This is a genomic window from Marivita sp., from assembly GCF_051251565.1.
Classification (GTDB): Bacteria; Pseudomonadota; Alphaproteobacteria; order Rhodobacterales; family Rhodobacteraceae; genus Marivita.
In genome coordinates this window covers 112,808-170,478 of record NZ_JBPOFB010000003.1, presented here as the reverse complement: position 1 = coordinate 170,478, position 57,671 = coordinate 112,808, and the positions used below count along the sequence as shown (strand labels likewise).

The 57,671-nt window shown below is 56.1% G+C and carries 51 protein-coding genes and 1 tRNA gene (2 of these 52 running past the window's edge); 38 read left to right on the top strand and 14 right to left on the bottom strand.

The window, feature by feature from the left end; genetic code table 11:
• On the bottom strand, positions 1-163 hold the 5' portion of the coding sequence (gene mce, locus ACSHXH_RS05505; RefSeq protein ID WP_435670771.1) for a methylmalonyl-CoA epimerase. 242 nt of this gene lie to the left of the window's left edge; only the first 163 of its 405 coding nucleotides appear in the window; its start codon is at positions 161-163; the stop codon falls past the left edge of the window.
• Between the two features lie 127 nt (positions 164-290).
• On the opposite strand from mce, the gene ACSHXH_RS05500 reads away from it, so the two are divergent.
• Positions 291-1,007, top strand: a complete 717-nt coding sequence (locus ACSHXH_RS05500; RefSeq protein WP_435670770.1) for a response regulator — start codon at positions 291-293, stop codon at positions 1,005-1,007.
• A 79-nt stretch (positions 1,008-1,086) separates the two neighbouring features.
• Here the strand turns inward: ACSHXH_RS05500 and aspS are convergent, their stop codons facing one another.
• Positions 1,087-2,865: an aspartate--tRNA ligase gene (gene aspS, locus ACSHXH_RS05495; RefSeq protein ID WP_435670769.1), complete on the bottom strand. Its 1,779-nt coding sequence runs from the start codon at positions 2,863-2,865 to the stop codon at positions 1,087-1,089.
• A 354-nt stretch (positions 2,866-3,219) separates the two neighbouring features.
• Between aspS and carB the strand changes: the two genes are divergently transcribed.
• The gene (carB, locus tag ACSHXH_RS05490; RefSeq protein WP_435670768.1) at positions 3,220-6,552 is read left to right on the top strand and encodes a carbamoyl-phosphate synthase large subunit; all 3,333 of its coding nucleotides are present in this window, start codon (positions 3,220-3,222) and stop codon (positions 6,550-6,552) included.
• Between the two features lie 68 nt (positions 6,553-6,620).
• Here the strand turns inward: carB and ACSHXH_RS05485 are convergent, their stop codons facing one another.
• Both ACSHXH_RS05485 and ACSHXH_RS05480 read right to left on the bottom strand, forming a co-directional pair.
• Positions 6,621-7,262 (bottom strand): flagellar hook capping FlgD N-terminal domain-containing protein, encoded by a 642-nt coding sequence (locus tag ACSHXH_RS05485; protein ID WP_435670767.1) that lies wholly within the window; start codon positions 7,260-7,262, stop codon positions 6,621-6,623.
• Between the two features lie 9 nt (positions 7,263-7,271).
• The gene (locus tag ACSHXH_RS05480; RefSeq protein WP_435670766.1) at positions 7,272-8,735 is read right to left on the bottom strand and encodes a flagellar hook-length control protein FliK; all 1,464 of its coding nucleotides are present in this window, start codon (positions 8,733-8,735) and stop codon (positions 7,272-7,274) included.
• A gap of 271 nt (positions 8,736-9,006) precedes the next feature.
• Here ACSHXH_RS05480 and ACSHXH_RS05475 point away from each other — a divergent pair, with 271 nt between their 5' ends.
• The 4 genes from ACSHXH_RS05475 to ACSHXH_RS05460 all read left to right on the top strand — a co-directional run bounded on the left by ACSHXH_RS05475 (position 9,007) and on the right by ACSHXH_RS05460 (position 11,922).
• Entirely contained in the window at positions 9,007-10,278 is a 1,272-nt protein-coding gene (locus ACSHXH_RS05475; RefSeq protein WP_435670765.1) for a flagellin, read from the top strand.
• A 68-nt stretch (positions 10,279-10,346) separates the two neighbouring features.
• Positions 10,347-10,721: a flagellar biosynthesis regulator FlaF gene (gene flaF / locus ACSHXH_RS05470; protein ID WP_435670764.1), complete on the top strand. Its 375-nt coding sequence runs from the start codon at positions 10,347-10,349 to the stop codon at positions 10,719-10,721.
• On the top strand, positions 10,718-11,122 hold the full coding sequence (locus ACSHXH_RS05465; RefSeq protein WP_435670763.1) for a flagellar biosynthesis repressor FlbT: 405 nt from the start codon (positions 10,718-10,720) through the stop codon (positions 11,120-11,122). Before flaF ends, ACSHXH_RS05465 begins: the two co-directional genes overlap by 4 nt.
• Positions 11,119-11,922 (top strand): DUF1217 domain-containing protein, encoded by an 804-nt coding sequence (locus ACSHXH_RS05460; protein ID WP_435670762.1) that lies wholly within the window; start codon positions 11,119-11,121, stop codon positions 11,920-11,922. Before ACSHXH_RS05465 ends, ACSHXH_RS05460 begins: the two co-directional genes overlap by 4 nt.
• 33 nt (positions 11,923-11,955) lie before the next feature.
• Here ACSHXH_RS05460 and ACSHXH_RS05455 read toward each other — a convergent pair whose 3' ends face one another.
• Entirely contained in the window at positions 11,956-13,290 is a 1,335-nt protein-coding gene (locus tag ACSHXH_RS05455) for a FliI/YscN family ATPase (protein WP_435670761.1), read from the bottom strand.
• An 86-nt stretch (positions 13,291-13,376) separates the two neighbouring features.
• On the opposite strand from ACSHXH_RS05455, the gene ACSHXH_RS05450 reads away from it, so the two are divergent.
• From ACSHXH_RS05450 to ACSHXH_RS05410, 9 genes are read left to right on the top strand one after another with little or no spacing between them, the layout of a single operon-like run.
• Positions 13,377-13,760: a FlgB family protein gene (locus ACSHXH_RS05450; protein WP_435670760.1), complete on the top strand. Its 384-nt coding sequence runs from the start codon at positions 13,377-13,379 to the stop codon at positions 13,758-13,760.
• Positions 13,761-13,770: 10 nt separating this feature from the next.
• The gene (gene flgC / locus ACSHXH_RS05445) at positions 13,771-14,160 is read left to right on the top strand and encodes a flagellar basal body rod protein FlgC (RefSeq protein WP_435670759.1); all 390 of its coding nucleotides are present in this window, start codon (positions 13,771-13,773) and stop codon (positions 14,158-14,160) included.
• Positions 14,161-14,184: 24 nt separating this feature from the next.
• A complete protein-coding gene (gene fliE / locus ACSHXH_RS05440; RefSeq protein ID WP_435670758.1) occupies positions 14,185-14,472 on the top strand; it encodes a flagellar hook-basal body complex protein FliE in 288 nt (95 codons plus the stop codon).
• A 4-nt stretch (positions 14,473-14,476) separates the two neighbouring features.
• Complete coding sequence (locus ACSHXH_RS05435; RefSeq protein ID WP_435670757.1) at positions 14,477-14,746, top strand: flagellar biosynthetic protein FliQ; 270 nt, start codon at positions 14,477-14,479, stop codon at positions 14,744-14,746.
• Position 14,747: 1 nt separating this feature from the next.
• Positions 14,748-15,461, top strand: a complete 714-nt coding sequence (locus ACSHXH_RS05430) for a flagellar hook-basal body complex protein (RefSeq protein ID WP_435670756.1) — start codon at positions 14,748-14,750, stop codon at positions 15,459-15,461.
• A 10-nt stretch (positions 15,462-15,471) separates the two neighbouring features.
• Entirely contained in the window at positions 15,472-16,257 is a 786-nt protein-coding gene (gene flgG / locus ACSHXH_RS05425) for a flagellar basal-body rod protein FlgG (RefSeq protein WP_435670755.1), read from the top strand.
• Entirely contained in the window at positions 16,257-16,676 is a 420-nt protein-coding gene (gene flgA / locus ACSHXH_RS05420) for a flagellar basal body P-ring formation chaperone FlgA (RefSeq protein ID WP_435670754.1), read from the top strand. Before flgG ends, flgA begins: the two co-directional genes overlap by 1 nt.
• 1 nt (position 16,677) lies before the next feature.
• A complete protein-coding gene (gene flgH / locus ACSHXH_RS05415; protein WP_435670753.1) occupies positions 16,678-17,409 on the top strand; it encodes a flagellar basal body L-ring protein FlgH in 732 nt (243 codons plus the stop codon).
• Positions 17,410-17,420: 11 nt separating this feature from the next.
• Positions 17,421-17,918 (top strand): flagellar basal body-associated FliL family protein, encoded by a 498-nt coding sequence (locus ACSHXH_RS05410; RefSeq protein ID WP_435670752.1) that lies wholly within the window; start codon positions 17,421-17,423, stop codon positions 17,916-17,918.
• Between the two features lie 21 nt (positions 17,919-17,939).
• On the opposite strand, the gene ACSHXH_RS05405 is transcribed toward ACSHXH_RS05410, so the two are convergent.
• The 7 genes from ACSHXH_RS05405 to ubiE form a co-directional block, all read right to left on the bottom strand.
• Positions 17,940-18,362, bottom strand: a complete 423-nt coding sequence (locus tag ACSHXH_RS05405; protein ID WP_435670751.1) for a hypothetical protein — start codon at positions 18,360-18,362, stop codon at positions 17,940-17,942.
• Complete coding sequence (locus ACSHXH_RS05400) at positions 18,359-19,432, bottom strand: EscU/YscU/HrcU family type III secretion system export apparatus switch protein (protein WP_435670750.1); 1,074 nt, start codon at positions 19,430-19,432, stop codon at positions 18,359-18,361. Before ACSHXH_RS05400 ends, ACSHXH_RS05405 begins: the two co-directional genes overlap by 4 nt.
• Positions 19,429-20,196 carry a flagellar biosynthetic protein FliR gene (locus ACSHXH_RS05395; RefSeq protein WP_435670749.1) on the bottom strand — a complete coding sequence of 256 codons (768 nt, stop codon included), beginning with the start codon at positions 20,194-20,196 and terminating at the stop codon, positions 19,429-19,431. The genes ACSHXH_RS05400 and ACSHXH_RS05395 overlap by 4 nt, the downstream gene beginning before the upstream one ends.
• A gap of 2 nt (positions 20,197-20,198) precedes the next feature.
• Positions 20,199-22,220, bottom strand: coding sequence for a flagellar biosynthesis protein FlhA (gene flhA / locus ACSHXH_RS05390; RefSeq protein WP_435670748.1), 2,022 nt, complete (start codon positions 22,218-22,220; stop codon positions 20,199-20,201).
• A gap of 59 nt (positions 22,221-22,279) precedes the next feature.
• Positions 22,280-22,945, bottom strand: a complete 666-nt coding sequence (locus tag ACSHXH_RS05385) for a transglycosylase SLT domain-containing protein (RefSeq protein WP_435670747.1) — start codon at positions 22,943-22,945, stop codon at positions 22,280-22,282.
• 77 nt (positions 22,946-23,022) lie between these two features.
• Positions 23,023-24,555 (bottom strand): 2-polyprenylphenol 6-hydroxylase, encoded by a 1,533-nt coding sequence (ubiB, locus tag ACSHXH_RS05380; protein WP_435670746.1) that lies wholly within the window; start codon positions 24,553-24,555, stop codon positions 23,023-23,025.
• Between the two features lies 1 nt (position 24,556).
• Positions 24,557-25,309: a bifunctional demethylmenaquinone methyltransferase/2-methoxy-6-polyprenyl-1,4-benzoquinol methylase UbiE gene (gene ubiE / locus ACSHXH_RS05375; protein ID WP_435670745.1), complete on the bottom strand. Its 753-nt coding sequence runs from the start codon at positions 25,307-25,309 to the stop codon at positions 24,557-24,559.
• A gap of 85 nt (positions 25,310-25,394) precedes the next feature.
• Here ubiE and mutM point away from each other — a divergent pair, with 85 nt between their 5' ends.
• From mutM to ACSHXH_RS05330, 9 genes are all read left to right on the top strand, one after another.
• Positions 25,395-26,246: a bifunctional DNA-formamidopyrimidine glycosylase/DNA-(apurinic or apyrimidinic site) lyase gene (mutM, locus tag ACSHXH_RS05370; protein WP_435670744.1), complete on the top strand. Its 852-nt coding sequence runs from the start codon at positions 25,395-25,397 to the stop codon at positions 26,244-26,246.
• Positions 26,247-26,324: 78 nt separating this feature from the next.
• Positions 26,325-27,101, top strand: a complete 777-nt coding sequence (locus ACSHXH_RS05365) for an enoyl-CoA hydratase (protein WP_435670743.1) — start codon at positions 26,325-26,327, stop codon at positions 27,099-27,101.
• 155 nt (positions 27,102-27,256) lie between these two features.
• The gene (rpsT, locus tag ACSHXH_RS05360; RefSeq protein WP_435670742.1) at positions 27,257-27,520 is read left to right on the top strand and encodes a 30S ribosomal protein S20; all 264 of its coding nucleotides are present in this window, start codon (positions 27,257-27,259) and stop codon (positions 27,518-27,520) included.
• Positions 27,521-27,999: 479 nt separating this feature from the next.
• The gene (dnaA, locus tag ACSHXH_RS05355; RefSeq protein ID WP_435671001.1) at positions 28,000-29,382 is read left to right on the top strand and encodes a chromosomal replication initiator protein DnaA; all 1,383 of its coding nucleotides are present in this window, start codon (positions 28,000-28,002) and stop codon (positions 29,380-29,382) included.
• Positions 29,383-29,536: 154 nt separating this feature from the next.
• Positions 29,537-30,655: a DNA polymerase III subunit beta gene (dnaN, locus tag ACSHXH_RS05350; protein ID WP_435670741.1), complete on the top strand. Its 1,119-nt coding sequence runs from the start codon at positions 29,537-29,539 to the stop codon at positions 30,653-30,655.
• 29 nt (positions 30,656-30,684) lie between these two features.
• A complete protein-coding gene (gene recF, locus ACSHXH_RS05345; protein ID WP_435670740.1) occupies positions 30,685-31,794 on the top strand; it encodes a DNA replication/repair protein RecF in 1,110 nt (369 codons plus the stop codon).
• A gap of 107 nt (positions 31,795-31,901) precedes the next feature.
• On the top strand, positions 31,902-34,319 hold the full coding sequence (gene gyrB, locus ACSHXH_RS05340) for a DNA topoisomerase (ATP-hydrolyzing) subunit B (protein ID WP_435670739.1): 2,418 nt from the start codon (positions 31,902-31,904) through the stop codon (positions 34,317-34,319).
• A gap of 166 nt (positions 34,320-34,485) precedes the next feature.
• Entirely contained in the window at positions 34,486-35,715 is a 1,230-nt protein-coding gene (locus ACSHXH_RS05335) for an acyl-CoA dehydrogenase family protein (protein WP_435670738.1), read from the top strand.
• Positions 35,712-36,737 (top strand): phosphotransferase family protein, encoded by a 1,026-nt coding sequence (locus ACSHXH_RS05330; RefSeq protein WP_435670737.1) that lies wholly within the window; start codon positions 35,712-35,714, stop codon positions 36,735-36,737. The genes ACSHXH_RS05335 and ACSHXH_RS05330 overlap by 4 nt, the downstream gene beginning before the upstream one ends.
• Positions 36,738-36,756: 19 nt before the next feature.
• Here ACSHXH_RS05330 and ACSHXH_RS05325 read toward each other — a convergent pair.
• A tRNA-Pro gene (locus tag ACSHXH_RS05325) sits at positions 36,757-36,833 on the bottom strand.
• A 273-nt stretch (positions 36,834-37,106) separates the two neighbouring features.
• Between ACSHXH_RS05325 and ACSHXH_RS05320 the strand changes: the two genes are divergently transcribed.
• From ACSHXH_RS05320 to ACSHXH_RS05295, 6 genes are all read left to right on the top strand, one after another.
• Positions 37,107-38,252 carry an efflux RND transporter periplasmic adaptor subunit gene (locus tag ACSHXH_RS05320; RefSeq protein WP_435670736.1) on the top strand — a complete coding sequence of 382 codons (1,146 nt, stop codon included), beginning with the start codon at positions 37,107-37,109 and terminating at the stop codon, positions 38,250-38,252.
• Positions 38,253-38,255: 3 nt separating this feature from the next.
• The gene (locus tag ACSHXH_RS05315) at positions 38,256-41,426 is read left to right on the top strand and encodes an efflux RND transporter permease subunit (RefSeq protein ID WP_435670735.1); all 3,171 of its coding nucleotides are present in this window, start codon (positions 38,256-38,258) and stop codon (positions 41,424-41,426) included.
• Between the two features lie 52 nt (positions 41,427-41,478).
• Positions 41,479-43,233, top strand: a complete 1,755-nt coding sequence (locus ACSHXH_RS05310; protein ID WP_435670734.1) for a sensor histidine kinase — start codon at positions 41,479-41,481, stop codon at positions 43,231-43,233.
• Positions 43,226-44,563, top strand: coding sequence for a sigma-54-dependent transcriptional regulator (locus tag ACSHXH_RS05305; RefSeq protein ID WP_435670733.1), 1,338 nt, complete (start codon positions 43,226-43,228; stop codon positions 44,561-44,563). The genes ACSHXH_RS05310 and ACSHXH_RS05305 overlap by 8 nt, the downstream gene beginning before the upstream one ends.
• A gap of 121 nt (positions 44,564-44,684) precedes the next feature.
• Complete coding sequence (locus tag ACSHXH_RS05300) at positions 44,685-45,695, top strand: TAXI family TRAP transporter solute-binding subunit (RefSeq protein ID WP_435670732.1); 1,011 nt, start codon at positions 44,685-44,687, stop codon at positions 45,693-45,695.
• Positions 45,696-45,756: 61 nt separating this feature from the next.
• On the top strand, positions 45,757-47,865 hold the full coding sequence (locus ACSHXH_RS05295) for a TRAP transporter permease (protein ID WP_435670731.1): 2,109 nt from the start codon (positions 45,757-45,759) through the stop codon (positions 47,863-47,865).
• Between the two features lie 3 nt (positions 47,866-47,868).
• Here ACSHXH_RS05295 and ACSHXH_RS05290 read toward each other — a convergent pair whose 3' ends face one another.
• Positions 47,869-48,642 carry a hypothetical protein gene (locus ACSHXH_RS05290; protein WP_435670730.1) on the bottom strand — a complete coding sequence of 258 codons (774 nt, stop codon included), beginning with the start codon at positions 48,640-48,642 and terminating at the stop codon, positions 47,869-47,871.
• Between the two features lie 168 nt (positions 48,643-48,810).
• On the opposite strand from ACSHXH_RS05290, the gene ACSHXH_RS05285 reads away from it, so the two are divergent.
• From ACSHXH_RS05285 to ACSHXH_RS05250, 8 genes are all read left to right on the top strand, one after another.
• Entirely contained in the window at positions 48,811-49,638 is an 828-nt protein-coding gene (locus tag ACSHXH_RS05285) for a flagellar motor protein MotB (protein ID WP_435670729.1), read from the top strand.
• Between the two features lie 103 nt (positions 49,639-49,741).
• On the top strand, positions 49,742-51,043 hold the full coding sequence (locus ACSHXH_RS05280) for a flagellar hook protein FlgE (protein ID WP_435670728.1): 1,302 nt from the start codon (positions 49,742-49,744) through the stop codon (positions 51,041-51,043).
• Between the two features lie 26 nt (positions 51,044-51,069).
• Positions 51,070-52,518: a flagellar hook-associated protein FlgK gene (flgK, locus tag ACSHXH_RS05275; RefSeq protein WP_435670727.1), complete on the top strand. Its 1,449-nt coding sequence runs from the start codon at positions 51,070-51,072 to the stop codon at positions 52,516-52,518.
• A gap of 11 nt (positions 52,519-52,529) precedes the next feature.
• The gene (locus ACSHXH_RS05270) at positions 52,530-53,534 is read left to right on the top strand and encodes a hypothetical protein (protein ID WP_435670726.1); all 1,005 of its coding nucleotides are present in this window, start codon (positions 52,530-52,532) and stop codon (positions 53,532-53,534) included.
• Entirely contained in the window at positions 53,531-54,631 is a 1,101-nt protein-coding gene (locus ACSHXH_RS05265) for a flagellar basal body P-ring protein FlgI (RefSeq protein ID WP_435670725.1), read from the top strand. Before ACSHXH_RS05270 ends, ACSHXH_RS05265 begins: the two co-directional genes overlap by 4 nt.
• A 33-nt stretch (positions 54,632-54,664) precedes the next feature.
• Positions 54,665-55,531 (top strand): flagellar motor stator protein MotA, encoded by an 867-nt coding sequence (motA, locus tag ACSHXH_RS05260; protein WP_435670724.1) that lies wholly within the window; start codon positions 54,665-54,667, stop codon positions 55,529-55,531.
• On the top strand, positions 55,524-57,254 hold the full coding sequence (locus ACSHXH_RS05255) for a hypothetical protein (RefSeq protein ID WP_435670723.1): 1,731 nt from the start codon (positions 55,524-55,526) through the stop codon (positions 57,252-57,254). Before motA ends, ACSHXH_RS05255 begins: the two co-directional genes overlap by 8 nt.
• Before the next feature lie 232 nt (positions 57,255-57,486).
• Positions 57,487-57,671 carry the start of a hypothetical protein gene (locus ACSHXH_RS05250; RefSeq protein WP_435670722.1) on the top strand. The gene runs 1,312 nt beyond the window's last position, so the window shows 185 of its 1,497 coding nt (coding positions 1-185); its start codon is at positions 57,487-57,489; its stop codon lies off the right edge, out of view.

Sequence of the window (57,671 nt, the reverse complement as noted above, 5' to 3'; positions counted from 1 at the left end):
GTTCGATCTTGGTGTTGGGCAATTCGATGAAGATGACGGTCACCCCGTGATCAGGTTCGTCCTGCGGGTTTCCGACTTTCGCGCCAAGCGCAGACCGGTACTGATTTGCGGCGGCTTCAAGGTCGGGCACCGCAATGGCCACATGGTTCAAACGTCCAATCATCTGGGTCACTCCGTCTTTGTTTTGTCGCGCTTATCACTTGGTGGATAAAATCAGACAAGAGCCATGGCCGCATTAACGACCTGTTAGCCACGCCCGCGCCAAAGTGAAGCGACTCATGGAGGGCGATATGATTGACGATCAGGCTTTGGACCACATGCGCAGACCCACGGTGACGCGGCCCTTGCTGGGCTTAACCATTCTTGCGGTCGAGGACAGTCTTTATGCGTGCGACGCGCTCAGGCTGTTGTGTTTGCACAGCGGGGCGCGATTGCGGCGGGCCGATTGCCTGAAATCCGCGCGGCGGCATCTTCAGGTGTATCGCCCCTCGGTGGTGATTGTTGACTTGGGATTGCCCGATGGCAGCGGGGCCGACCTGATTGCAGAGGTGTCAGATACGCTTCCGCGCGTGTCGGTCATTCTGGGTACCAGCGGCGACAGCTTTGCTGAAGATGTGGCCTATGCCGCCGGGGCGGATGGGTTTCTGGCCAAGCCTATCGCAAATCTGGGCGTGTTTCAGAATGCGATCCTTCAGCATCTTCCCAAAGACCAGCAGCCTTGCGGCCTGCGCCCGGTTCGCAGCGATCCGATTCATCCCGATCCGGTGGCGTTTCGGGAAGATATGGCGCATATCGCCGAGATTTTGAGCGGCCCGGTGGACAGCAATACGATCGACTATGTCACGCTTTTTCTGCGCGGGGTGGCGCGGACGGCCGAGGACGACAAACTGGAAGACGCCGCGTCTGATCTGGCGTTGGCCCTGTCAAACGGATCGGTGCTATCGGGTCAGATCGCGCGGGTGTCCGGCCTTGTGCAGGCGCGGCTTGAGGATGCCGTGGCAATGTAGCCTTTTGATCGCGGGCTTGCGGAAAGTGAAAAACGGCGCCCCAAGGGGGCGCCGTTTGCACTGTGTGACGTCGGCGGGATCAGTCGTCCTGTGGGATCACGCGCAGGTGGAGTTCCATCAGCTGATCGCTGGTCGGATCAGAGGGTGCGTTCATCATCAGGTCTTCTGCGCGCTGGTTCATCGGGAACATGATGACTTCGCGGATATTCGCCGTGTCGGCCAGAAGCATGACCATCCGGTCAATCCCTGCGGCACAGCCACCGTGGGGCGGTGCGCCAAAGCGGAATGCGTTGACCATGCCGCCAAAGCGCTTGCGCACCTCGTCTTCGCCGTAGCCTGCCAGTTCAAATGCCTTGAACATGATCTCGGGCTTGTGATTTCGGATCGCGCCGGACACCAATTCGTAGCCATTGCACGCGAGGTCATACTGATAGCCCAACACGTCGAGCGGATCGCCTTGCAGCGCCTCCATCCCGCCTTGGGGCATGGAGAAGGGGTTGTGGCTAAAGTCGATCTTCCCGGTTTCTTCGTCGGCTTCGTACATCGGAAAATCGACGATCCAGCAGAACGCAAAGCGGTCATTGTCGGTCAGACCCAGTTCTTCGCCGATAGCCACGCGTGCTTTGCCAGCGACCTTTTCGAACGAGGCGGGCTTGCCGCCCAAGAAGAACGCCGCATCACCGACGCCAAGACCCAATTGCTGGCGGATCGCCTCTGTGCGTTCCGGGCCAATGTTCTTGGCCAAGGGGCCGGCGGCCTCAAGACCGTTTTCGCCGTCGCGCCAAAAGATATACCCCATGCCGGGCAGACCTTCTTTTTGGGCAAACGCGTTCATGCGGTCGCAGAACTTGCGGCTGCCGCCGGTCGGGGCCGGGATCGCGCGGATTTCGGTTCCGTCCTGTTCCAGCAGTTTGGCAAAGATCGCAAAACCAGAGTCGCGGAAGTGGTCGGACACGACCTGCATCTTGATCTGGTTGCGCAGGTCAGGTTTGTCTGTGCCATACCACAGGGCGGCATCGCGGTAAGAAATCTGCGGCCATTCGGCGTCAACCTTTTTGCCTTCGCCGAATTCTTCAAACACGCCTTGCATTACCGGCTGGATCGTATCGAACACGTCTTGCTGGCTGACGAAGGACATTTCCAAGTCGAGTTGGTAGAAATCGGTGGGTGACCGATCCGCGCGCGGATCTTCGTCGCGGAAACACGGTGCGATCTGGAAATACTTGTCAAAGCCAGAGACCATGATCAGCTGTTTGAACTGCTGTGGGGCCTGCGGCAGGGCGTAGAATTTACCCGGGTGCAGGCGCGACGGCACAAGGAAGTCGCGGGCACCTTCGGGGCTGGACGCGGTGATAATCGGTGTCTGGAATTCGCGGAATTTCTGATCCCACATCCGTTTGCGGATCGATGACACCACATCCGACCGCAGCGTCATGTTGCGCTGCATCGCTTCGCGGCGCAGGTCAAGGAAGCGGTACCGCAGGCGGGTTTCTTCGGGATATTCCTGATCGCCGAACACGATCAGCGGGAGCTCTTCGGCGGCACCGAGGATTTCGAGGTCGCGCACGAACACTTCGATTTCGCCGGTGGGCAATTTCGGGTTCACAAGGCTTGCATCCCGTGCCTTCACCTCGCCGTCGATGCGGATGCACCATTCCGAGCGCACCTTTTCAAGCGCGGCAAACACCGGGCTGTCGGGGTCGCACAAGACCTGTGTCATGCCATAATGGTCGCGCAGATCAACGAACAGAATGCCGCCGTGATCCCGGATGCGATGCACCCAACCAGACAGGCGGACGGCCTGGCCCACATTGGCCTTGGTCAGATCGGCGCAGGTGTGGCTGCGAAAGGCATGCATGTCGGTTTCCCAATTCTGTGTGTGTTCGAGGTCGCCCGGGTGAATGATGCAGGTTTGGCCAAAAGTCCAGCCATAGCGTTGGAATCGGCGCTGGTTAGGCTGTAATTGTTGTGAAGACGGACAGATGGCGCACCACGCTGGTCTGTTTGATACGGGCTCTGGTCAGGCCCGGTGGTCCGGTGACAGAGGAGCTCAGGCCGCCGCCCAACGGGCTGGATTGGCCTGAAATCGCCCTGCTGGCACAAAACCCTGTCTCTAGAGGCTTGAACGTCACTCGCGCATGTCTATAACCCGCTGGAATTTGCCAGCCGGGGCGTTACGCCGGCATGAACCTGCGCAAAACGAGGTGACACAATGCCCAAACGTACCGATATCAAGTCCATCATGATCATCGGAGCAGGGCCAATTGTCATCGGACAGGCCTGTGAATTTGATTACTCGGGCGCTCAAGCCTGTAAGGCCCTGCGGGAAGAGGGCTATCGTGTCATCCTCGTGAACTCTAACCCGGCCACGATCATGACCGATCCCGGGTTGGCAGACGCGACCTACATCGAACCGATCACCCCCGAGATTGTCGCAAAGATCATCGAAAAGGAACGCCCCGACGCGCTGTTGCCGACAATGGGCGGCCAGACCGGCCTGAACACGTCGCTCGCGCTTGAGGAAATGGGCGTTCTTAAAAAATACGGTGTCGAAATGATCGGGGCCAAGCGCGAGGCCATTGAAATGGCCGAAGACCGCAAGCTGTTCCGCGAAGCGATGGACCGGATTGGTCTTGAAAACCCCAAGGCGACCATCATCACAGCCCCGAAAAAGGCCAATGGTGCTGCCGATCTTGACGCAGGTGTTGCCCTTGCGCTGGCCGAGTTGGACGAGATCGGCCTGCCCGCGATCATCCGCCCGGCCTTTACCCTTGGCGGGACGGGCGGCGGCGTGGCCTATAACCGTGAAGATTTTGTGCATTTCTGCCGGACCGGAATGGATGCGTCTCCGGTGAACCAGATCCTTGTGGACGAGTCTCTCTTGGGTTGGAAAGAATTCGAGATGGAAGTTGTGCGCGACCGCGCGGACAACGCCATCATCGTTTGTGCGATTGAAAACGTGGATCCGATGGGCGTGCATACGGGCGATTCCATCACCGTCGCCCCCGCGCTGACGCTGACTGACAAAGAATACCAGATCATGCGCAATGGCTCTATTGCTGTGCTGCGCGAAATCGGGGTCGAGACAGGCGGGTCCAACGTGCAATGGGCGGTCAACCCCGAAGATGGCCGGATGGTGGTTATCGAAATGAACCCGCGGGTCAGCCGGTCTTCTGCGCTGGCGTCCAAGGCGACGGGTTTCCCGATTGCCAAGATCGCTGCGAAACTGGCGGTTGGGTATACTCTTGATGAGTTGGACAATGACATCACCAAAGTCACACCGGCCTCGTTCGAGCCGACGATTGACTATGTGGTCACGAAGATTCCGAAATTCGCGTTTGAAAAGTTCCCTGGCTCTGAACCGCACCTGACCACCGCGATGAAATCGGTGGGCGAAGCGATGGCGATTGGGCGTACGATCCACGAATCGCTGCAAAAGGCACTGGCGTCGATGGAATCGGGTCTGACCGGGTTTGACGAAGTGCATATTGAGGGTGCGCCCGAAAAATCCGCCGTGATCAAGGCAATCAGCCAGCAAACGCCGGACCGGATGCGCACCATCGCGCAGGCGATGCGGCATGGTCTGACGGACGATGAGATATTCGCAACAACGATGTTCGATCCCTGGTTTCTTGCCCGTATCCGCGAAATCGTGGAGGCCGAGGACGAGGTGCGGGCAAACGGTATGCCAGAGACCGAAGCCGATATGCGCATGCTCAAGATGATGGGCTTTACCGACGCGCGGCTTGCGGCCCTGATTGGTGTGCCCGAAAAAGACGTGCGTGCGCGGCGCCTCAAGTTGAAAGTGAAGGCCAGCTTTAAGCGGATCGATACCTGCGCAGCGGAATTCGAAGCCCAGACACCTTACATGTATTCGACGTATGAGCACCCGATGATGGGTGAGGTCGAATGCGAAGCGCGGCCGTCGGATCGCAAGAAAGTGGTCATTCTTGGCGGTGGCCCGAACCGGATCGGGCAGGGGATCGAGTTTGATTACTGCTGCTGCCATGCGTGTTTCGCGCTAACGGATGTTGGCTATGAAACGATCATGGTCAACTGTAACCCAGAAACCGTGTCCACGGATTATGACACGTCGGATCGGCTTTATTTTGAACCGCTGACCTTTGAACACGTTCTGGAGATCCTGCGCGTCGAACAGGACAACGGGACGCTGCATGGTGTGATTGTGCAGTTTGGGGGCCAGACGCCTCTGAAGTTGGCGAAGGCACTTGAAGCAGAAGGTATTCCTATCCTTGGTACGACGCCCGACGCGATTGACTTGGCCGAAGATCGTGAGCGTTTTCAGGATCTTGTGAACCGCCTTGGGTTGAAGCAGCCGCATAATGGTATTGCGTCGACCGATGCGCAGGCCTTGGCCATTGCCGAAGACATCGGCTTCCCGCTGGTCATTCGCCCGTCCTATGTTCTGGGCGGTCGAGCGATGGAAATTGTGCGCGACATGGCACATCTGGAGCGGTACATCAAAGAAGCGGTTGTGGTGTCCGGCGATAGCCCAGTTCTTTTGGACAGCTATCTGTCCGGCGCGGTTGAGTTGGATGTTGATGCGCTGTGCGATGGAACACAGGTGCATGTTGCGGGTGTGATGCAACATATTGAAGAGGCCGGCGTGCATTCCGGCGACAGCGCGTGTTCCTTGCCGCCTTATTCGCTCTCCGATGATCTGCTTGAGGAAATCAACCGTCAGACAGAAGCGCTTGCTCTTGCGCTGAATGTAGTGGGGCTGATGAATGTGCAATTTGCGATCAAGGACGGTGAGGTTTACCTGATCGAGGTGAACCCCCGTGCGTCCCGGACAGTGCCATTTGTGGCCAAGGCAACCGATTCGGCCATTGCGTCGATCGCGGCGCGGGTCATGGCGGGCGAACCCCTTTCGAATTTCCCGATGCGCGACCCATACCCGGACAACGCGGATTACGACACCGTTCTGCCCCTGGCGGACCCAATGACGTTGGCTGATCCTAAAATGCCGTGGTTCTCGGTTAAAGAGGCGGTGCTGCCTTTTGCCCGGTTCCCCGGTGTGGACACGATCCTTGGCCCGGAAATGCGGTCAACGGGCGAAGTTATGGGCTGGGATCGGTCCTTTCCCCGCGCGTTTCTCAAGGCGCAGATGGGTGCGGGAACACATCTGCCGGAATCCGGAACGGTATTTTTCTCAGTCAAAAATGCTGACAAGACTGGCCAGCTTGTCGAGACTGCGCAAATTCTGACGGATTTGGGATTTTTGATTGTGGCGACCGCAGGAACGGCGGCTTTCTTGTCTGAGCATGGGATCGCGTGCGAAACGACAAAAAAGGTGTATGAAGGCCGGCCCAACATCGTCGATATGATGAAGGACGGAGGCATTGACCTTGTCATGAACACGACCGAGGGTGCCGCTGCTGTCGAAGACAGCCGGGAAATCCGATCTGTCGCGCTTTATGACAAGATTCCGTATTTCACAACTGCGGCAGGTTCGCATGCGGCGGCACTTGCGATCAAGGCGCGTGAAGAAGGCGATTTGATTGTAAAGCCGCTTCAGGCGTAACGGATAGTTTCATCGGTCATCGGCTGTGGGTTTCAGGGAAGGCTGGATGTATTCCAGGCTCCGACCCGCTAGCGAAGTGTCGAAACAGCGTTTTCTGAGATGATTGTTCCGTCCGCCAAAAGAAGCTCTGCTAGGCCATTCCCGAATCGAACTTCTTCGATCATTGCGGCGGTGGATACAGGCACATCTAGTGTCACATTGTCTGAGCTGCGCCGTACCTCAGCGCTATATCGACCGGGCTGTGCCAACCGCCCTTCCGGATCGGTGCCGTCCCAAGTGATCCTGCTTTGTCCTGCAGGGATGCTCCGCTCAAAAAAGACGGAACCATTCTTGTCAAGAATGACCAGCTTGGCGTTTCCGTCAGGGTCTCGAAATCCACCAATTTCCAGATCAACCGGCGTTCCAGAGAATTGAAAAGCCTTTTCATGCGCGGCTACCCGCCCAACCAATCCAGAATACCCGGCCAGGCCGCCGGTTGCCATTGCGCCTATGAGAGCTTCCAATCGCTGATTTGTAAGTGTTTGCTGTTCAACCATGGAAAAAGTGGCCAATTGGCTGGCAAATTGATCGGCTTGCATCGGGCTTAGCGGGTCTTGGTTCTGGATTTGCGTTGTCATCATCTTAAGAAATGTTTCAAAATCGCCTGACACATCCGTTGCCGTCGCCTGCCCAACCGATGTTGGTGAACCGCCAATTTGTGGGATATCCATATTTTTCTCCTATACCCGCAGATCGATGCCATTGGCACCAGAAAACAATTGATATTCGACTTCCTTGACGCTCAAATTTGTTTCCATTTCTGATTTGTGGCTACTGCTATTTTTGCTTTGACGTTGATCACCATCATTCATATCAAAGGTTAAGGAATACTCATCAACACCGCTTCTCTTCAGTGTATTTTTCAAGTCATCTTGATACTTTGACAAAAGATCAAACGCATCTCTATTCTTAGTGCTGAAGCTGATATCTAACTCAGCGTCTTTCACTCGCATTGAAATATCAATTGAATCGCCGCTATCCTTGGGTTCGATATGTATAGGCAGTGTCGGTCTAGGATTTTGCGAATTTAGATCTGGTGATATAAGTAATTTTCCATTTGCCGTCGATGCATGCAATGGCACCGAAGGGGTGTTTGCGTTTTCGCTACGCCAGGAAATTTCTTGATCAAATACATCATCTGTACGTTCACTAATGTAAGAGCGCACAGAGTTTATTTGAATTTTGGGAGCTTCAAATTGTAACCTTTGTAATTGATCCAGCTGGTGTATCAATGGATCAGGATTTCTGATACGCATTTTTGGAGCTAGGTCGGCTTCATGTTTTGATATCCCTAACGAAGTTTTGGGATTATTTGAAGTTCCTATAGAATCTGAAACGTGAAATGAAGATAGAATTTCTGCAGTAGGGGTTTTTGAAGATTTGTAGACTTCGGAATTGAGATTATTCCCAGAGTAAGATATTTGAGGGCCAAATTTCTCATCATGATCTGGCCAAATTTCAAATTCCGGAATTGAACGTACTGATGGTGTTTCCTGAGGAAGGTTATTTTTAATGAGCTGTGAAGCGGGTACTAGACTTGTTTGCGAATTTTTTTGTGATAAAGCATAAGTCAATTGCATAAGTGGGCTGAAAGATAAGGCTTCTTTATGACCACCACTCAGATTTCGTAGGGAAGGCTGGGTTCTTTCATTTTCAAATGATTTGATTGTTAAGGATTTTTCCTCACTTAGAGGTGTTTTATTGGAATCTTTTTGTGGAGCTTCATCTAAGTGAATTTCTTCATCTGGCAACCTAGATTGAGACGTCAGTGAAGAATTTGATGAGGTAGAAGTTAATAACAAAGTTAATTTGTAATTATAGGAAGTTTCATCCTCTACAAGAGTGTCATCCGCATCCACGTATTCTTGGTTGGACGAATAATGAGGCTCAGATTCAATTTTATTTGGAGGTGTTGTGAGGTCAATAGAGCCATTGAACAATTCATTTGAAGTAGATATCCTCAAGTTTTCATCAATAGCTTCAAATTCAGGAATGGATTTATGATTTTTGTGAGAGTCGTCAGAGTTTAGTCTTATGATCAGGGAAAACGCATCAGCACTGACTCCTAACTGATTTGTATTCAGCGTAGGCGCGATTGCTAATTCTTTCTTTCGACTATCGGCTATATTTGTATTAACATGCAATGTGCGGCCCTCAGTTGCGCTCCTATCTTGTAGAAGAAAGATATGAACGATGTCCTTACGCCGAACCTTTCAAATATAAAATTGTACATAATTAGGTGAAAGAGAAGAACTGATTTCATTCTTTCTTCATATTTCATTGGCAGGTTGGCAGGGCACGATACCCGTGGCGCGGGAAAATTTCTCGGCATGTGTCAGAATGACCTTCACTTCTATCTCGAGGATTGAATCGAGTTAGATCGAACCTGTGCAAAGCACGACTGAAAGGAACACAATGTCCAGTATTCTGACAAATAACGGCGCAATGGTTGCGCTTCAAACTCTAAAGTCTATCAACTCCCGTCTCACGGAAACGCAAAATACTATTTCTACAGGTAAATCTGTTGGAAATGCGCGTGACAATGCGGCTGTGTGGGCAATTTCGAAGGTCATGGAATCCGATGTGAAAGGGTTTCAGGGTATTTCTGACAGTCTTAACCTTGGGGAATCGACCGTTGCGGTCGCCCGAAATGGCGCAGAAACGGTGACTGATCTATTGACCGACATGAAGGGCAAGATCGTTGCCGCACAGGAACAGAACGTTGACCGCGCCAAAATCCAAACCGATATCGTGGCCCTGCGTGACCAAATCAACGCGGTTGTTGGCGCTGCACAATTCAACGGCCTTAACCTTCTGTCTAATCGTGGAACTGATGCGGGCTCTGGGACGGTCAATGTTTTGGCGTCGCTTGATCGATCTTCTGCTGGTGTTGCGGCCAGTGATATCGCAATCGGCAAGAAGGATCTCGGAACGACTGCGAGCTCTGTTACCGGTGGTACGGTTGCCAACCTGACCGCGGCAGCCACGCTTAACGCGACGCAATCAGAGTCGTTGACGGTGACTGCGCCAACTGGGGCTGGTCAGGTTTTTAGCCTTGGTATCGCGGGTACTGATGCTAACGGTGATAACTTTGACCCCGCCGATTACACCACCGGAGCAACGGCGGCGGATGCGCAGAAGATTATGTACATCGCTCGAGATGGTGACACAGCGGGCGACGTGGCCAAAGGTCTTGCCCAAGCTTTTGCGATTTATGCCGCTGAGCAAGGCCTTGATACAGATGTCTTCAATGTGACAGCGTCGGGCAACAATCTCAACATCAGTTCAAGCGTGACGGATGCCACTGATACGATCGCGGCCCGGATCGACACGCTAACAAGCCCCACAGAAGTGACCATCGGCGGCGGCTTGGAAAAGTTGAACGATATTGATGTCACTTCAGACAGCGGTGCAGATGCGGCTTTGGTTGCGGTCGAGTTCATGATCCAGAACGCAATCGACTCCGCCGCATCATTTGGCTCTGCTCAGGGCCGGATCGATACTCAGGCAAATTTCATTTCGAGCCTGACTGATTCCTTGAAGTCGGGGATCGGTACTTTGGTCGATGCGGATATGGAAGAGGCGTCGGCACGCCTTCAGGCGCTTCAGGTTCAGCAACAGTTGGGGGTTCAGGCCCTTTCGATTGCCAATCAGGCACCGCAATCCCTTCTGTCATTGTTCCGTTAAACCTGATTTTGGGCCGCTCCGGCGGCCCACACCAACTTTATTTCAACGATAGGGCATAGGTCATAGCTGTGAATGCACATACCCAAGCGTACCAAGCCTACGCAACGTCCTCTTCAATAAAATCCACAAAGGATGCGGAAATCGAGATTATTTTGGAAGCTACGCGGCGATTGAAATCCGCAAGGCAAAAGCGAAAAGATGATTTTCCCGCCTTTGCCGAAGCGGTGCAGATCAACCGCAAACTATGGATAACCTTGGCTGCGGATGTCGCAAATTCCCAAAACGCGTTACCTGCGGATTTGCGTGCAAAGCTATTTTATCTTGGCGAATTCGTTCAAGAATATTCCAGAAATGTCCTCAAGGAAGATTTGGATATTGCGCCTCTGCTTGATATCAATCTTTCCATCCTACGGGGCTTAGGAACAAGAACAGGTGAGTCATGAGTGGTCTGGTTCTTAAACTTGGGCCCAAGGAGCGTGTCCTCATCAACGGCGCAGTCATTGAAAATGGTGACCGTCGTTCGAGAATAACTGTTCTCAGCTCGGGGGCAAACATCCTGCGGCTAAAGGATGCCGTACATCCTGATGACGCGAACACGCCGGTTCGACGCGCTTGCTATCTTGCACAACTTTTGCTGAGTGGTGAGGTGGATTCAGCCGCGATTCGGATACGTTTGGCCGGGCAGATTCAGTCACTCTCAGATATTTTGCGCGATGAACATAGTTCGGAAATATTGGCCCGCGCGGCAGACGCAAACGACAACGAAAATCCTTACTCTTGTTTGAAACAGCTCAGGCAATTGTTGCCTCTAGAGCTGCATCTTCTGATGGGCCGATGCCAATGAGCTTTCAGCCGTTTGTATTGGGTAATGGGTTGTCAGCATGGGTTTTGCTCAAATCCACTTTGGGCACTCAACAGGCTGCATTTAACACGAATTATGTTACGCAATCCGACACGCAGTACTTTAAAGGTAGATTTGCTGATTTGAGTACACCCGATGACATTGTCTCTGACAGGCGGCTTCTACGTCTTGTTCTTGGTGCTTATGGGTTGTCTGATGACATCGAAAGTCGGCATTTCATAAAAACGGTTATGTCAGAGGGCGTGAGCGATCCATCAGCCCTTGCAAACAAACTTTCGGACAGGCGGTACAGGGCGCTTGCACAGGATTTCGATTTTTCGAAATCCCCGCCGGGACACAAGGCTATTGCTGGTTTGGCACAGCGCACGGTTGATAATTATCTTGCCCAATCATTTGAGATTGAGATCGGGAAATCTGATACTGACATGCGCCTTGCTCTTGGGTTCAAACGGTCGTTGACAGAGGTCGCAGGCACTGCCGGGTCCAATGCCACGGCTTGGTTCCAAATTCTTGCGACACCCCCACTGAGGGAGGTTATGCAAAAGGCCCTTGGCCTTCCGACCGAGTTCTCAAAGCTTGATATTGATGTTCAACACGAACGCATGATGGACAAGGCGTCGTTGGTTTTTGGAACCAACGAAGTTACTGAACTGGCGGGTGATCCGATGGCGGACGCGGTGACCCGGCGGTTCTTGATCATGCGCCAGGCTGAAACGCTCAATCAGAGCAGCTCCCTTCAGACGGCGCTTATCTTGTTAAGTTCAATTCCAAAGCTGAGATAAACAACCGTAGTTCATCTCAGCAGACTCCAACGTCTAGTCCTTGAGTGCGCCGCTGCGCCGCAAGCAGAACCGCAATTTCTCAAAACTTGCGCCGATCCCGTCAGATGTTGTGCTGGTGCAAAATTCTGAAAACAAGTTGTGAAATAGGATTGCCTGATCGAGATCGGGGTCTGAACCTTCTGCATAGAGCCCGGCCTGAACCATGGCGGACGAGTCGTTGTAGGTTGCGATAAGGCGGCGGGCCTTTCGGATCAGGGTGTTTTCGACAGTATTTGCCGCGTCCGGCAACGACCGTGAAACAGATTGTAGCACTTCGACGGCCGGAAACTGCCCTTGGTCGGCGAGCTTTCTGGAGAGAACGAAATGGCCGTCAAGAACGCCGCGCAACATGTCCGCAACCGGTTCGTTCATGTCGGATGCGGCGACCAGAACGCTGAAAACGGCTGTGATATCGCCTGCGTCTCTGGGTCCGGGTCCGGCGCGTTCTGCCAGTTTTGTGATCTGCATGGGGGTCGAGGGTGGAAAACTCCGCAAACTGGGAAATTCCCCCGCTGACACGGCAACTTCACGGTGGGCTTCGGCGAATCGCGTGATGGAATCGACAAATAAAAGAACATGCTTGCCCGTATCCCGGAACACTTCGGCAATGCGCATCGCGGTCATCGGGCAACGCATGCGTGCTGTTGGTCCGGCATCTGCGCTGGCGGCGACAACAACGGTGCGTTTCATGCCCGCCTCGCCAAGAACGTTTTGTGTAAAATCGTTTATTTCCCGTCCGCGCTCCCCAACAAGTGCCATGACGACCACGTCCGCATCCATCATCCTGACCAAGTCGGCCAGAAGGTGGGATTTCCCAACGCCGGATCCCGCGAAAATCCCAACGCGTTGACCGCGAACAATTGGCAGCATCGTGTTGAACAAATGAAACCCTGTGTCCAAACGTGGGCCCATCGCTTTGCGTGACACCGCTGCCGGAGGAGCGTTTTGGATATCGACGGATAGCCCGCCTTTTTGCAGTGGCCGCCCATCCAGAGGGTTTCCAAATGGGTCGATCACACGGCCCAACCAACTAGAATCAGGGCAAATTTGCGCGCGTCCACAGGATACAACACGATCCGCCAGCGCGACCTGAAGCGGCGGATCATCAGGCAACATGGTCACGCCATCTTGGCCGAGGCACAACACGTCCCCCATCAGGAAAGTGCCATCGCGGCGGATGAGGCGCAGCCGGTCCCCCAGACACACCTCGTCTTCTAGCCCGGAAATCCGAAGTGTGTGACCGTCCGCCGCAATCACGCGTCCAACGGTTCTGGTTTGTGCGATATCCGCAACCTTGGTTTTCAGGTGTATCAGCGCAGCGTTTTGCATCGGTCACTCCTTTCAGCTTCTGAAAACCCTTTCTAAAGGAATCAGGGTTAAGCCTTCGTTGAACCACACGAGGGAGAAGCCCTGTCATGTTCCAGAATTTGGATCTGTTCAAAACCGCGCTGTCGATGGCGCAACATGCTGGCCTGAAGCAGGCATTGACGGCGCAGAACGTCGCAAATGCTGACACGCCGGGATATCGCGCGCAATCGGTCAAGCCGTTTGCGGATATGGTTCCACCCACGTCCGACGGTTTCGCCCTTCGGGCGACGCGGCCGGGGCATTTGGCACCAACCGGCGACCTAAGCAGCGCCGCGATCTCGGCGCAGACCAACAGTGACCCGAATGGTAACAGCGTGGTTCTTGATGATGAAATCCTGAACTCCGTGGATGCCAAGCGACAGCATGACCGCGCCCTTGCCGTGTACCGTGCGTCGCTTGGTATGCTGCGCAGCGCATTGAGCAAACAATAGGAGCGACAGAATGTCAGCCTTTTCCAATTCAATCGGGGTCTCGGCAAGCGGGCTCAAGGTGCAGGCACACCGCCTGCGCATCGTCGCCGAAAACGTGGCGAACACCGATACCCCCGGTTATCGGCGCAAGACCGTGGCGTTTTCGTCCGAAGTCGAAACATCTGGTGTGGCGAAAGTCGCGCTTGAGAGAGTGGCGCTCGACCGTCGTGCGGGTGAACAAATCTACGATCCTGGCCATCCGATGGCCGACGCGAGCGGTCACTATGCCGGGTCCAATGTCGATCTGATCCTCGAAATCGCGGACGCGCGCGAGGCGCAGCGCAGCTATGAGGCGAACCTCAAGATGTTCGATCAAGCGCGTCAAATGTCATCGGGTCTCATGGACCTGCTTCGTAAGTAACCTTTTCCAGAATGGAGAAACACAATGGACGTCAAATCCCTTTTCGCCTCTCAGCAATACGCTGCCCTGAAACCTGCAACGGACCCTGATCCGAGGGCGGCGATTGCCCAGAGCTTTGCCAAGATCACCGAAGATTTTGCGCAAACGCTGTCCAAAACGGAAAGCACTGCGATGGGATCCATGTACGGCGATGCCGATCCGCATGCGTTGGTCGAAGCGCTGTCTCAGTCGCAGTTGGCGGTGGAAACCGCGGTCACGGTGCGCAACCGCGTGGTTGAGGCGTATCAGGAAATCCTGCGCATGCCGGTCTGATCCCGTGCTGAGCGAAGGTTATGTCTATGACGTGCTGCGCGAGGCGTTGCGGATTGCCGTGCTGATTTCAGCGCCTGTTCTTGTGGCGGCGCTGGTGGCCGGGGTGTCGATTGGCCTGTTTCAGGCCCTGACCTCTATCCAAGAGATGACGCTGACCTTTGTGCCGAAACTGGTGGCAATCATTGGCGTCTTTTGGACTTCGATGAACTTCATGACGCAAAGCCTGATCGATTTCTTTCAAACCATCATTCTTCCATCCATTGCAGGAGGCTGAAATGGAAAGTGCAGGATATGTGACCCTGACCCGCCAATCCGGACTGATGCGCGAAATGGAGATCATCGCGCATAACATCGCCAACGCAGCGACCACGGGCTATCGCCAACAGGGTTTGGTGTTTTCTGAATTTGTGCAAGCGGTTGATGGCGGTGACAGTCTTTCCATGGCGGCGGCGCGTGTCAGGAAAACCTCGGCGTCTCAGGGTATTCTGACGCAGACAGGCAATGCTTTGGATTTGGCGATTGAAGGCACTGGCTATTTTCAGCTCGATACGCCGAATGGCCTGCGGCTGACGCGCGCCGGTGCGTTTAACGTGGATTCATTGGGCGACATCGTTTCGACGGACGGGCACCGGGTTCTCGATATCGGGGGGGCCCCAATCAACGTCCCGCCGGGAGAGGCGGATGTCAAAGTTGCGGCAGACGGCACCGTCAGTCTTGGTGACCGCTTGCTTGGGCAGATCGGCGTGGTCGAGCCGGAACCAGGGGCCGACCTTGCCCGCGAATCCGGCGTTCTGTTCCGAACAGATGCCGCCCTGGCTCCGTCCACGGACGGTTTGGTTCTTCAAGGGCATCTTGAAGGGTCCAACGTTGATGCGATTTCTCAGCTCACGCGGATGATCGAAGTGCAGCGCGCCTATGAATTGGGGCAAACGCTGCTCGATATGGATCATGAACGCGCGAAATCTGCCCTTCAAACATTGATTAAGTAAAGGAAGCGACATGCGCGCACTCAAAATTGCGGCAACCGGGATGACTGCCCAGCAAATGCGGGTCGAGATCATTTCAAACAACCTGTCGAACATGAACACCACCGGCTACAACGCCCGTCGTGCAGAGTTCGCGGATCTGCATTATCAACAAATTGCCCGCGCGGGCACGGTGAATGCCGCGGATGGCACGGTTTTGCCAACGGGCGTTCAAGTCGGGCTTGGCGTTCGCCCCGCCGCTGTGTCGGTTCATCTGGCGCAAGGGTCTTTAAGCCAGACCAATTCGGACCTCGATCTTGCGATTGATGGCAATGGTTATCTCGAAGTGGCGATGCCATCCGGCCAAGCGGCCTATACGCGCGACGGATCGTTAAAGCGCAACGCCGAAGGGCTGATCGTAACGTCCGAAGGTTTCCCGGTCGCGCCAGAGATTGTCATTCCGCAAGATGCGCGCAGCATTTCGATCAATCCCCAAGGCGAGGTCTACGCCTATTTCGCGGAAACGGCGGAACCGCAGCTTTTGGGCCAGCTGAACCTTGTTGGCTTTGCCAATGCCAAGGGGCTCGAAGCGCTTGGTGGGAATCTTTTTGGTGAAACAGAAGCGTCCGGTGGCCCTTTGGTGGCGACACCCGGCGAAGACGGTTTGGGAACTTTGCGGCAAGGCTATCTTGAGGACAGTTCCGTTGATCCCGTGCGCGAGCTGACCGAACTGATCGAAGCGCAACGCGGCTATGAGCTGAATGCCAAGGTGATATCGGCGGTGGACCAGATGCTTGGTGCCACGACGCAGGTGCGCTGATGCGGGTTTTGTCGTTTCTTGCCTGCCTTTTGGCGGCAACCCCCGCTCTGTCGGATACGGTTTTTGCATCGAAAACTATGCGGCCACGAGACGTGATTACGGAACAATCGGTGCATCTTAAAGATGTCGATACTCCGGGAGCTGCCCAGTCCCTTGATGCAGTGATCGGAACCGAGGTTAAACGCGCCATCTATGCCGGGCGTCCCGTTTTGCACTCTGATATCGCCTTGGCGGCATTGATCGAACGCAACCAGATCGTTGCGGCCACGTTCAGCGTGAAGGGTTTGACCATAGAAACCGAAGCCCGTGCTTTGGAACGCGGATCAGTTGGCGACATTATCCGGGCCATGAACCTTATGTCGCGGACGACGATACGGGCACAGGTCATGGAAGACGGTCGTTTGAAGGTGCTTCCCTGAGATGACATCCAGATTGCTCATTGGCCTTGTCGCTACATCCTTTCTCATGAATTGCGGACGGCTGGATCATATCGGAAAACCGCCAACCCTGTCGCCGCAAACCCAAAGTGTGGAACGTCAGGCGATGGTCTATTCCGGCCTGCCCGCGACAACAGCGGATACGTCAGCGTATCGGCAAGCGTCGCTTTGGAGCGGTGATCAGACCTCCCTATTCGGCGACCGGCGTGCGTTTACCACTGGGGATATCCTGACCGTGATGATCGAAATCGACGATCAGGCCGAGATTTCGAACACGACGTCCCGTGGGCGGTCATCACAGGAAAGCCTTGGTATGCCACAACTCCTGGGTTTTCCCCAGCGTCGCAATCAGGACCTGCCCGATGGAGCAAGCCTTGAGGCAGCGGTTGAGATTGATTCAAATAGCCAAAGTCAGGGCAATGGCTCTGTCCGTCGCAACGAAAAGCTGACGTTGCGGATCGCTGCCACTGTGGTGGATGTTTTGCCCAACGGCGTTTTGCGTATCGAAGGAACGCAGGAAGTCCGGGTCAATTTCGAACTGCGAGAGCTTTTTGTGTCGGGATTTGTCCGCCGTGCGGATATCACGCGGCAGAATGAAATCACCTATGACAAAATGGCGTCAGCGCGCATTTCCTATGGCGGTCGCGGCCAGATCAGCGATGTGCAGCAACCGCGGATTGGGCAGCAAGTGCTGGATGCGGTTCTGCCTTTTTGATGGGTGTCGCTATGTTCAAAAAATTGCTTCCTCTGTTTGCATTGATCCTTGGTCTCGCGGGGGGAGGGGCGGCGGCCATCGTGCTGGCCCCGGCGGGAGAGGATACAAACGCAACGACAGACACAGCCGCGGACGGCGACAGTGCGGCTGTCGGTGAGAGTACAGGTGACGCCGAGCCAGGCAATACCGAGATCGTCAAACTGCCCAACCAGTTTGTTGTGCCTGTGATCCTTGATAATCGGGTGCGGGCAATGGTGATCCTGACCGTCGCGCTTGAGGTGGAAACCGGGGTCGGCGATCAGGTACGAAGGTTGGAACCAAAGCTGCGGGACACGTTCCTTGCTGAACTGTTCACCCTTGCGGCAATGGGTGGATTCGAGGACGAATTGATTTCCCGACAGACGCTTGAACTGGTCAAAACTGCATTGACCGAACGGTCAAAAGAGGTGCTGAGTGAACAATCCGTGACCGTGTTGATCACGGACATGGCGCGTCAGGACGCGTTTTAAAATAGGGACACGGATGCGGCGTCATCGCCGCTTTTGCATCTCGAACACCACATGGGCGCGCTCTTCTTCGGTTTGAAAAACCGGGTCTTGCGCGTTTTGCTTTTCGATCTGCAAGGCAAGCCCCAATCGTTGCCGCATGAGCGTTTTCAACGCCGCCTGTACGGAGTGGCGCTGCATCGCGGATTTGGCCAGAACAGGTTGCAGGCGCCGCTGATCGTTCGATAATTTGCGCAACCGCAACTCAAGAAACCGGAACGACGTCGGGTCTATGGCTGCGTTTTCTTGCAATGTCGCCGCCAGCGCATTTTCCTGATCTAGGATTGCGACCTGCCGTGATCGCAGCTCGTCCTTGATCTTCATTTCTCGTGCCAACATCGTCTCAAGCGCCTGCACACGGGCATCAAGCACGCCAAGCGCTTTGTTCAGCCCTTCTGACGATGTCATTTGCGCACCATGTCTTGAATGCGACGCGCATAGCCGATGGCCGCTGCAACAGCCTTGTATTGATCGGTTTCGATCATCATTCCGACCTTGATCGTTGAATAAAGTTTGCGCGCTGTTGGCGGGTCACGATACAGGGGCACACCGGATTGGATGGCGATTTCCCGGATTTTGCGCGCGGTTTCATCGGTTCCGCGCGCGACGCATTTCGGGACAGTGTTGAGTTCGCCTGTCCATTGTAGGGCGACGGCATAGTGGGTGGGGTTCGTGATCACGACCGTAGCTTTGGGGACGTCGAGAAGCATCCGGTTCGTCGCGATTTCCTCGGCCTTCGCGCGGCGCTGCTGCCGGACATGTTCATCGCCTTCTTCGTTTTTATGTTCGTCCTTTAGTTCCTTGTGGGACATGCGGTTCTTGCGGGCGTGGTCATGTGCCTGCCAAAAGACATCGATGGCGGCAAAAACTGCATAGGCCACCAACGTGAACCACAGCCATCGCAGGGCCACGTCATACAGGTTTGCGAGGGCCATGTGTTCCCCTCGGACGACGGCGCCTTGGAACAGTCTTTGACCATCATTGATGAACCCGGCCATCAGCCCCGCAAAAACAAGGAATTTTGCAAAATTCTTTGCGAATTCGAAAAGACCGGACCAGCCATATTTCTTCTTGGCGTTTGCGATCAAGGAAATCCGGTTCAGCTTTGGTTGCAACTTGTCTGCGGTAAACAGCAACTGTTTTGTGCCGATCAGCCCTGCCATCACAATTGCAAACGGGATCAGGAACAAGATCGTGAGCAAGGGCAGCGTCCAAGCGGCAATAGAGTTAAACACGCGCGGCCCATCAAGCGGGTCCCGCCGCGATCCCGCCTCTTCGACGAAGTCCTTGATGTTGAAAACGATGTCGGACATCACGCCACCGAACACCGCAAGCACTGCGCCGGTGAAAAGCGCAAGAACGACAAGGTTGACCACGTCCTGCGACCGGACAATTTCACCCTTCTTGCGTGCTTCTTCCAGCTTGCGTCGCGTGGCCTCATAGGGTTTGTCGCCCTGATCTTCCTCGGACTCGCTCATCGTGCGGCTTCGAAGGGCATCATCAGGATGCTCAGCGCCTTGTCCTGCCAAACTGTCAGCAGCAGTTCGAAATGTTGGTGCAGGAAATACATCGACAACAGCGCCACAAAGGGAATCCCGATAAAGGAGACCATGAATTGCGGCATGGCTTTGTTGATGAACCCGATACACAAGTAGTAGACGAAAAACAGGCTCGCAAATCCTGAGGCCAGTACGACTGCGTTGTTGAAGATAAAATTGACAAGTTCCGTGATCTTGGCCGCGAAATACCCCCAAAGGTCTTGGATGTTAAGCAATTCGACAAAGTAGCTCGCAACGAAGGCATAGAGCATTTGATCGGCAAGCGAAGTCGAATACAGGATCGCAATGCCCGTGGTGGTCAGTATGTGGCTGATCACCGGCATGGGGGCTGCGGCATTGCCAAGCATTTGCGCCAGGGAAACGGTCTGGCTGATGATCGTTCCAGCCTTTTCCAGCAGAAAGATCATGCCACGCGCCATGATCCCGATGAAGGACCCGATGGTGATTTCCCGCAGAGCAAAGATGAAGAGTGCCGATCCCTCCAACTGCGTTGCGGGAAGGTGGGGTTGCAAAACGGGCGCTGCCGCAATCGAAAGGAACCCCGCCACAGCAAGCCGGACCCGCACGGACACGTAGCTTTCCCCGTATCCCGGCGCGAGGGAAATTGCCGGGGCGATCCGAAGAAACACGGCAAACACAAGCCAGATTTGGCCAGATATTTCGTCAAGAAAGCCCTCCGCCATGGCTAGGCCGCAATCGTGCCCACAAGCGCGGGCTTGGCATCAAGGCCGATTTCCTCAAAGGACATGACCGGGTTGCTGATCCCCTTGGCGGTCAGCAGGCTGCGTAGAAATCGACGGCGGCGCCCCGGAGTGACAAGCGCTGGGAACAGGCCCTTTTGACTGGCGCGGGCCAGTTCCTCGGCGATGCGTTTTGACAGGATTTCAAAGTCTTTCGGCGGGAGTGCGACATCGGGCGTGCCGCGATCGCTGGTCACCTCGCATTCCTCAAACCGTTTTTCCCAATCAGAGGCGAGATGCACCAGCGGGATCGTTCCATCCTCGCGCCGCATCGCTGCAACAAGCTGAAACCCCAGGCGTTGACGCACATGTTCGCAGATCGATTCCGCCGTGTGCCCTTGCCCGCGGGTTTCGGCAATCGCTTCGAGAATAAGCTGAAAATTGCGGATCGACACTTGTTCGTCGAGCAACAGCTTCAACACCTGAAGCAAGGTGTCCATCGGCACCTTGTCTGGCACCGTCTGTTCGATCATCACGCGGTTCGCTTCAGCCCGGCCGGGGTTGGATAGGGCGCTGAGTTCATCCAGCAGCCGCTTGAGCGACTTCATCGTCAAAAGCCGTCCCAGGTTGCGTTTGATCACCTCAAGCAGATGCGTGGCCAGCACTTCGCTGGGTGAGACAACCGTTAGGCCGCTGAGTTGCGCGTCTTCGCGTTCAGCATCCTGTATCCAACGGGCCGGGGCTCCGTAGACTGGCTCTTCGACATCCCTGCCACTGGGCAGGGCCGCTGCACCTTCTGGGATCAGCGCAAGCATCAGGTCTGGATGCAGCACACCGCGCGCCACCTCGACCCCGTGCACCCGCACAACATAGGTGCCATCCTTGAGCATCGCGTCATCGGTCAGGCGCACTTCGGGCATGATGGTGCCAAAGCTCTTGGCAATGTGTGTGCGCATATTGGCAATGCGGGAATCCAGCCCGCTTGCCGGATCGAGCACCATATCAACAAGATCGGGGGCGAATTCGACGTGAATGTCGTCAAGATCAAGAACGTCACCAATCGGGCGGTCTTTGGTAGATAATGGCGTTTCAACAGGGGTCTCATCTGTATCGGTGGGGGCGTTGCGGCTGACCCAATAGGCGAGGCCGCCGAGGATCAGACCACCGGTGAGAAATGGCACGACGGGCAGGCCCGGTATCAGCGCAAACATCACCATAAGAACGGCAACCGTTGCCAAAGCGGCGGGATGGCGACCGAGCTGCGAAGTGATGGCCAGATCCGTTGCGCCGATTGACCCGCCACGCGCCAGAAGCAGTGCGGCGGCGATCGAGATGATGACAGCCGGAATCTGTGTGACCAACCCGTCCCCAACGGTCAGGATCGCGTAGGTTTCAAAGGCTGCACCGATGGGCATGTCGTGCACCACGGTGCCCATGATCAGGCCGACCACGATGTTCAAGAGCGTGATCAAAAGACCAGCAACCGCATCGCCCTTGACGAATTTGGAGGCCCCGTCCAACGATCCGAAGAACGTGGTTTCTTGCAGTTCGCGTTCCCGCCTCGCGCGCGCTTCGGCATGGGTGATGGCCCCTGCCGCCATGTCGCTGTCGATGGCCAATTGTTTGCCGGGCATGCCGTCCAAAGCAAAGCGTGCGCCGACTTCGGCCATGCGCGCGGCCCCTTTGGTGATGACCATGAAGTTGACGATGAGCAACACGCAAAACACCACCAGACCCAGAAACACGCTGCCACCCATGATGAAATCGGCAAAGCCCTGAATCACGTTGCCAGCTGCATCGGTTCCGGTGTGGCCCTGTCCGATGATCAGCTTTGTTGAACTGATGTTCAGCGACAGGCGCAGCATCAGTGATGCCAGAAGGATTGTTGGAAACGCCGAGAAATCCAGCGGGCGTTCGACAAACAACGTCACCGTGAAAATCAAGATTGCCAGCGCGAAAGAGGTCGCCAGACCGATGTCCAGGATAAACGCCGGTACAGGCAGGATCATCATGACGATGACTGCCATGAGCGCGACCGCAAGAACCACGGTTGGTTTGGCGAAAAGTGTCGTAACGCTGCCTCCCATTAGTTTGTCCTGTTAAGGGGAATGAATGGTTGGGCGCCGGTTGCATCTGTAAGGAACGCGGAGCCCGGTCGTGCTGTGCCTTGCCGTCCGAACACGAGCTTTCGGTTTGGCTTGAGCGCTTTCGGTTCTGGCACATCAAGTGTGGCAACGCGTCCGCGCAGGGTGTGGAACTTGGATTTGTAACGCTCGGCAAATTCGGGGGTCCGGCTGTGATAGGCCCCCACTGCTTCGGTCCATGTGCCGAATTCGCGGTAAAGCTGGTTTAGGAAATTGGCAGCATAAAGCGCGTTCAGGTCCGGGTTGAACATATCGTCTAACGACCGAAACCCATCTGCATGCCAGCGGTAATTGATCTGAAAGCACCCGATGTCGATGTTGGATGCACCGCGTTTGATCTTGGAAAATACGTAGGATCGAGCGTCATCCTCAGATGGGAACCAAGATCCGTCACCTGCGTGGTTCACTGTCCAAGGCCAAGGGTCCACGCCCTTGCCCCGGCCCGTTTCCAGCCGGGTGATTGTCAGCATGACATCTAGCGGAACACCCGTTTCCGAAGATGCGCGCTGTGCTGCGGAGTCACACAGGCTTGCACCAGCGTTAGTTGCAGCAAGCGCTGCGACCAACACACCCGATAAGATGGATTTTACCAATATTCCGGTCAACACACGGCCCTCGCATTCTGCGGTTTGGCAGAAGGTACGGGTCAGAGCGTTAGGATTTGGTTACGAACGTCCAAGTTGGGTTAGAAAATCGCCTCGATCAGGACGACCAGCCCGGCACCCACAATTGCACCAACCCCCGTCCAAAGCATCGCGGTCTTGACGGGGCTGTTTTTCGGTTCTGGCGTGCCTTGAGCTTGCGCAATCAGCACTTGCTCCATCAGGCCGGGAAGGCGTGGGCCAAACCGGGCCAGAACAAGCGCGGTCTTCCCAAGATCCTTGGCAAACGCGCCCGGACCAATGCTTTTCTTGATGTAATCTTCGACAATCGGTTGCGCGACGTTCCAGATGTTCATCTTAGGATCAAGCGACCGGGCGACCCCTTCGACCACAACCATCGTGCGTTGAAGCAAGATCAGTTCTGTGCGTGTTTCCATCCCGAACCGTTCCGTCACCTCGAACAGGTAGCTGAGCAGTCGCGCCATCGAAATGCGTGTGGCGTCCATGCCGAAAATCGGCTCTCCGACTGCGCGAAGCGCGCGTGCAAATTCGTCGACATCCCGGTCGTTGGGCACATAGCCCGCTTCGAAATGCACCTCAGCCACGCGTTTGTAATCGCGGCGGATAAAACCATAGAGGATCTCGGCATAGACCCGGCGGGTGTATTCATCGATATGCCCCATAATCCCGAAATCAAGCGCGATGATATCGCCGTTGGGCGCAACCTTGAGGTTGCCCTGATGCATGTCGGCATGGAAAAATCCATCGCGCAGCGCGTGTTGCAGGAACAGCTGAAGCACGCGTTCACTCAGATCCGCGCGGTCGTGACCAGCAGCATCCAACGCGTCGTTGTCGCCAAGCGGAAGTCCTTCGGCCCATTCGAGAGTCATCACGCGGCGGCTCGACAGATCCCACTTGATTGCTGGAAGCTGAAATCCGTCGTCCTGCGCAGTGTTCGCGGCAAATTCGGAGGCTGCCGCGGATTCAAGCCGCAGGTCCAATTCGCCCATGACGACACCTTCGAAATGCGTGATCACATCCAATGGGCGCAAGCGGCGCGACGACGGGGATAACAACTCGATCATGTTTGCGGCAAAGTAGAAGGCGTCGATATCCTTGCGGAAATCCTTTTCGATGTTCGGGCGCAGCACTTTTACGGCGACTGTTTCACCGGTCTGCGCCAGCTTGGCTTTGTGGACCTGCGCAATCGAGGCAGCGGCGACGGGTTCGCTGAATTCTGAAAACACGCTATCGACCGGAACACCAAGTTCATATTCCACCATCGCCTTGGCCTCAGCGACCGAAAAGGGCGGCAGCTTGTCCTGAAGGACGCGCAGTTGTTTGGCCATCTCATCGCCGACAACATCGGGTCGGGTGCTGAGGACCTGACCAAACTTGATATATGCCGGACCCAAGGCCGTCAGGGCGCGGGGGGCCGGTGGGACAGAGGGGTCGCCTTCGTAGCCCAGCCATTTGAACGGCCAGCCCAAAAGCCGGGCCGCGACGCGCAGCGATTTGGGCGCGTCGAAGGCATCAAGTACGACGCCCATCGCACCCGTACGTTCCAGCGTGGCACCCGTACGGATCAGGCGCAGGATGTTGTGTGGCCCTCTCACGTCAGATTTTCCAACCGGAATGCAGGCAGGCGATACCCATGCTCAGGTTCCGGTACTTGGCGTTTTCGAACCCCGCCTCTCGAACCATGCCCAAGAACGTGTCCTGATCAGGGAATTTGCGGATCGATTCCACCAGATACTGATAGCTGTCGCGGTCATTGGCGATGGCCTGACCCAGACGTGGAATGATGTTGAACGAATACAGATCATAGACTTTTTGCATCAATTCGTTAGGGATCTGGTTGAACTCCAGCACCATCAAGCGGCCGCCCGGGCGCAAAACGCGGAACGCCTCGTTCAGGGCTTCCTGAGGGCGCGTCACATTCCGGATGCCGAACGAGATCGTGTAGACATCAAAGCTGTTGTCCTCAAAGGGCAGGTGCATCGCGTCCCCGACAACCCACTCCAGGCTGCCGCTCATCGCGTTAGCCTCGGCGCGCTTGCGGCCTTCGACCAGCATGGGTTCGGTGAGGTCCAGAACGGTCGCGTGCCCACGGCCTGCGCGTTTCAGAAAGCGGAACGAAATGTCGCCGGTTCCGCCTGCCACATCCAAAAGCTTTTGCCCGGCGCGCGGTGCCAGCCAATCCATCATCGCATCCTTCCAGATGCGGTGGATACCGAATGACATGGCGTCGTTCATCACGTCATATTTCGATGCAACAGAGCTGAACACGCCCTGAACACGGCCTGCTTTTTCGGTCTCGGGTACGTCCTGAAATCCGAAATGCGTGGTTGATTGGGTTTCGTCTGCCATAAGCCTTGCCGTTTTGTCTGCCAGAACTTCTTATAGAGCGCCTACACCACGTTACAATGCGACGCGACCAGACAGGATAGCCCAAATGCCCGAATTGCCCGAGGTTGAGACGGTACGACGCGGGCTTGCCCCCGCTATGGAGGGGTACGTCATCGCAATAGCGCAGGTGAACCGTCCTGATCTGCGGTGGCCGTTTCCCGAAAATATGGCGGATCGGCTGACGGGCGCGCGCGTTCTGCGGCTGCGCAGACGGTCGAAATACATCCTTGCCGATCTGGATAGCGGGGAAACCGCATTGATCCATCTTGGCATGTCCGGACGGATGCTGGTGTCGGGTGATCCGTTGGGCCAGTTCGTGCATGACCACCCGGCACCTGAGAAACACGACCATGTTGTCTTGCACATGGACAATGGCGCGCGCATCACCTTCAACGATCCACGTCGCTTTGGCGCGATGGACCTGTTTGCAACAGACGGGGCCGAACAGCACCCCCTGTTGGCGTCCATCGGGCCCGAGCCGTTGGGCAACAGCTTTGATGATGCTTATCTTTTGGCTGCACTCTCCAACCGCAACACACCGATGAAATCCGCGTTGTTGGACCAGAAAACGATCGCGGGCCTGGGCAACATCTACGTATGTGAAGCCCTGTTCAGGGCAAAAATTCACCCAACACGGCCCGCGCGCCGAGTCTCGAAAGACCGGATTTCACGGCTTGTGCCGATCATCCGGGACGTGTTGTCAGAAGCGATTGAAGCGGGCGGGTCGTCCTTGCGGGATTTCCGGCAAGCCGATGGGGAGCTGGGGTATTTTCAGCACAGCTTTGATGTCTATGGCCGTGAGGGTGAACCGTGTCGCACCCCCGGATGTGACACGGAGATCCGTCGGATTGTGCAATCGGGACGCTCGACCTTTTATTGCCCGACTTGCCAGAGGTAGCGCGAAAAGAGAGCTTGAACGGTACCAGCCAGATGCGTAAGGCTGCACGCCACAGATCACCGAACGGAGCCCGACCTCATGGCTTATGAGACGATCATCGTCGAAATCGAAGATCACGTTGCCACCATCAAACTCAACCGGCCAGACGCGCTGAATGCGCTCAACAGTCAGTTGTTGTCTGAATTGGCAAGCGCGCTCGAAGACGCAGACGCCAATGAGAAAGTGCGCTGCATCATCCTAACCGGCTCTGCCAAAGCATTCGCTGCGGGTGCTGACATCAAAGAAATGTCGGAAAAGACCTTTGTCGAGATGTTCATGTCCGACTTCTTCGGCTCTGAATCCCAAGCGGTCTGCAAGGTGCGCAAACCGATCATCGCGGCTGTGTCCGGCTACGCGCTGGGCGGCGGATGCGAATTGGCGATGATGTGCGACTTCATCATTGCGGCTGACACGGCCAAGTTTGGCCAGCCCGAAATCAACTTGGGCGTCGTGGCAGGTATCGGCGGCACGCAACGTCTGACCCGGTATGTTGGGAAATCTAAATCCATGGACATGCATCTTACCGGGCGGTTCATGGACGCAGAAGAAGCCGAACGCTCTGGCCTTGTCAGCCGTGTCGTTCCTGCGAAATCGCTGATGGAAGAGGCGCAATCCGCCGCCTCCAAGATCGCTGAGAAATCCATGCTGGCCACATTCGCCGTCAAAGAGGCGGTGAACCGTGCCTACGAGACAACGCTGAGTGAAGGTTTGCTGGCTGAACGCCGCCTGTTCCATTCGCTGTTCGCTACCGAAGACCAGAAAGAAGGCATGGCGGCCTTTCTTGAAAAACGTACGGCCCAGTTCCGCGACAGATAATCGCGAAAAGGGGTCTTTTCACAAAGGCCATCTGGGGCTATACGCCTCGTCACATGCGTGTGCTGCCCGCTTAGGCAAGATTCGATCCGGTCGTTGGTTCCGGGCGTGCAGTTTTATGCAAACCTATTTGAACCAAACGAACCAGGATACATCACATGGCCAATTCGCCCCAAGCAAAGAAGCGCGCAAAGCAAAACGAAAAGCGTTTCGCCATCAATAAAGCGCGTCGTTCGCGCATTCGTACATTCCTCCGCAAAGTCGAAGAAGCAATCGCATCCGGCGATAAAGAAGCTGCGACTGCTGCTCTTCGCGCCGCTCAGCCCGAAATCATGCGTGGCGTGACCAAAGGTGTGTTCCACAAAAACACCGCATCGCGCAAAGTGTCCCGGCTGTCATCGCGGGTCAAATCCCTCGGCTGAGAATCGTTAGCTGACCAAACTGGGATTGAAAATCAAGACGCTGCTTCATCCGAAGTGGCGTTTTTTTATGGCGCTTGCGCAGCTTTGCACCGGTCAGAGATTCTTTTCCGGCTTTGTCTGAGTCAACAACGAAGTTCAGTTGATGGGCCTTCGTCTGGGCTTATAACTCGTACTTGCGAGTCACATCGCGTTCAGGGGGACAGGCCCCGTTAGTGCAAATTCAGCAAAGACATTTGCTTGGATTTTGGCACGACGGTGAAAGTCGATTAACGGTCGACAGCTACGTCCATATTGATGTTAAGGGCTTTGACCAACTCCACGTTGCCAGGTGTTGTTTTATCCCAGTTTCAGAACACCCAGTTCGCTCTGGGTGTCCTGCACGCGTTGATCCCGCGATGTGCCGTATGGGGGGCCAATGATGTCCACCGGTTTAGGGGAAACGCATGTGGAACAACATGCCGACAGTGGAACAGGGACAAATGACGCAAGACCAGTGGGGAGCAATCCGGGATGAACTCCATCAGACAATGGGTACCAACAGTTTCCAAAGCTGGATAGAACCACTGAGCTATATTGGTGTGGACGAGGGTATTGCCCGGTTCCGTGTGCCAACGAATTTTTTCGGCAACTACGTGTCCCAGAACTATGGTGATATGCTGTTGTCCAAGGTCGCTCGGATCAGCCCCTCAATCCGTCGTATCGTGTTTGACACGGTCACAGACACCCAAAGTGCGCGTCTCTGCGTCGAAGACGCTCCGACTCCTGTTGAACCCATTGCGGCGCCTGCTGTTCAGGTCAAGGCCCAAGCGCTGACTGACACGTTACATGGGTCGCCGCTTGATAAACGGTTCACATTCGACTCCTTCGTTGTCGGTAAACCCAACGAGCTGGCGCATGCCGCCGCGCGCCGTGTCGCCGAAGGTGGCCCTGTCACTTTCAACCCACTCTTCCTGTATGGGGGCGTGGGTCTGGGCAAAACGCACCTCATGCACGCTATCGCCTGGGAGCTGCGCACCCGGCATCCGCACCTCAACGTGCTCAACCTGTCGGCGGAACAGTTCATGTACCGATTTGTTCAGGCGCTGCGGGATCGCAAGATGATGGACTTCAAGGAATTGTTCCGCTCTGTCGATGTTTTGATGGTCGATGATGTTCAGTTCATCGCGGGCAAGGACAGCACGCAGGAAGAGTTTTTCCACACGTTCAATGCGCTTGTGGATCAGCACAAGCAGATCATCATTTCCGCAGACCGCGCCCCGGACGAGATCAAGGATCTTGAGAACCGTATCCGATCGCGCCTGCAAAGCGGGTTGGTCGTTGATCTGCACCCAACCGATTACGAACTGCGCCTTGGTATCCTCCAGTCCAAATCCGAGATGTATTCGCGCATGTATCCCGACCTCGAAGTCGAACGTGGGATTCTTGAATTCCTTGCGGCCCGTATCGTCAGCAATGTGCGTATCCTCGAAGGCGCACTGACCCGTCTGTTCGCCTTTGCATCGCTTGTCGGCAAGCCGATCTCGATGGATTTGACCCAAGAATGTCTGACTGACATCCTTCGTGTATCGGAACGCAAAGTGTCGATTGAAGAGATTCAGCGCAAGGTCGCGGATCATTACCTAATCCGCCATTCTGATCTGGTTGGTCCCAAGCGCGTGCGCACGTTTGCCAGGCCCCGTCAGATTGCGATGTATTTGTGCAAGCAATTGACCACGCGGTCCCTGCCAGAAATCGGCCGTCACTTTGGCGGGCGTGACCACACAACGGTCATGCACGGCGTAAAGCGTATCGAAGAGCTAAAAAAACAGGACGCTCAGATCGCAGAAGACGTCGAATTGCTGCGTCGGGCGCTTGAGGCCTGAGTCAAACACACAACATTTGCCAACATGGCGCGCGTTCCTGCGCGCCTGCCCTTGACCCTGCGCGCAATACGCCCAAGAAATTGCAAAACAAGGGCTTGGAGAGCGACCCTGATGCGGGTTACTGTCGGCGTCCGGCCAGTCGGGGGATAAACGCATGAAATTCAGCATGGAACGCGGAACACTGCTTAAGGCGGTGTCGCAAGCGCAGTCCGTCGTGGAACGCCGCAATACCATTCCGATCTTGGCCAACGTCCTGATCGAAGCGGATGGCGAAACCGTCCAGTTCCGCGCGACGGACCTTGATATCGAAGTGGTGGATCGCGCCTTGGCTCAGGTCGAACGCGCCGGATCAACCACGGTGTCGGCTGTGACGCTGCATGAAATTGTGCGCAAACTGCCCGATGGCGCGCTTGTATCGGTGTCCGAAGACAGCGCAACTGGCCGTCTGACAGTCGAGGCGGGGCGGTCTAACTTCTCGCTTGCGACACTGCCGAAAGAAGACTTCCCGGTCATGGCATCGTCGGAATATAGCGCGAACTTCTCGGCCCCTGCGCCGGTTCTGCGCCGCTTGTTCGACAAGTCGAAGTTCGCGATCTCGACCGAGGAAACCCGCTACTATCTCAACGGTGTCTACATGCACGTCGCTGATGGCGAAGCCGGCAAGGTTTTGCGCTGTGTGGCGACCGATGGTCACCGTCTTGCCCGCATCGACGCGCCCCTGCCAAAAGGGGCCGACGATATGCCCGGTGTGATCGTACCGCGCAAAACCGTAGGCGAGATGCGCAAGCTGCTGGATGACGACGACATGCAGATCGCTGTGTCGGTGTCAGAAACCAAGGTGCGCTTTGCCACGCCGGACATCACACTGACGTCCAAGGTCATTGACGGTACCTTTCCCGACTACACGCGTGTGATCCCACAGGGCAACACACGCCGCCTTGAAGTGGACGCAGCGGAATTCGCCAAAGCCGTGGACCGGGTTGCCACCGTGTCTTCGGAACGGTCGCGTGCGGTGAAACTTTCATTGGACGAAGACCGCCTGATCCTGTCGGTCAATGCGCCCGACAGCGGGGCTGCCGAAGAAGAACTTGCCGTTGCGTATGGGGATGATCGCTTGGAAATTGGCTTCAACGCGAAGTACCTCTTGGAAATTGCCAGCCAGGTGGACCGCGAAAACGCGGTGTTCATGTTCAACTCTGCTGGTGACCCGACATTGATGCGCGAAGGCAATGACACCAGCGCGGTTTACGTCGTCATGCCGATGCGCGTTTGACGCATCAGCGCCTTTGAACGGGGGCGCTGTTGCCACTTTATCTCAACCGCCTCACGCTTTCGCATTTTCGGTCTCATCTGCATGTGTCGCTTGAACCCGACGCAAGGCCAGTTGTGCTGTACGGTCTGAATGGCGCAGGCAAAACCAATCTGATCGAAGCGGTATCGCTGTTTTCCCCCGGTCGTGGGATGCGCCGCGCTTCGGCGCAGGACATGACCCGCCGCCCCGAAGCGTTGGGCTGGAAGGTCAACGGTCTGGTAGAAACCCCCGAGGGCCTTCAGGATATCGCGTTTCAGTCGGAACAGGGTGCGCCACGTCAGGTCAGGATCAACGACAAGCCCGCAGCCCAGACCCGCCTTGGCGAACTGGTGCGCGTTTTGTGGCTCTTGCCGTCGATGGACCGGCTTTGGATCGAAGGGGCCGAAGGGCGGCGCAGGTTTCTGGACCGCATGACGCTCAGCTTTTTCCCGAACCATGGCGATGTGTCGTTGACCTATGAAAAAGCCATGCGCGAACGCAACCGGCTGCTCAAGGATCAGGTGCGCGATCCAATGTGGTACAAGGCTTTGGAGGCGCAGATGGCGCAGACAGGCGCTGTGATCCATGCGAACCGGCAGCGCGCGCTTGACCGGATCGCCGAGGCCCAAGATCAGGCCAGCACGCAGTTTCCGGCGGCACAGCTTGATCTGGTGCAAACCGAAGGCACGATGCCCGAAACTGCTGATGATCTGCGCGTCGCGTTCGAGGAAAGCCGCTTTCGTGATCTGGCTGCGGGGCGCACCCTTGTTGGCCCGCACCGCGCTGACCTCTATGGGGTTTTCGCGGCCAAAGGCGTTCCTGCCGCTGACAGCTCGACGGGAGAGCAAAAAGCGCTGCTGATCTCGCTCGTGCTGGCCAACGCGCGCGCGTTGGTCAAGGATTTCGGGGCACCGCCAATTGTCCTTTTGGACGAGGTCGCAGCGCATCTTGATGCCAGCCGTCGGTCCGCGCTTTACGATGAAATCTCGGCGCTGGGCGCGCAAGCGTGGATGACAGGCACAGGCCCTGAGTTGTTCACAGAACTTGGGTCGCGCGCCCAGTATTTTGAAGTGACCGAAACAAGCACAGGCACAATCGTGTCCGCCCGTGACGGCCTTTGACAAACTGTCTGCCAGATAAATCCGCCGACCGCTAAATCTTGTGTCAGTCGCGTGACAACCCTTTGGCTTTCGCGTATAAAATCACCAGAATAACAAAGGGCATTTCCATGGCAGACCCCGCACAGGCTCCCGAAGAATACGGCGCAGATTCTATCAAGGTTCTCAGGGGCTTGGAGGCTGTCCGTAAACGTCCGGGAATGTATATCGGCGATACCGACGATGGGTCGGGTCTGCACCACATGGTGTATGAAGTCGTCGACAACGGTATTGATGAGGCTTTGGCCGGGCATGCCGACTTTGTGCAGGTGAAAATCCACGCCGATAACAGTGTTTCGGTACGTGACAACGGACGTGGAATTCCTGTCGATATCCATGAAGAGGAAGGCGTGTCGGCGGCTGAGGTCATCATGACCCAGCTACACGCAGGCGGCAAATTCGACCAGAACTCCTACAAAGTGTCCGGTGGCCTGCACGGTGTGGGTGTGTCGGTGGTGAACGCGCTGTCCGACTGGCTGGAACTTCGCGTCTGGCGCAACGGTAAGGAACACATCGCGCGGTTCGAACGCGGCGATACTGTCAAGCACCTCGAAGTGGTTGGGGACGCAAATGGCAACAAGGGCACCGAAGTGCGCTTTCTGGCCTCGCTTACGACCTTTTCCAATCATGACTACGATTTTCACACGCTGGAAAAGCGCCTGCGCGAACTGGCGTTCCTGAATTCCGGCGTGCGCATCATTCTGGAAGATGAGCGCCCGGCGGAACCGCTCAAATCCGAGCTGTTTTATGAAGGCGGTGTTCGGGAATTCGTGAAATATCTCGACCGCTCCAAAGCCCCGGTCATGCCCGAGCCGATCTTCATGGTCGGTGATCGCGATGGCATCGGTGTAGAGGTGGCGATGTGGTGGAACGACAGCTATCATGAGACTGTCCTGCCCTTTACCAACAATATCCCGCAGCGCGATGGCGGCACGCATATGGCGGGTTTCCGCGGCGCGCTGACACGGACGATCAACAATTACGCGCAGTCCTCGGGCATTGCGAAAAAGGAAAAAGTCAATTTCACAGGCGACGACGCCCGTGAGGGTTTGACCTGTGTCTTGTCGGTCAAAGTGCCCGACCCAAAATTCTCGAGCCAAACCAAGGACAAGCTGGTTTCGTCCGAAGTCCGTCCGGCCGTTGAAAGCCTTGTGAACGAAAAGCTGGCTGAATGGTTCGAGGAAAACCCGAACGAGGCCAAGCGCATCGTCGGTAAGATCGTTGAAGCCGCGCTTGCCCGCGAAGCCGCGCGCAAGGCGCGGGAACTGACCCGTCGCAAGACAGCGATGGATGTGAACTTTTTGGCTGGCAAGCTCAAGGATTGTTCGGAAAAGGACCCGTCGCAAACAGAACTCTTCCTCGTCGAGGGTGACAGCGCGGGGGGATCGGCCCAGACTGGTCGTGACCGCCGCACACAAGCCATTTTGCCGCTGAAAGGTAAAATCCTGAACGTCGAGCGCGCGCGCTTTGACCGGATGCTGGGAAGCCAGGAAATCGGCAACCTCGTGATGGCGCTTGGCACCGGGATCGGGCGCGATGAATTCAACATCTCGAAACTGCGCTACCACAAGATCGTCATCATGACCGACGCCGACGTGGACGGCGCGCATATTCGAACCCTGCTTCTGACGTTTTTTTACCGTCAGATGCCCGAATTGATCGACGGTGGATATCTCTATATCGCCCAGCCGCCGCTTTACAAAGTCATGCGTGGCAAATCCGAGGTGTACCTCAAGGATCAAACCGCGATGGAAGAATACCTGATTCAGCAGGGCACAGATGGTGCACAGCTTGTGCAGGGCAATGGCGAGGCCATTCTGGGTCAGGATCTTGTGCGCGTGGTCGAAGAGGCGCGCCAGCTCAAACGTGTTCTGGATGCCTTCCCGACGCATTATCCCCGCCATATCCTCGAGCAATCGGCGATTGCCGGGGCGTTCGTTCCGGGCGCTGTGGATGCCGATTTGCAAGGCGTGGCCGACAAGGTTGCGACACGGCTGGATCTGATTGCGCTCGAATACGAACGGGGTTGGCAAGGCCGGATCACGCAGGACCGGGGTTTCCGCCTCGCGCGGATCTTGCGCGGTGTCGAAGAAGTGCGGACCCTGGATGGCCCGATGCTTCGGTCCGGTGAGGCGCGCAAGACCGGCAGCTTTACGCAAAGCCTGCAAGCGGTCTACGACAAGCCTGCGCAATTGGTCCGCAAGGATCGAAAGCAGATGATCTACGGCCCGCTGGACCTTTTGCATGCAATTCTCGAAGAGGGTGAGCGGGGGCTGACCTATCAGCGCTACAAAGGTCTGGGCGAAATGAACCCTGATCAGCTATGGGAAACCACGCTGGACCCCGACGCGCGGACGCTGTTGCAGGTCAAGGTCGACGACATGACCGAAGCGGATGACCTGTTCACAAAGCTGATGGGCGATGTGGTTGAACCGCGCCGCGAGTTTATCCAGCAGAACGCGCTCAGTGTCGAAAACCTAGACTTCTGATCGGTTTCAAATTGGCTGCGCCAATCAGACGGGTGCGAGGGGATTTACCCCTCGCGCTCATCAGGATATTTTTCAACCAGAGAAGAACAGGCACGCGACCTCTGGTCGTTTGTGGGTTCTGCTTCTAGCATCTCAGAAATTTTCGCGTAAGGGAGAGCGAGCCATTATGGATCTGGGAATGTCGGAGCGCGTTAAAACGCTTGTCGAAAATGTCCGCGCAATGGTTGAGACCGAGATTGCGCCACTGGACGCAGAATATCACGCAGAAGTGGGCAAGCATCCGTCCGGTAACAGATTCCAGCACACAGATCGGCAGATTGAAATCCTTGATGGGCTTAAGGCCAAGGCCAAGGAACGCGGTCTTTGGAATTTCTGGCTGACGGAAAGTGACAAGGGGCATGGCCTGAGCACTGTGGAATATGCCTATCTGGCAGAGGAGATGGGCAAGGTGCATCTTGCCGCCGAGGTGTTCAACTGCTCGGCCCCCGATACTGGCAATATGGAAGTGTTGGAGCGTTACGGCGCGGATTGGATGAAAGAGCGCTGGCTGACCCGGTTGCTCGACGGGGATATTCGGTCGGCTTATGTGATGACCGAACCCGATGTCGCGTCGTCCGACGCCGCGCAACTGGCGTTCGAAGCCAAGAAAGATGGCGATGCTTGGGTACTGAACGGCGAGAAATACTGGATCTCGGGGGCCGGTGATCCGCGCTGTGCGCTTTATATTCTGATGGCCTGTTCTGACCCAGATGCCGCCAAGCACAGCCGCCATACGATGTTCGTGATGGATGCCGACACACCCGGCATTGAGGTGCTGCGCCCGATGCACGTGTTTGGTCAGGACGACGCTCCGCATGGGCACATGCATCTGAGATTCACCAATGTGCGTATCCCGTCGCGGAACATTGTTCTTGGCGAAGGGCGCGGGTTTGAGGTTGCGCAAGGGCGGCTTGGGCCGGGGCGCATTCACCATTGCATGCGGTCCATTGGCCTTGCTGAAAAGGCGCTCGAACTGATGTGCAAACGCGGCTTGCACCGCGAGGCGTTTGGTAAGCCGATCATCGAATTGGGTGCCAATTACGACATTATTGCCAACGCCCGTATGGAGATCGAACAGGCGCGCCTTTTGTGCCTCAAGGCGGCGTGGATGATGGAAACCCAAGGGACCCGGGCTGCCCAGCCTTGGATCAGCCAAATCAAGGTGGTGGCTCCGCTCATGTCGCTCAAGGTGGTGGATGAGGCGATGCAGCTTTTTGGCGGATCGGGTATCAGCCAGGACACGCCGCTTTGGAGGATGTGGACTCATCTGCGCACGCTTCGGTTCGCGGATGGCCCAGATGCGGTGCACCGCCGTCAAGTCGCCCGCGCGGAACTGCGCAAATACACCAACTCATGACCGCAGCACCGTTCGATCTTGTGGCGGTTGAGGCGTGGATGGCCGCAAATGTGCCTGACTTTCGGGGGCCTGTCCGGGTTGAGAAATTTGCAACCGGGCAGTCCAACCCAACGTTCAAATTGACCGGGGCATCCGGTGCTTATGTGCTGCGCCGCAAGCCACCCGGCCTGTTGCTGAAGTCTGCCCATGCGGTAGACCGCGAATTTCGCGTGCAGCGTGCCTTGGCAGCCTCGGATGTGCCGGTGGCTCGGATGCACGCGCTTTGCGAGGACGAGTCACTGATCGGGTCCATGTTCTATGTGATGGAGTATGTTGCGGGGCGCAGCTTTGTCGATCCACGTGTTCCAGATCTGAGTGTTGCAGATCGCACCCTGCTTTTTGATGACATGAACCGCGTGCTTGCCGCGATCCATTCTGTTGATCTCGACGGCTCAGGATTGACGGATTACGGTCCGCAGGGAAATTACTACCAGCGGCAGATTGACCGTTGGACCAAGCAGTACCGCGCAAGCGAGACAGACGTGATCCCCGATATGGACGCGCTGATCGATTGGTTGCATGCTAATCTGCCACCCGATGATGGGTGGGTCACGCTGGTGCATGGCGACTACCGCATCGACAACCTGCTATTTGCGCCTGACAGCCCCACTTGTATCGCGGTCCTTGATTGGGAATTATCCACGCTGGGCCATCCGTTTGCCGATCTTGCCGCCGTTATCATGCAATGGTCATTGCCGCCTGGAAACACCGGACGTGGGCTCGCAGGGGTGGATCGACAGGCGCTTGGTATCCCGGAGGACGCTGCTTTTGTTGATGCGTATTGTGCGCGGATGGGGCTTGCCGGGATCGAGCGCTTTGGGTTTTACCTTGCGTTTTGTTTCTTCCGCATGGCCTCGATCTTGCAAGGCGTGAAACGCCGGGCGCTGGATGGCAATGCGTCAAATCCCGAACGCGCATTGGAGCTTGGCGCATTGGTTCCTGCCTTTGCGCAAGGCGGATTGCATGCGGCCAAGTCAGCCTAGGGCATAGTTTGGGTGATACTGGTCGGGCTGAGAGGATTCGAACCTCCGACCCCCTGCTCCCGAAGCAGGTGCGCTACCAGGCTGCGCTACAGCCCGACCGTGCACGGGGAACTACTGCCCACGTGTGTGTTTGACAAGCCTTGATTTGGGCTTGGAACCGCGAATTCGCGCCGGGCGCGTATGGACCTGTACCGGGGTTTCCACTGTTCCAGCCTGTGCGCAGACAATAAGAGCGACCGGATCAAATGATGCCTTTGCAAGCATCCAAAACGGATAACTCCGACGAATCTCTGTATTGCCATGCTTTTGCGCAAGACTGCGCTAGATTTCGTGATACGGCAAAGTGCCGAAGACAAAAGGAGATGCATCATGCAAGGACTTGCACGCTGCGCAATGATCGTCGTGATGCTCGGGCTGCCGCTTGACGTTGCCGCGCAGGGCGGACCTGCAGGTGTTTCAACGGAATTCGTGTCAACCAGCACGATGGCTGAAACCGTGACCGTCTTTGGAGAGGTGGTTGCCGGGCGTGAAAGCGCGGTAGCTGCGCGCGTTGGTGGCGTTGCCCAGGAGGTGCCGGTCCGCGTGGGTGATCGGGTTGCCAAAGGAGATTTGCTGGCCAGCCTAGATACCGAACTGCTCGAGATCGAAATGGCCCAAGCCCAGGCCCAGATTGCTATCGCCGAAGCCGGTATCGCAGTATCGGCAGCGCGTCTGGACCGTGCAGAAAAAGCGTTCCGCCGGGCAGAGACCTTGCGGCAGAATTCCACCATCGCTGAAGCGCAGCTTGAAGAGCGCGCAAGTGATTTTGCAGAAGCAAATGGTTCCCAGCAAGAAGCGCAGGCGCGCATTCAGGCGTCCATAAATGCGCTGGAACAAGCTCGCTACCGGCTCGACAATGCGGTGGTCCGTGCGCCGTTTGATGCGGTTGTGCTTGAGGTCGCCACGGAGGTGGGTCAGTTCATTCCGGCAGGCAGTCAGGTGGCCACGCTGATTGACACCAGCGCACTTGAGATCGAAGCCAACGTGCCCGCCCGATACGTCGGCGCCCTGCGCGAGGATCAGATGGTCACGGCCACAACAGATATCGGTGACACCGTGTCTTTGGCCTTGCGGGCCATACTGCCCACCGAATTTGCGGCAACGCGCACCCGGCCGGTCCGTTTTGCATTGGCGGACCCGGATGCCAATATCGCTGTTGGCCAGACGGTGACGCTTGATGTGCCCATCAGCGCCCCGCGTGAGGTTCTTGTGGTGCCCAAAGATGCGCTTGTTCAGGCGCAGGGCGGCTGGAGCGTGTTCGTTAATCAAGACGGCAAAGCCATGCCCCGCACGGTTGAGATTGGTGTGGCGCTAAACAATTCCTTCGAGATCCTGTCTGGCTTGTCCGAAGGCGACGAAGTTGTGGTGCGCGGCAACGAACGTCTGCGTCCGGGACAAGATATCGCGCCGACTGGTCCGCCAGCAGAAGTGGCACCGGCTGCGGGAGCGCCTGATGAAACCGGCAGCAAAGGCTAAACGATGGACCTGATCCGCGCTTCAATCGAACGGCCGATCGCCGTCATGGCCGTTGTCATTATGGCGGTTCTTTTCGGAGCTTTGGCTTTGAGCCGGATTCCCGTGCAGCTTGCTCCGGATGTGCGCAAACCCGTTGTGGTCGTAGAAACAAATTGGGCGGGGGCCGCCCCGGTCGAGATCGAGCGCGAGATCATAAACCCGCAGGAAGACGCGTTCCGTGGTCTTGAAGGCTTGGAAATTATGACAAGCCGCGCCCGCACCGGGCAAGCGTCTGTCACGCTCGAATTCGCCATCGGATCGGATATGGGCGATATCCTGTTGCTGGTGTCGAACCGTCTGGACCGGGTTGGCGGATATCCAAGCGAAGCGAGTGAGCCGACGTTGAATACATCAGGCTCTGATGACAGCCCGATTGCATGGGTCATGGTTCGCGCCGCCGAGGGCAACACGCGGTCTTTGCCGGAATATGGCGACTTTGTCGAAGATATCGTGAAGGAACGTCTTGAGCGGGTGAATGGCGTGTCTACCGTCAACGTCTTTGGCGGCGTGTCACGCGAATTGCAGATCGTGATCCGCCCAGAGGAGCTGGCGCGTTTGGGTCTGACGATCCCCGCCGTCGTGTCGCGCCTGCGCGCCGAAAATGTCAGCATCTCAGCCGGCGATGTCGAGGAAGGCAAGCGACGCTATACTGTGCGCGCGGATGGCAATCTGAACACCATCGAGGCAATCAACAGCGTTGTCCTGCGCAGCGAAAGCCTTGGTGCGAACGGTGCGTTGGGCCGAGTGCGGGTTGGTGACGTGGCCGACGTGGCCTTTGCCTACAAGGAAAACACGGCACGTCTCCGCTTTCGCGGGGAACCTGCGCTGGCTTTTAACATCGTCCGTGAGCAGGGCGCGAACGTCATCTCGACCATGGAAGAGGTTAAGGCGGTCATCGCTGACCTTGAGGCAGGCCCTGTTGCCGCGAATGGTCTGACGCTTGAACAGGTTTATGACGAGACGATCTATATCGAAGGCGCGATTGACCTTGTGACGCAGAACATTTGGATCGGTGGTCTGCTTGCGGCCACAGTCCTATTGATATTCTTGCGCAGCCCGCGCGCGACGCTTGTGATCAGTATGGCAATCCCGGTGTCTATCGTGGCCACGTTTGTGGCGATGGCGGTGACCGGACGGACGCTTAACGTGATCTCGCTTGCGGGGATTGCTTTTGCTGTCGGTATGATTGTGGACGCGGCGATTGTCGTGCTCGAAAACATCTTTCGATTGCGGGAAGAGGGCAAATCGAGGCGCGAAGCGGCGTATATCGGGGCCAAACAGGTCTGGGGCGCGATCCTTGTGTCCGCTCTGACGACTGTGATGGTGTTTATCCCGATCCTCGTGATGCAGCTTGAGGCAGGGCAATTGTTCCGCGACATCGCTGTGGCGATTTCGGTGTCTGTTTTGCTGTCTCTTGTGGTCGCTGTAACGGTGATACCTGCGCTGTCGAGCCGTTTGCTCAAAAGCGGTGAGACCAAGAAATTGCCCTTGCCGGGAATCGACCATTTCGGTCGTGGGTTCACATGGTTGATCATGAAATACGTGCGGTTCACGGTGCGGTATCGTACGGCTGGGCTTGTCATGGTGGCTGGCATTGCCACTGGTGCATTGACAGCCGCCTGGCTGTTTTTGCCCAAGCTGGAATATCTGCCCGAGGGAAACCGCAATCTAGTATTCGGTTTGATCATCCCGCCTCCGGGGTACAATCTTGAAACCACCGAAACGATTGCGCAACGGATCGAGGCGGTCGCGCGCCCGATGTGGTCTGCCGCGCCTGAGACCGAAACCGAAGATGGTCAGCCTGCGCTTGACTCGTTCTTCTTTGTCGCCACGCCTGGCAACAGCTTTGTTGGTGCCGCAACCGTTGACGGTAGCCGGGTGGCGGAAGTGATCCCGATCCTGTCGCGCCCGATCTTTGCCGAACCGGGGACGTTCGGCTTTATGACCCAGCCATCTCTGTTCGGGCGTGGTGTGGGCGGTGGGCGCACCATCGAAGTGAACATTTCGGGTGATGAGCTTGAGGATATCCTGAACGTCGCGGGTCGGGCTGCAGGCACGATTGGCCAGTTGTTGCCGCGCTCTGAAGGGCACCAGTTCCGCCCCATTCCGGGTCTTGAGCTTGGGGCACCAGAGGTGCGTCTGATCCCAGATCGCGTGCGGCTTGCAGATGCCGGTTTGACGACACAAGATCTGGCTGCGACCGTGGATGCGTTCAATGACGGGCTGCGCGTGGCCGAGATCAACGTGGGTAACCGACGCCTTGACCTGACGCTAAAGGGCGACACTACGATCCTTAGCGGCCTGCGCACGCAAGATGTGGGCAGCTTCCCGGTGGTAACACCCACGGGACGGATTGTTCCGGTTTCCGAACTGGCCGAAGTGCGCGTAACTGCTGGACCAACCGAGATTCGCCATCTGGAACGATTGCGGACCATCACGCTCGAAGTGCGCCCCTCTGATGCGCTGCCGCTGGAGGCGGCGGTCGAGCTTTTGGAAACCGAGGTGATTGCCGCGCTCGAAGAACAGGGCTTGCCGCCCGGCGTTCGGATGTCGGTGTCCGGGACGGCGGATCAGCTTTCGCAGACGTGGAACGCCATTCAGATCAACCTCGCAGTGGCGATGGTGATTGTGTTTCTGGTTATGGCCGTTCTGTTCGAATCCTTTGTTTTGCCGCTGGTCGTGATGATCTCGGTTCCGGTTGCCGCGGCGGGTGGGGTCGGCGGCCTGGCAGTGCTCAATATGGTCGGGACACAGCCATTGGACATGCTGACCTTGCTCGGCTTCGTGATCTTGGTCGGAATTGTTGTGAATAACGCGATCCTGATCGTGCACCAGACGCTTTACCACCTCCGCGAAGACGGCATGTCACCGATTGACGCGATCGAGGAAGCAACGCGCAACCGGATCAGGCCGATCTTCATGTCTACACTGACATCTGTGTGCGGGATGATCCCGCTGGTATTGTTCCCCGGCGCCGGGTCTGAATTGTATCGAGGTCTGGGGGCCGTTGTGGTTGGTGGGTTGGCAATGTCGGCTTTTCTGACGCTGTTGACCGTGCCGCCATTGCTGCGGCTTGTTCTCTCCGCGCGCCCGGTTGAGGAGGATGCTGGCCCTGTGCCGGTTGTGGCGGAATAACCAGACTATTTATCGCTGACGTTGCCGGTCATCCTCCGATATAGGTCTGAGGATGATCGACACGGTTTTGAAACAAGGACATGAAAGCGACGACCCGCAACAGCGGCGGGGGCTGTTTCTGGTCGCCGCGTTTGTGGGATTTTGCGTGATTGCCGTGGTCGGCTATCTTGCGCTTGCGTCGTACTTCCTGCGAACCGAAGCGGCCAAAACACCTGAACGCGCGCAGTTCTTTGCATCGTCCATAGACGATGCGCTCACCCGGCTTGAGCATTTGCCATATGTCTTGTCTGTCGACGAGACAACGCTGGAGGCGCTGATCACCGGGGACACCGCAGGGTTGAACCCGATCCTAGCCGATATTGCCGCGCGGGCGGGGGCCGAATTTGTCTATGTGCTCGACCTAAACGGCAAGACGATTGCGTCGTCAAACTATCTGGACGCGCAAAGCCTGGTTGATAATTATTACACCTTTAGACCCTATTTCCGCGATGCGGTCGCAGGTGGGGCTGGTCGCTTCTATGCGGTGGGCGTCACCACGGGGCGGCCGGGTTATTTTATTGCTGAACCCGTGCGCGATGTTGATGGCACGATCTTTGGCGTGGTTACCGTAAAGATCGGGTTTGATGACTTAAGCCGTGCGCTGTCGGGCAATGGTGAGTTGGTCATGGTGACGGATGAACAAGGCGTGGTTTTGGCCAGCTCTGATTCAGACCTGATTTATGGCTATATGTCCCCGCTGTCTGATACGGACCGGCGCATGGTCGCCGAGCAGCAGCAATTCGGAGACAGGACCTTGTTTCCCCTCGATTGGGTGCAAGAAGGCGAAAGGCGCGCGCGGTTGGATGGCACGGCTTATGTCTGGACCAAAGCCTATCTTGAACAAGAGGACTGGTCATTGCACCTGCTATCCGAGGTGCGGGAATCGCGACGCCTGGCTATGCTTTATGTTGCAGGCGGGGTGATGAGCCTGCTGGTTTTGACGGTCGCCGCATCCATCTATCGCGCCGCGCAGTTGCGGAATGCTTTGGTGATTTCCAACGCCGACCGGCAGCGCCTCACCCGCGAGATTGAGGAACGGCGCAGCGCCGAACAAAAGCTTGAATCCGCGCGAAGTGAACTGGCTCAGAAAGAACAGCTTGCCGCATTGGGCCAGTTGTCAGCGTCGATCACGCACGAGCTTGGGCAACCGATTTCAGCGATGCGCAATTACCTCGTGGCCGAGGAAATCGCCGTGGATGCACAGCCCAACGCGCTTTGGCCGCAGCTTTCGGGTTTGGTGGACCGGATGCAGCGGATCGTCGATCAACTACGGCTGTTCGGTCGGACCTCTGCATCTACAACGACCGTCTTTCCGGTTCATGACACCATAGAGGCTGCGATGCAGCTTGTGAGGCATACGGCACGGGACGCACAGACACAGCTCAATGTCACAGTGCCTGATGCATTGGTCACCTTGCGTGGCCGGCCAGAGCGATTTGAGCAGGTCATCGTGAACCTTTTGCGCAATGCGATTGATGCCACCGAGGATATCACGGACGGGGCGGTTGATCTGACGATGACTGAACAGCCTGGATCGATTGTTCTGACAGTGTCAGACAATGGTGTTGGGTTGGGTGGTTTGAACATTGCAGACCTGAGTAAGCCGTTTTTCAGCACCAAACCCTCGGGAAAGGGGATGGGGCTTGGCCTTGCCATTTCCGGCCAGATCATCAACGAAATGGGTGGCACGCTTTATGCTGAAAACGGACCAGACCAAGGTGCAGTGTTTGTGATCACTCTTCCCAAAGCGGATGGCTCCGATGCCTGACATATTCCGGGTGCTGATTGTCGACGACGATTCCGAGATGCGGCAGTCTTTGGCAGTTCTGCTAGAGCGGTCCGGTTGGGTGGCTGAAGCTGTGGGCAGCGCGCAAGTGGCCCTGTCCCGGCTAGACGCAACCGCACCGGATGTTGTGCTGTCGGATGTGCGGATGCCGGGTATGTCCGGTCTAGAGTTGTTGGACGAGATGTCTAAACGCCCTGCGCCGCCTCTGGTTCTGATTTCAGCGCATGGGGACATTCCGATGGCGGTGGATGCGATTCAGAACGGCGCGTATTCATTCTTGGAAAAGCCGTTTGAACCTCGGCGGTTGCTGACGGTTTTGAGGCATGCAGCGGAACAGCACCGATTGTCCGGGATGACCAGACGGATGCGGGAACAGCTTGTGTCTTTGTCTGGGTTGGACCGCGTACTGCTTGGCAGCGATATGCGCGTGGCCGAGCTCAAGGCCGAGGCGGTTGACCTTGCCTTGTCTGACGCGCCTGTCCTGATCACCGGCGAAACTGGGACTGGCAAAGAACTGGTGGCGCGGGCGCTGCATCGTTTGGGTCCGCGCCGCGACAAGGAATTTGTTGCCATAAATTGTGCCACGCTTGCGCCCGATCGTGTAGAAGAACAGTTGTTTGGTACTGCGAACACGCTTTTGGGCAGTTTTCGAAAGGCGGATGGCGGCACGTTGTTTCTGGACGAGGTGGCAGCCTGTCCGGTTGCGGTGCAGACAAAGCTGCTGCGTGCGTTGGAAACGGGGATCATCCAGCCAGTGGGCACTGATGATGACGTGCAGACCGATGTGCGGATCGTCGCCGCGACCAATGACGAACTTGGGCCGTTGGTTGAGACGGGGGCATTTCGCGCAGATTTTTTGTTCCGCCTCAATACCTTTGCTTTGCGCCTGCCCCGGTTGATCGACCGTGGGGATGATATTGTCCTGCTCTATGAGCATTTCGTTGGTCAACTTTGTGAAACCTATGAAATCAGCCCGATTGAGATGACGCCTGAAGATGCCGCTGCCCTTTTGGCCCATGGCTGGCCGGGGAATGTGCGTGAATTGCGCCATGTGGCAGAACGCCGGGTCTTGGCCGCGCGGCGCGGGGGCGGATCGGTGGCCGAAGCATTGCGCACCGATGACCAGACCGACGATGTGCCCGCCACGCTGCGCGAAGCGGTGGCGCGGTTTGAAAAGACCCTGATCTCTCAGGCAATTTTGAACCACGGCGGCCGTATGGATGCGGTGGCCGAGGCGCTGGGCATCGGGCGACGCACGTTGAATGACAAGATCGTCAAGCTGGGTCTTGAGAAATCCAAGCTACTCGACTGATCCCTGCGGATTTCCGCAGGCGTTGTTTTCGCTAACCTGCGGATTGTTTCCTACCCACACAGTGTTCCTTTGCGTATGGTCTGGGCAGCGCTGTCAAAAGTGCACTTAGTGGGAGGACATCATGAAACACTTCAAGACCGCGGCATTGGCCGCGACTATTGCGTTGTCGGGTGCGGCCGTTCAGGCTCAGGACGAAGGCGCTACGTATATTCTGGCAACCGCATCGACTGGTGGCACCTATTACCCGGTTGGCGTGGCGCTTGCGACGCTGGTAAAGGTCAAGCTTGAACCAAGCACGAAAATTGGTATGGCAGCAATCAGCTCTGCCGGGTCTGGCGAAAACGTGCGCCTGATCCGCGAAGGCGAAGCCCAGTTCGGGATTCTGCAGGGTCTGTACGGCTATTACGCTGGCACAGGCACTGGCCCGCTGGCCGAAGTGGGCGCACAGGAAAACATGCGGTCGGTTTCGATGCTTTGGCAGAACGTTGAGCACTTCATCATCTCGTCCGACGCCGCAACCACAGGCACAATGGCCGACATGGTGGCGCTCAAGGGCGAAGGCATGGCGCTGGGCAGCCAGAACTCTGGGACAATCGGGTCGAACGCGGCAATCCTGTCTGGATTCGGTATCGACATCGAAACCGACTATGAACTGGTGTTCGGCGGGTATGGCCCGTCGTCCGAGGCGCTTCAGAACGGCCAGGTTAAAGGCGTTGGTATTCCTGCCGGTATCCCGGTTGGTGCAATCAGCCAGTTGATGGCGTCCGCTGGCGATTCCGTCACGCTGCTGAACTTTACTGAAGAAGAAATGGCGATGGGTGACGGCGACCGTGGTCTGTGGACACCGTTCACCATTCCAGCCGGCACGTATCCGGGTCAGAACATGGATGTGCAGACAATCGCGCAGCCAAACTTCCTTGCGACCAGCACGGATGTCCCAGAAGAGCATGTCTACCAGATCACCAAAGCCATGTACGAAAACCTGCCATTCTTGCAGGCGATCCACCCAGCCACAAAGGCTATGGCCATCGAAAGCGCAATTGCAGGCCTGCCCCTGCCGCTGCACCCAGGTGCGCTGCGCTACTACCAGGAAGTTGGCCTGGATGTACCTGAGCGTCTGATCGCTCAGTAAACCGACACTCCGGCTAGCCCGCGCTTTGGTGCGGGCTGGCCAAACTGGATCGGGTGGGGCAATGGCACAGATTGACGAAGACGAAGACGGAGGCCGCTTGCGGTCGTTCCGGGGCACAGCTGACGTCGTATTGTCAGTTTTTTGCTTCCTTATCGCGGTTGGACATATCTATGTCGCCTTCGATCCCGTGCTGTCCGAATTGCAGCGGAACAGCTTCCACTTTGCCGGTTTTGCGGCATTGGCCGCCATTCTTTACCCCATGTGGCGCGGCGCGCGTGGCAAGGCCGCGCCAATTGCCCTTGATCTGATCATAGGGATTGCGGTTGCCGCCTCTGCCGTATGGCTGACCTTTGCCGAAAACGCGATCTATGACCGAGGCGTCAAACTTGCGACGGCAGACTGGATTGCGGTCATCATCTGTATTCTTGGGGCTATTGAGCTGACGCGTCGCGTGGCCGGGAACATCATCCCCATCCTGATCATCCTGTCGCTGACTTATGTTGCCTTCTGGGGGAAATATGTCGGTGGGGTCTTTGCCTTTCCGGGTCTGAGCGTTGAGACCGTCGCATTCCGGTCGATCTTTGGGGATGACGCAATGTTCGGTACGATCGCGCGCATCTCTTCAACCTATGTATTCTTGTTCATCATCTTCGGCGCGTTCCTGCTGCGGTCCGGCGCTGGCGAGTTTGTGATCAACATAGCGCGTGCGGTCGCGGGCAAGATGGTGGGGGGACCCGGCATTGTCGCGGTGATTGCATCCGGCCTAACCGGTACGATCTCGGGGTCTGCGGTTGCCAACACCGCGTCCACCGGCGTTATCACTATCCCGCTGATGAAGCGTGCCGGGTTCCAACCGAAATTTGCTGGCGGCGTCGAAGCGGCGGCTTCAACCGGCGGGCAGCTTATGCCACCGATCATGGGGGCAGGTGCCTTTGTGATGGCTAGCTTTACGCAAATTCCCTACGAAACCATCGTGGCTGTCGCGGCGCTCCCTGCGCTGCTTTACTTCCTGTCGGTCGCGTTTTTCGTGCGCATCGAAGCGCGCCGCAACAACCTGCCGCCGATGCCGGATGAAGGTCAGACACTTGGGTCAGCCTTTAAAGAGGGTGGTGCGAGTTTCCTGATCCCGATTGCCACATTGATCACGCTTTTGGTGGTCGGCTTTACGCCCACCTATGCGGCGGTGTTTGGCATTTTTGCGGTGATCGTATCAAGCTGGCTCACGAAGAACCCGATGGGCCCCAAGGCCGTGTTCGAAGCGTTTGTCATGGGCACCAAGGGTATGGTTCTGACGGCGGTTCTGCTCTGTGCCGTTGGCTTGATCGTGAACGTCATTGCCACGGCTGGGATTGGCAACACGTTCAGTCTGATGATTGCAAGCTGGGCGGGCGGAAACATCCTCATTGCATTGGTACTGATCGCGCTAGCCAGCCTTGTTCTTGGCATGGGGTTGCCTGTGACTGCCGCCTATATTGTGCTTGCTACGCTGTCCGCACCGGCATTGTCGGGCATGATCAGCGACCAGTTCGTGATCGCGCAACTGGCCTCGGGCGCATTGCCTGAGACGGCCAAAGCCGTGCTCATGTTTGGCGTGCCGGAACAGATCGACATGCTCAGCCGCGAATTGACCCATGCAGAGGCTGCAGGCTTGATCCAAAGCCTACCTCTTGAGATCGCCGCCCCGCTGCGCGATCTGGTGGTGCCGCCTGCCGTTGCCACAAGCGCGCTTTTGTCGGCACATATGATCATCTTTTGGCTGTCTCAGGACAGCAACGTCACGCCGCCCGTTGCGCTTGCTGCCTTTACCGCAGCCGCAATAGCCAAGGCCCCTGCGATGGCGACGGGTGTGGCCAGTTGGAAGCTGGCAAAGGGATTGTATATCGTGCCTGTCCTATTCGCGTACACGCCCTTCCTGTCGGGTGATTGGCCCGCAATGATACAAGTGTTTTTCTTCGCGGTGTTTGGTGTCTACGCGTTATCGGCGGGCTTGCAGGGTTGTATGGAGCGGCCCTTTGGCATCGTCATGCGCTTGGCCTGCTTTGCCGCCGGGCTTGCGTGTCTTTGGCCTGCAACTCTCTTGCTCAACCTATTTGGTCTGGTGACGGTTGTTGCACTGCTTGTCTGGAACGTCCGGTTCGGTGCTCGTGTGGCCGTCCAGCCCGGGCAGTGACTGTCAGGAATACGCACAGTCAGGTCCGCGATCCAGAGGCGTGTTGATAGTGATTTCCGTCGGCATCCAGTCAAAGATCGCTAAAGCGCGCCCGCTGTCAAACCCGACATAGAGCGTCCCGGTCTCGGGTTGCAACGCCACTCCTTCAGCATCCAGCCCATACTCGGATAACGGGGCCACCGAAAGAACCCGTCCATCCGGGGCCAGTTCAAACAGGCTGTTCAGACCTTCGTTGTCATCCACCACAAGGATGTTGCCGGAATACGGATCACGGGTCACGCCTTGTGGCTCGGTCATGGGGGGATCGAAGCTGTCGCCGAAAAGCTCCATCAAAACTGTACCGTCGGGCGCGACCCGCATCAGGCGCGATGGGTCATCTTCGACAACCAGGAAACTGCCATCCGCATCGCGGTGCAGCCCTTCGGTGTCATACAGCGTCTCGCTTAGCCGGAAGGGTGAATCTATTGGGCGTCCCTCTCGATCGAGGCGGCGAAATTCACCCCAGCCATTGGCGATCAGAATATTGTCACCTTCAACAGTCAGGCTACGCACCGACCGCATGCCGGTGTCAAAGCGGCGAAGTTCCTTTCCGAAGGTGGACAGCAAAATAACTTCGTTGCTTTCATTGGCAACCCAGATACCACAGACCTCTGCATCGTAAGCGATGCTGACTGCACGAAAATTCTGAATGGTCTCGCGGTGGTAAATCTCTGCACTGGCGGGGCCACCAAGGGTCAGTGCGAATGAGACTGAAAGGCCTGTGAGAAATATGCGCATCATCGTCTCCTGCCGTTGGGGGAAAACTGTTTCATTTTGTCGGAAATTCAAGGTGTGTGTTTGTTCAGGCGAATTGCGCGGGTCTACGAAACGCCTCCATTTTTAAGTGTTAAGCTAAGGTTTACGTCCACCTGCTATCCCCATCGCGGGGCGTAAGGAGAGTAGGGTATGGCGATCGACAGAAATGTCGCGCCAGTCATCATCAAGCGTAAGAAAATCATCGTTGCAGGTGGGCATCATGGTGGTGCCTGGAAGGTGGCTTATGCCGACTTCGTCACTGCAATGATGGCGTTTTTTATGCTGATGTGGCTGTTGAATGCGACCACTGAAAAGCAACGCAAGGGAATCGCGGACTATTTTAGCCCGACCGCCCCGATCAGCCGCTTGTCCAGTGGGTCTGACGGGATGTTCATGGGGGAAAGCGTTTTCGCGTCTGATGTTTTGCCCCGCATGGGTGTTGGGGCAAGCTCGCTTCAGGATTCCAATGGGGATGCGTCAAACGGAGGCGATGACGACTCCCAACAAGATGGCGGTCAGGGCGAAGCGTTCAAAGAAGTTCAGGATGTTCTGCTGGGTCTTGGCGGTGAAAGTATGGTCGAGGATCGCTGGTTGCGCCACGTCGTGACCCGGGTCACAGATGAAGGTCTGGTGCTCGAATTTTTCGATACCGAAGAGGAACCGCTTTTTACTGATGGGGCCGAGCCAACCAATCTTATGCGCGAAATCGCATTTGCTGTCCGCGAGGCGAGCAAGCTTTTGCGCAACGAAATCGCGGTTGAAGGTCACGTCGCCAAAGCCCCAATCGTACGAATTGAAGACCCGGTTTGGGATTTGTCAGCAGAGCGTGCCTTTCAGGTTTCCGATCTTTTGACCGGCTATGGCTTGGAATCGGATCGCGTCCGACGCGTGACCGCCTACGGAGACCGAGCGCCCGTTGTCGATAACCTCATGTCGCATCGCAACAACCGGATCGAGATTATCTATCTGAGGTACTGAGCCAATCTGGGGAAATAAGTCAATTTTTATCCGTTAGCCTGCCGTTAAACCCGTCGCCGTATTTCTATGAGGACCACAAGCCACCTCACCAGAAAGGCGTTTCATGTCGATTTCCTCTTCTCTCAGCGCGGGCGTCGTTGGCCTTGCGTCACACGCAACCCGCTTGGCCACGATTTCCGACAATATCGCCAACTCCCAGACACCGGGATACAAACGGGTCGAGGCGAATTTTCATTCGATGGTCGTGACCTCGGGCGGCGGGACATACACTGCGGGTGGCGTGCGTACGACGACACAGCGGTATATCGACCAGGACAGCGCGATTGCCACAACATCGAACCCGACAGACCTTGCTGTCAGCGGTCGTGGTTTCTTGCCAGTGGCACAAGCGACAGAGGTCTTGTCGGGGTCGGAAACACCACAAATGTTCCTGACAACAACCGGGTCTTTCCGAACGGATGCAAACGGTTATTTGCGCACTGCTTCGGGCCAAATCCTGTTGGGATGGCCTGCGAACCTTGATGGCAGCATCCCCAATTATCCCCGCGCAACCAGCGAAGCGTTGGAACCTGTTCGGATCAACGTCAACCAATTCAGCGGCGAACCGACAACCCGTATCGAATTGGGGATCAATTTGCCCGCAACCGAAACCGAAGTCGGCGCATTGGGTGATCCATTGACCCAATCCATTGAATACTATGACAATCTTGGACGTGCACAGACTCTTGAATTTACGTTCACCCCTGTGGTTCCCACCACTGGAACTTCAAACCAATGGACACTTGCGGTGGTTGATGGCGCCGATCCTGCGACCGTGATTGGGCAATATGACCTCGAATTCGACGATGCACGCACTTTGGGTGGCACGTTGCTAAGTGCGACTGACACCGTAGGCGGGCCTTATGATCCAGCCACTGGTATTTTCACTATTACCGCACCCAGTGGACCGATCGACATCAATATCGGACGGCCCGGCTTGAATGAAGGTTTGTCCCAACTCTCTGATATTTTTGCGCCTTTCAACATCGGTCGTGACGGCGCGCCAGTGGGCAAAGTCACCTCTGTCGAAGTGGATGAAACCGGACTGGTCACGGCGTTTTATGACACTGGCACAACCCGGACGCTGTATCAGGTTCCGTTGGTCGACATTCCCAATCCCAATGGAATGGCCGCGGCCGGAAGCCAGCTTTACATGCCAACCCCTGAAAGTGGCAGCTTCTTTCTGTGGGATGCTGGCAACGGGTCGACCGGCGACATTCTGTCCTTCGCTCTCGAAGAATCGGCAACCGACATCGCGAATGAACTGACCGAATTGATCCGGACCCAGCGGGCCTATTCGTCGAACGCCAAGGTCATCCAGACCGTCGACGAGATGTTGCAAGAAGCGACGAACATCAAACGTTAAAGCCCTGACCGGGGAAGGACAAAGTCATGAGTCTCTCAGGAGCACTTTCAAACGCGATGAGTGGCTTGACGGCCAACGCCCGTGGCACAACCGTCATTGCCGCAAACATCGCAAATGCGCTGAACGAAGGCTATGGCCGTCGCAGCGTGACGCTTGCAACCGATGTCAACCAAACGTCAGGTGGCGTGCGTGTGGCCCAGATCACCCGGCAGTCAGATCCGATTTTGGCTTATCAAAAACGGCTTGCTGCGGCGGATTTGTCGGCAAGTTCAGCCTTTGCCGCGTTTGATACCGGCCTGGAACAGATCGTGGGAAGCATCGACACGCTGGGATCGATTGCCGCAAAACTGACGAGGATGGAAACCGCTCTGATGTCTGCGGTGACTGATCCCGCCTCCGAAACCCGGTTGCGAGATGTCAGTTTCGCCGCAGAAGGATTTGCGTCGGCGCTGCGCGAGGCAAGTGATGGTCTGGGGACGTTGCGCACCCGAGCAGATCAACAAATCGTAACGGCTGTAGACCAGTTGAATTCGGGGTTGTCGCAGCTTGAGAAGCTCAACAAGCAGATCATGACAGCAAAGCATCACGGACAGGATGCGCATGGTCTGATGGATCAACGCGATACCATCCTCGACACGCTGTCGAATTATGTACCCTTGCATGTCGTTGAACGCGACAGCGGCGTTATCGCCGTGTTCAGCGCACAAGGGCGAACACTGCTTGACCAGAACGCGGTCAGGTTCAGTTTCGACCCCGCGCCAACCGTGTTGCCACATATGAACGTTTCTAATGGTCTGCTGTCACGGCTACAGATCAACGGGCAAGAGATCGACATTCCTGGTTCTGGAATGATGCAAGGCGGGGCGCTCGCAGCGCAGTTCGAACTTCGTGATACAATAGCACCGCAGGCCCAGGCCCGTTTGGACGGGATCGCGCGTGATGCGATCGAACGGTTCGGACCCGGGGGTGCAGACCCCACACTCGGCCCCGGCGATGCGGGTGTATTTACCGATTCGGGCCTGGTCTTTGCAGCGGGTAACGAAACTGGGATTGCCAGTCGGATTGCTCTGAACACGGTGCTCGGCAGCACGAATGCAGAGCCGTGGCGCTGGCGTGACGGGATCAATGCTCTGGTACCAGGAAGCGTCGGACAATCTGATCTTCTGCTTGGATTGCATAAACAGATTTTGGAAACTCGCCCGGCGGGATCACTGGCTTTGGGCGCGGGTGGCAAATCGCTTGTCGGACATCTCCAGGCCTTTGGAAGCGATGCCGCTGCCAACCGAGTTAGGTCAGTCGACGCACGAGACTTCGCGTCGAGCCATTTTGATTCTGTGCGTCAATCGGTTGCAGCAGGCGGGGTCAACACGGATCAGGAACTGCAAAACCTGATCGAGCTTGAGAAATCCTACGCGGCCAATGCCCGGGTCGTGCAGGTGGTCGATGACATGCTGTCTGAACTTCTTAGAATTTGAAGGAACAAAACATGCGAGCAATTGGTGATCTTGCGTCATTCATGCTGTCAAGCCGATTTCAGGCCAGCCTGCGCAGCAGTGCAGAGTTTGCAGCACAGGCAGCAACGACTGGTCTGGCTTCTGACAAGGCACGCCATCTTGGCGGAGCGACGATGGCGGCATCTCTCCTGGATCGAAAAGCAGTTCTGCTGGAACAGCATCAACGCGGTATTGCCGAAGCCGCTTTGTTTGCTGGGGCAACCCAATCCATTTTGGGGCGTATTCAGGACCAGACTGAAGGCCTTACGAAAAACTTTGCGCTGGTATCTCAGCTGACTCACGGGTCTGACTTCAAAACGCTGTCAAACAGCGCGTCCGAGGTTTTTATCGACACGGTGAACGCCCTGAATTCCGAAATTGCCGGCCGGCATCTGTTTTCGGGCACCGACACGCAGACATCACCACTTCCCGATGGGGCAGCTGTGCTGGATAGGTTGCGGTCTGATGTTGCAGGGGCTTCCAGCGCGCAAGATCTCATGAATGCCATTGACACATGGTTCGATGCGCCAGGTGGTGTATTTGAAACGGATGCATATCAGGGTTCGCAGACGGGCTTCATGACACTCCCGCTAAGCAATTCGGACACTGCAACCTTTGGTCTGCGGGCGGATGACGACACCTTGAGAGACACGCTAAAGGCGCTGGCCAAGGCCAGTTTGGCAGCAGATGATGGCTTGGGTCTTGCGGCGTCGGAGCAGGCAAAGCTGTTGCGCCAAGGTCATTTTGAGTTGGTGCAATCAGATCGCAATCTGACAGAGGAACGCGCAATCCTTGGATTGACCGAAGCAATGATCGACGCCACCCGGATCGCTACGGAATCGGATTTGGCGCGGATTGCGTCAGATCGTCTGTCCTTGATCGGCATAGACCAGTTTGAAGCCGCCTCGGAATTCGAAGCCGCGCAACAACAGCTTGAGGTGTTCTACCGGATCGCGGCACGACAAAGCCGTTCTTCATTGGCGGAGTATTTAAGATGAGAGCGCTTTTGTACGGACTGCTTTTTCTGTGCCTGCCCGCCATGGCATTTGCACAGGGCGTTCGGCTCAAGGATCTGGCCAATTTCGAAGGCGTGCGTGGCAACGATCTTGTCGGCTATGGTCTGGTTGTTGGCCTTGATGGCACCGGAGACGGCTTGCGCAATTCTCCGTTCACCGAGGACATGATGTCGAACATCCTTGAACGGCTTGGTGTCAATGTCACGGGCGAACAATTCCGTGCCAAGAATGTCGCGGCTGTGATTGTGACCAGCCAGTTGCATCCGTTCGCCCGTGCAGGAAGCCGGATCGACGTGACCGTTTCGGCCATCGGTGACGCATCAAGCCTGCGAGGTGGCACACTTGTCATGACCCCACTCAACGCTGCTGATGGCCAGATTTACGCGGTTGCACAAGGATCGATCATTGCCGGAGGCGTCGTTGCCGAAGGTGATGCCGCCCGCACCGTTCAAGGAGTGCCCACAGCAGGCAGCATTCCTTCTGGTGCCATTGTTGAACGCGAAGTTGCTTTTGATTTCAGTGACATGCAGTCATTGACCATCGCATTGAAAAGTCCAGATTTTTCTACGGCTTTCCGGGTTGAACGCGCGATAAATGTGGCCAATGGGGCAGCGATTGCCACGATGTCGGATTCGGGAACGGTATTTGTTGATTTGGCTGCGTCCGCGCAACGGTCACCGGCCCATCTTCTTGCCCAGATCGAAAATCTCAGGATTGAGCCAGACACGCTTGCTCGGGTGGTTGTGGACCAAAGATCTGGCACCATCGTGATCAGCGAAAATGTCCGTGTGTCCAGAGTGGCCGTGTCCAAGGGAAACCTGACTCTGACCGTTCAGGAACAGCCTGTCGTCGTGCAGCCTAATCCATTCGCCGAGGGCGAGACTGTCGTTGTGCCACGAACAAATGCTCAGATTGAAAACGCACCAGCCGTTTCCTTAGCAGAGGTGCCCGGTGGAACAACCTTATCGGACGTGATCACAGGGCTGAATGCGCTTGGGATCACACCGAATGACCTGATCGACATTTTGAAAACCATCAAAGCAGCGGGCGCGCTGCATGCTGAATTCGTCGTGATGTGAACGCGCAATGCGCACAGGAAAGGATACATTCACATGATCGCAATTGCGGGCATCGCTTTCACATTCGTGATGGTTTTCGGAGGTTATCTTTTGGCGGGTGGCAAGTTGACCATCATCCTGAAATCTCTCCCGTTCGAGATGATGATGATCGGGGGGGCGGCGGTTGGGTCCTTCGCAGTTGGAAACACGTTTGCGTCTCTGAAACAAACGGGCAAGGACACGCTGAAAGTTTTCAAAGGAAGCCAATGGAAAGCGGAGGACTACAATCAGCTCCTTCAGGTGCTTTATCAACTGATCAATCTTGCTCGCAAAAACCCTGTTGGACTCGAAGCGCATATCGATAACCCTCAGGAGTCCGACATTTTTTCTCAGTTCCCGAAGCTTTTGAAAGATCATACAGCGCTCGACATCATCTGCGATACGCTTCGGTCGGCCTCAATGAATTATGATGATCCAAATCAGGTAGAAGAGCTGTTGGATAAGAAGATTGATGAAACCAAGCATCATTTGGAACATTCCGTTCATGGCTTGCAATCCATTGCGGACGGCTTGCCAGCACTTGGTATTGTGGCTGCGGTCCTTGGAGTGATCAAGACGATGGGGTCCATAGACCAGCCCCCCGAAGTTCTGGGAAAGTTGATCGGCGGAGCCTTGGTCGGGACATTTCTCGGCGTGTTCCTTGCCTATTGTTTGGTCGCTCCGTTCGCGCTCAAGGTCAAGGCGGCTGCGGATGACGACATCAATTTCTACCGCGCGATAAAAGAGGTGTTTGTATCGCACCTTCATCAGCATCCACCAAAGATTTGCCTTGAAGTGGCCCGCCAGAGCATTCCCCACCATTTCCGACCCGGGTTTTCAGCGTTGGACGAAGCGATCAGGGCGTTGAAAAGCAATGTTTGACCGAATTCCGAATATCTTGATCGGCCTTTTGGCCTTTTGGCCGCATATAGCATTGGCAAACTCAGGTACTGTCCGCGCCGGCGAACATGGCGCGTTCACGCGATTGACCATCTCGACCGAGCAGGACATCAAAGAAGTTGAACAGATCCGTCAAGAGGCGCGGCTGTTTACCTTTAAGGTTAGCCCAGAGCTGGATAGAATTGATGTCAGCAGGTTGTTCGAACGGCTGAACGCCAATCGAGTTGAAAGTCTTATTCAAAGTGAAGATGGACTGGAATTGTTGCTCAACTGTGATTGTATCCCTCGGGTCACCAATGGGATCGGGCGGCTTGTCGTAATTGATGTCGTCGATGCCCCAAAGGATGTCGCGATATCCCTTCCAAAGCTTCCTGTCATCGCTGCAAGCTTCCCTGACCGTCTGGCAATGGGCGAAATATCTGGCCCGGTGGGCGACCCGTTCGATCTTGATTTTTCTGTTGTGGATCGACTGACTCGACGCATTGCGGCGGATATCAGTCAGAATTCCCATATCAGCGGCTTTTCAAACGTGACGGCACATTCGCCTAACCCTACCGGCAGGACCGCCGTGGCTGCCGTGCCGATTTCGGAGCGTGACTTGGAACAATCGCGGGCTAAGGGGTGTTTCTGGTCCAATGCCGTTTGGACTGAAATAGACGGCGAGTCTTCTCAAAACAAAGCGCTTTTGCATATCAGCGAAGACGGCTTTGATTTGAAATCTGCTCTTTATATCGAAATCGCAAAATTGTTGTCGCAGGGTTTGGTAGATGAGGCGGAAGTTGCCTTTCAGGCGTCCGGTCCAAGCCTGGGTGAGATCGTTTTATTTTCTGATTTCATAAATGGATTGACTGGCTTGTCGCCGCTCCGTTCTCAAAGATTCGGCGATTGCAACCCGTTAGAGGATGTCGTCATCGCCACTGCCAAGCATGCGGCTGACGTGCCAAATGACATCAAGCTAGGATTGTTGCACACCTTTGGAGATTTGCCCATCGGCTTGCAAATTATGCTGTTTCCGCGCCTGAGTTGGTTACTCAACGGTACCGGAGCAGCGTTGTTTCCGGACCTGATCATCCATCATCAAGCGGAAGCGGCGATCATGGATCGTATTCCAGTCGATGCAGAAAGCACAGAGTCCGATCCTGATAGGCTTGCCGCAGTGGCGCTTGAATTGCGCGGTACAGAATTTGAACAAGAAAGCTGGTTGGCAACCTTTGCATCGTTTCTCGACCATCAAAGATATTTTGATGCTCTTATGGAATTGCACTCAGACAATCCTCTTTCCAAGGAAGCCGCTTCGGGGGTAGTCTCGGAATTTGTCGATCATCTTGTGACACATTCTGACAGCGTCACTTTTGTTCAAATTGCCTTGGCCGAGATAACAAGTTTTGACCCAGCACCGTCATCTGAAGATATGCAGCGTGTTGCCGATCGTCTTTACACGGAAGGATTTCGGGAACAGGCGTCGCAAATAGGGAACAAGCGGACCCCAGCGGCACCACAAGCGGATGGCGCGCCGTCTGACCAAACTAAGGAAACGAACGCCCTCGATATGACTGATAACGGGGGTGTTTTGGTGGCTGCGCCGCCCGCCGATACTGCCAAGCAAACTGGGCAGTCAGAACATTTGTCGGTTGCTACTGCCCAAAAACAGCTTGAAAGCGCAGAAGTGGTGCGACAAGCCTTACTCAAGACATTCGCCAACTGAGGAGGCGCTGTGGTGTGATTTTAACGGAGAATTTGCCCGGCTTGGGTCAAGTTGGAACGCCAATTGAAAAGGTGAAGCGGATTTGAAAACGGTTTTCCATATCATATTTTCAGTATGTCTAATCCTCAGCGGCTCGATTGCCCCGTCTCAGGCGTCGGCGCAACATGGCCGAATCTCGTTTGGCCTTAACGGTATCTCTGATTGGTCAACGCAGCACCCGTTTCTTGATCTGATGAAATCTGCGCGCCCGTGGATTGGGCATTTTCCAGATCAATGGGGCGGGATGGAGTTTGAGACGATGCTGGCTGATGGCGTCTTTGATGCACAAGGCTGGCCGCAACGGATCCCTTCTGGGGTGACGCGCCTTGAAACCCTGATTTTGACTGATCAGCCCGAGGGTGCGACCCATCTTGCTGG

Coding starts and splice junctions, on each gene's coding strand:
- ACSHXH_RS05270 (WP_435670726.1), top strand. CDS start 52,530: ATGCGAGCAATTGGTGATCTTGCGTCATTCATGCTGTCAAGCCGATTT.
- fliE (WP_435670758.1), top strand. CDS start 14,185: ATGGACGTCAAATCCCTTTTCGCCTCTCAGCAATACGCTGCCCTGAAA.
- ACSHXH_RS05500 (WP_435670770.1), top strand. CDS start 291: ATGATTGACGATCAGGCTTTGGACCACATGCGCAGACCCACGGTGACG.
- flgC (WP_435670759.1), top strand. CDS start 13,771: ATGTCAGCCTTTTCCAATTCAATCGGGGTCTCGGCAAGCGGGCTCAAG.
- ACSHXH_RS05280 (WP_435670728.1), top strand. CDS start 49,742: ATGTCGATTTCCTCTTCTCTCAGCGCGGGCGTCGTTGGCCTTGCGTCA.
- ACSHXH_RS05455 (WP_435670761.1), bottom strand. CDS start 13,290: ATGCAAAACGCTGCGCTGATACACCTGAAAACCAAGGTTGCGGATATC.
- ACSHXH_RS05300 (WP_435670732.1), top strand. CDS start 44,685: ATGAAACACTTCAAGACCGCGGCATTGGCCGCGACTATTGCGTTGTCG.
- ACSHXH_RS05330 (WP_435670737.1), top strand. CDS start 35,712: ATGACCGCAGCACCGTTCGATCTTGTGGCGGTTGAGGCGTGGATGGCC.
- ACSHXH_RS05450 (WP_435670760.1), top strand. CDS start 13,377: ATGTTCCAGAATTTGGATCTGTTCAAAACCGCGCTGTCGATGGCGCAA.
- ACSHXH_RS05305 (WP_435670733.1), top strand. CDS start 43,226: ATGCCTGACATATTCCGGGTGCTGATTGTCGACGACGATTCCGAGATG.
- carB (WP_435670768.1), top strand. CDS start 3,220: ATGCCCAAACGTACCGATATCAAGTCCATCATGATCATCGGAGCAGGG.
- dnaA (WP_435671001.1), top strand. CDS start 28,000: ATGACGCAAGACCAGTGGGGAGCAATCCGGGATGAACTCCATCAGACA.
- gyrB (WP_435670739.1), top strand. CDS start 31,902: ATGGCAGACCCCGCACAGGCTCCCGAAGAATACGGCGCAGATTCTATC.
- motA (WP_435670724.1), top strand. CDS start 54,665: ATGATCGCAATTGCGGGCATCGCTTTCACATTCGTGATGGTTTTCGGA.
- ACSHXH_RS05430 (WP_435670756.1), top strand. CDS start 14,748: ATGGAAAGTGCAGGATATGTGACCCTGACCCGCCAATCCGGACTGATG.
- dnaN (WP_435670741.1), top strand. CDS start 29,537: ATGAAATTCAGCATGGAACGCGGAACACTGCTTAAGGCGGTGTCGCAA.
- ACSHXH_RS05400 (WP_435670750.1), bottom strand. CDS start 19,432: ATGAGCGAGTCCGAGGAAGATCAGGGCGACAAACCCTATGAGGCCACG.
- ACSHXH_RS05320 (WP_435670736.1), top strand. CDS start 37,107: ATGCAAGGACTTGCACGCTGCGCAATGATCGTCGTGATGCTCGGGCTG.
- ACSHXH_RS05285 (WP_435670729.1), top strand. CDS start 48,811: ATGGCGATCGACAGAAATGTCGCGCCAGTCATCATCAAGCGTAAGAAA.
- flgH (WP_435670753.1), top strand. CDS start 16,678: ATGACATCCAGATTGCTCATTGGCCTTGTCGCTACATCCTTTCTCATG.
- ACSHXH_RS05410 (WP_435670752.1), top strand. CDS start 17,421: ATGTTCAAAAAATTGCTTCCTCTGTTTGCATTGATCCTTGGTCTCGCG.
- mutM (WP_435670744.1), top strand. CDS start 25,395: ATGCCCGAATTGCCCGAGGTTGAGACGGTACGACGCGGGCTTGCCCCC.
- ACSHXH_RS05465 (WP_435670763.1), top strand. CDS start 10,718: ATGAGTGGTCTGGTTCTTAAACTTGGGCCCAAGGAGCGTGTCCTCATC.
- flhA (WP_435670748.1), bottom strand. CDS start 22,220: ATGGCAGTCATCGTCATGATGATCCTGCCTGTACCGGCGTTTATCCTG.
- ubiE (WP_435670745.1), bottom strand. CDS start 25,309: ATGGCAGACGAAACCCAATCAACCACGCATTTCGGATTTCAGGACGTA.
- aspS (WP_435670769.1), bottom strand. CDS start 2,865: ATGCATGCCTTTCGCAGCCACACCTGCGCCGATCTGACCAAGGCCAAT.
- ACSHXH_RS05255 (WP_435670723.1), top strand. CDS start 55,524: ATGTTTGACCGAATTCCGAATATCTTGATCGGCCTTTTGGCCTTTTGG.
- flgA (WP_435670754.1), top strand. CDS start 16,257: ATGCGGGTTTTGTCGTTTCTTGCCTGCCTTTTGGCGGCAACCCCCGCT.
- ACSHXH_RS05265 (WP_435670725.1), top strand. CDS start 53,531: ATGAGAGCGCTTTTGTACGGACTGCTTTTTCTGTGCCTGCCCGCCATG.
- ACSHXH_RS05395 (WP_435670749.1), bottom strand. CDS start 20,196: ATGGCGGAGGGCTTTCTTGACGAAATATCTGGCCAAATCTGGCTTGTG.
- flgK (WP_435670727.1), top strand. CDS start 51,070: ATGAGTCTCTCAGGAGCACTTTCAAACGCGATGAGTGGCTTGACGGCC.
- ACSHXH_RS05310 (WP_435670734.1), top strand. CDS start 41,479: ATGATCGACACGGTTTTGAAACAAGGACATGAAAGCGACGACCCGCAA.
- ACSHXH_RS05405 (WP_435670751.1), bottom strand. CDS start 18,362: ATGACATCGTCAGAAGGGCTGAACAAAGCGCTTGGCGTGCTTGATGCC.
- ACSHXH_RS05290 (WP_435670730.1), bottom strand. CDS start 48,642: ATGCGCATATTTCTCACAGGCCTTTCAGTCTCATTCGCACTGACCCTT.
- flgG (WP_435670755.1), top strand. CDS start 15,472: ATGCGCGCACTCAAAATTGCGGCAACCGGGATGACTGCCCAGCAAATG.
- ACSHXH_RS05295 (WP_435670731.1), top strand. CDS start 45,757: ATGGCACAGATTGACGAAGACGAAGACGGAGGCCGCTTGCGGTCGTTC.
- ACSHXH_RS05335 (WP_435670738.1), top strand. CDS start 34,486: ATGGATCTGGGAATGTCGGAGCGCGTTAAAACGCTTGTCGAAAATGTC.
- ACSHXH_RS05365 (WP_435670743.1), top strand. CDS start 26,325: ATGGCTTATGAGACGATCATCGTCGAAATCGAAGATCACGTTGCCACC.
- ACSHXH_RS05485 (WP_435670767.1), bottom strand. CDS start 7,262: ATGGATATCCCACAAATTGGCGGTTCACCAACATCGGTTGGGCAGGCG.
- ACSHXH_RS05475 (WP_435670765.1), top strand. CDS start 9,007: ATGTCCAGTATTCTGACAAATAACGGCGCAATGGTTGCGCTTCAAACT.
- ACSHXH_RS05315 (WP_435670735.1), top strand. CDS start 38,256: ATGGACCTGATCCGCGCTTCAATCGAACGGCCGATCGCCGTCATGGCC.
- rpsT (WP_435670742.1), top strand. CDS start 27,257: ATGGCCAATTCGCCCCAAGCAAAGAAGCGCGCAAAGCAAAACGAAAAG.
- ACSHXH_RS05460 (WP_435670762.1), top strand. CDS start 11,119: ATGAGCTTTCAGCCGTTTGTATTGGGTAATGGGTTGTCAGCATGGGTT.